This window comes from Chryseobacterium sp. A321, from assembly GCF_054489265.1.
Genome location: NZ_JBTMWZ010000001.1, coordinates 576715 through 634385 on the forward strand (window position 1 = coordinate 576715; position 57671 = coordinate 634385).

The 57671-nt window shown below is 39.8% G+C and carries 52 protein-coding genes (2 of these 52 only partly in view); 14 read left to right on the forward strand and 38 right to left on the reverse strand.

Translation table 11 applies throughout. The features are described 5' to 3' along the window. The 14 genes in view from ACX3PZ_RS02770 to mraZ are tightly spaced (at most 49 nt apart) and all read right to left on the reverse strand, a layout consistent with a single transcriptional unit that may run on beyond the window. Positions 1-381, reverse strand: partial view of a GatB/YqeY domain-containing protein gene (locus ACX3PZ_RS02770; RefSeq protein WP_459082894.1) — the 5' portion only. The gene continues 66 nt to the left of window position 1, outside the view; the window shows 381 of its 447 coding nt (coding positions 1-381); the start codon lies at positions 379-381; the stop codon falls past the left edge of the window. A gap of 49 nt (positions 382-430) precedes the next feature. Continuing rightward, entirely contained in the window at positions 431-2266 is a 1836-nt protein-coding gene (gene ftsZ, locus ACX3PZ_RS02775; RefSeq protein ID WP_459082896.1) for a cell division protein FtsZ, read from the reverse strand. A 14-nt stretch (positions 2267-2280) separates the two neighbouring features. Next, complete coding sequence (gene ftsA, locus ACX3PZ_RS02780) at positions 2281-3657, reverse strand: cell division protein FtsA (protein ID WP_459111948.1); 1377 nt, start codon at positions 3655-3657, stop codon at positions 2281-2283. Positions 3658-3687: 30 nt separating this feature from the next. After that, the gene (locus ACX3PZ_RS02785; protein WP_459082900.1) at positions 3688-4533 is read right to left on the reverse strand and encodes a cell division protein FtsQ/DivIB; all 846 of its coding nucleotides are present in this window, start codon (positions 4531-4533) and stop codon (positions 3688-3690) included. 18 nt (positions 4534-4551) lie between these two features. After that, positions 4552-5919, reverse strand: a complete 1368-nt coding sequence (gene murC, locus ACX3PZ_RS02790) for a UDP-N-acetylmuramate--L-alanine ligase (protein ID WP_459082902.1) — start codon at positions 5917-5919, stop codon at positions 4552-4554. 2 nt (positions 5920-5921) lie between these two features. Then, on the reverse strand, positions 5922-7016 hold the full coding sequence (murG, locus tag ACX3PZ_RS02795; protein ID WP_459082904.1) for an undecaprenyldiphospho-muramoylpentapeptide beta-N-acetylglucosaminyltransferase: 1095 nt from the start codon (positions 7014-7016) through the stop codon (positions 5922-5924). A gap of 13 nt (positions 7017-7029) precedes the next feature. Then, on the reverse strand, positions 7030-8265 hold the full coding sequence (locus ACX3PZ_RS02800; protein ID WP_459082906.1) for an FtsW/RodA/SpoVE family cell cycle protein: 1236 nt from the start codon (positions 8263-8265) through the stop codon (positions 7030-7032). Positions 8266-8268: 3 nt separating this feature from the next. Then, entirely contained in the window at positions 8269-9606 is a 1338-nt protein-coding gene (gene murD / locus ACX3PZ_RS02805; RefSeq protein ID WP_459082908.1) for a UDP-N-acetylmuramoyl-L-alanine--D-glutamate ligase, read from the reverse strand. A gap of 4 nt (positions 9607-9610) precedes the next feature. After that, positions 9611-10852: a phospho-N-acetylmuramoyl-pentapeptide-transferase gene (mraY, locus tag ACX3PZ_RS02810; protein WP_459082910.1), complete on the reverse strand. Its 1242-nt coding sequence runs from the start codon at positions 10850-10852 to the stop codon at positions 9611-9613. 9 nt (positions 10853-10861) lie between these two features. Beyond that, positions 10862-12322, reverse strand: coding sequence for a UDP-N-acetylmuramoyl-L-alanyl-D-glutamate--2,6-diaminopimelate ligase (locus tag ACX3PZ_RS02815; RefSeq protein ID WP_459112741.1), 1461 nt, complete (start codon positions 12320-12322; stop codon positions 10862-10864). 15 nt (positions 12323-12337) lie between these two features. Further along, on the reverse strand, positions 12338-14329 hold the full coding sequence (locus tag ACX3PZ_RS02820; RefSeq protein WP_459082912.1) for a penicillin-binding transpeptidase domain-containing protein: 1992 nt from the start codon (positions 14327-14329) through the stop codon (positions 12338-12340). Beyond that, on the reverse strand, positions 14316-14678 hold the full coding sequence (locus ACX3PZ_RS02825; RefSeq protein ID WP_459082914.1) for an FtsL-like putative cell division protein: 363 nt from the start codon (positions 14676-14678) through the stop codon (positions 14316-14318). Before ACX3PZ_RS02825 ends, ACX3PZ_RS02820 begins: the two co-directional genes overlap by 14 nt. A 37-nt stretch (positions 14679-14715) precedes the next feature. Next, positions 14716-15618, reverse strand: a complete 903-nt coding sequence (gene rsmH / locus ACX3PZ_RS02830; RefSeq protein WP_459082916.1) for a 16S rRNA (cytosine(1402)-N(4))-methyltransferase RsmH — start codon at positions 15616-15618, stop codon at positions 14716-14718. 22 nt (positions 15619-15640) lie between these two features. Beyond that, positions 15641-16114: a division/cell wall cluster transcriptional repressor MraZ gene (mraZ, locus tag ACX3PZ_RS02835; RefSeq protein WP_459082918.1), complete on the reverse strand. Its 474-nt coding sequence runs from the start codon at positions 16112-16114 to the stop codon at positions 15641-15643. A gap of 250 nt (positions 16115-16364) precedes the next feature. On the opposite strand from mraZ, the gene ACX3PZ_RS02840 reads away from it, so the two are divergent. The 3 genes from ACX3PZ_RS02840 (at position 16365) to ACX3PZ_RS02850 (ending at position 18275) form a co-directional block, all read left to right on the forward strand. Further along, on the forward strand, positions 16365-17123 hold the full coding sequence (locus tag ACX3PZ_RS02840; RefSeq protein WP_459082920.1) for an alpha/beta fold hydrolase: 759 nt from the start codon (positions 16365-16367) through the stop codon (positions 17121-17123). 80 nt (positions 17124-17203) lie between these two features. Further along, positions 17204-17827, forward strand: a complete 624-nt coding sequence (gene yihA, locus ACX3PZ_RS02845) for a ribosome biogenesis GTP-binding protein YihA/YsxC (protein WP_459082922.1) — start codon at positions 17204-17206, stop codon at positions 17825-17827. After that, positions 17820-18275, forward strand: a complete 456-nt coding sequence (locus tag ACX3PZ_RS02850; RefSeq protein ID WP_459082924.1) for a GNAT family N-acetyltransferase — start codon at positions 17820-17822, stop codon at positions 18273-18275. Before yihA ends, ACX3PZ_RS02850 begins: the two co-directional genes overlap by 8 nt. Positions 18276-18303: 28 nt before the next feature. Here ACX3PZ_RS02850 and msrA read toward each other — a convergent pair whose 3' ends face one another. From msrA to ACX3PZ_RS02875, 5 genes are all read right to left on the reverse strand, one after another. Continuing rightward, a complete protein-coding gene (msrA, locus tag ACX3PZ_RS02855) occupies positions 18304-18861 on the reverse strand; it encodes a peptide-methionine (S)-S-oxide reductase MsrA (protein WP_459082926.1) in 558 nt (185 codons plus the stop codon). A 107-nt stretch (positions 18862-18968) separates the two neighbouring features. Continuing rightward, complete coding sequence (locus ACX3PZ_RS02860; protein ID WP_459082928.1) at positions 18969-19946, reverse strand: ROK family protein; 978 nt, start codon at positions 19944-19946, stop codon at positions 18969-18971. Between the two features lie 182 nt (positions 19947-20128). Beyond that, on the reverse strand, positions 20129-23200 hold the full coding sequence (secA, locus tag ACX3PZ_RS02865) for a preprotein translocase subunit SecA (protein WP_459111949.1): 3072 nt from the start codon (positions 23198-23200) through the stop codon (positions 20129-20131). A gap of 115 nt (positions 23201-23315) precedes the next feature. Further along, positions 23316-23537 (reverse strand): DUF2795 domain-containing protein, encoded by a 222-nt coding sequence (locus ACX3PZ_RS02870; RefSeq protein WP_002662059.1) that lies wholly within the window; start codon positions 23535-23537, stop codon positions 23316-23318. Positions 23538-23686: 149 nt separating this feature from the next. Beyond that, positions 23687-24718: a GDP-mannose 4,6-dehydratase gene (locus ACX3PZ_RS02875; protein WP_459082932.1), complete on the reverse strand. Its 1032-nt coding sequence runs from the start codon at positions 24716-24718 to the stop codon at positions 23687-23689. A gap of 77 nt (positions 24719-24795) precedes the next feature. On the opposite strand from ACX3PZ_RS02875, the gene ACX3PZ_RS02880 reads away from it, so the two are divergent. Beyond that, a complete protein-coding gene (locus ACX3PZ_RS02880) occupies positions 24796-25596 on the forward strand; it encodes a DUF2797 domain-containing protein (RefSeq protein WP_459082934.1) in 801 nt (266 codons plus the stop codon). Between the two features lie 85 nt (positions 25597-25681). Continuing rightward, positions 25682-28333, forward strand: a complete 2652-nt coding sequence (locus ACX3PZ_RS02885) for an AsmA family protein (protein ID WP_459111950.1) — start codon at positions 25682-25684, stop codon at positions 28331-28333. Positions 28334-28379: 46 nt separating this feature from the next. Here the strand turns inward: ACX3PZ_RS02885 and ACX3PZ_RS02890 are convergent, their stop codons facing one another. Together ACX3PZ_RS02890 and ACX3PZ_RS02895 are read right to left on the reverse strand one after the other, a co-directional pair. Next, on the reverse strand, positions 28380-28730 hold the full coding sequence (locus ACX3PZ_RS02890; RefSeq protein WP_459082938.1) for a hypothetical protein: 351 nt from the start codon (positions 28728-28730) through the stop codon (positions 28380-28382). 178 nt (positions 28731-28908) lie between these two features. Beyond that, positions 28909-31029, reverse strand: coding sequence for a prolyl oligopeptidase family serine peptidase (locus tag ACX3PZ_RS02895; RefSeq protein WP_459111951.1), 2121 nt, complete (start codon positions 31027-31029; stop codon positions 28909-28911). Between the two features lie 107 nt (positions 31030-31136). On the opposite strand from ACX3PZ_RS02895, the gene ACX3PZ_RS02900 reads away from it, so the two are divergent. Next, a complete protein-coding gene (locus ACX3PZ_RS02900) occupies positions 31137-31331 on the forward strand; it encodes a hypothetical protein (protein ID WP_459082942.1) in 195 nt (64 codons plus the stop codon). 37 nt (positions 31332-31368) lie between these two features. Here ACX3PZ_RS02900 and ACX3PZ_RS02905 read toward each other — a convergent pair whose 3' ends face one another. Continuing rightward, positions 31369-31917, reverse strand: a complete 549-nt coding sequence (locus ACX3PZ_RS02905; protein ID WP_459111952.1) for a hypothetical protein — start codon at positions 31915-31917, stop codon at positions 31369-31371. Between the two features lie 108 nt (positions 31918-32025). Between ACX3PZ_RS02905 and mnmA the strand changes: the two genes are divergently transcribed. Further along, positions 32026-33213, forward strand: coding sequence for a tRNA 2-thiouridine(34) synthase MnmA (gene mnmA / locus ACX3PZ_RS02910; RefSeq protein ID WP_459111953.1), 1188 nt, complete (start codon positions 32026-32028; stop codon positions 33211-33213). Between the two features lie 5 nt (positions 33214-33218). Here mnmA and ACX3PZ_RS02915 read toward each other — a convergent pair whose 3' ends face one another. The 5 genes from ACX3PZ_RS02915 to ACX3PZ_RS02935 form a co-directional block, all read right to left on the reverse strand. Further along, complete coding sequence (locus ACX3PZ_RS02915) at positions 33219-33971, reverse strand: LytR/AlgR family response regulator transcription factor (RefSeq protein WP_459082948.1); 753 nt, start codon at positions 33969-33971, stop codon at positions 33219-33221. Continuing rightward, entirely contained in the window at positions 33961-34257 is a 297-nt protein-coding gene (locus tag ACX3PZ_RS02920; RefSeq protein WP_459082950.1) for a 2TM domain-containing protein, read from the reverse strand. Before ACX3PZ_RS02920 ends, ACX3PZ_RS02915 begins: the two co-directional genes overlap by 11 nt. Further along, a complete protein-coding gene (locus ACX3PZ_RS02925; RefSeq protein ID WP_459082952.1) occupies positions 34254-34577 on the reverse strand; it encodes a 2TM domain-containing protein in 324 nt (107 codons plus the stop codon). Before ACX3PZ_RS02925 ends, ACX3PZ_RS02920 begins: the two co-directional genes overlap by 4 nt. Then, on the reverse strand, positions 34568-35893 hold the full coding sequence (locus ACX3PZ_RS02930; protein ID WP_459111954.1) for a 2TM domain-containing protein: 1326 nt from the start codon (positions 35891-35893) through the stop codon (positions 34568-34570). Before ACX3PZ_RS02930 ends, ACX3PZ_RS02925 begins: the two co-directional genes overlap by 10 nt. Before the next feature lie 316 nt (positions 35894-36209). After that, positions 36210-36854, reverse strand: coding sequence for a tetratricopeptide repeat protein (locus ACX3PZ_RS02935; protein WP_459082956.1), 645 nt, complete (start codon positions 36852-36854; stop codon positions 36210-36212). Between the two features lie 354 nt (positions 36855-37208). On the opposite strand from ACX3PZ_RS02935, the gene ACX3PZ_RS02940 reads away from it, so the two are divergent. After that, positions 37209-37715 carry a superoxide dismutase family protein gene (locus ACX3PZ_RS02940; protein ID WP_459082958.1) on the forward strand — a complete coding sequence of 169 codons (507 nt, stop codon included), beginning with the start codon at positions 37209-37211 and terminating at the stop codon, positions 37713-37715. Between the two features lie 49 nt (positions 37716-37764). On the opposite strand, the gene ACX3PZ_RS02945 is transcribed toward ACX3PZ_RS02940, so the two are convergent. Genes ACX3PZ_RS02945 through rpiB form a run of 4 tightly spaced genes read right to left on the reverse strand, consistent with a single transcriptional unit; the run spans position 37765 to position 42072 of the window. After that, on the reverse strand, positions 37765-38697 hold the full coding sequence (locus tag ACX3PZ_RS02945; protein WP_459111955.1) for a S66 peptidase family protein: 933 nt from the start codon (positions 38695-38697) through the stop codon (positions 37765-37767). A gap of 47 nt (positions 38698-38744) precedes the next feature. Further along, the gene (locus ACX3PZ_RS02950; RefSeq protein WP_459082962.1) at positions 38745-39434 is read right to left on the reverse strand and encodes a LysE family translocator; all 690 of its coding nucleotides are present in this window, start codon (positions 39432-39434) and stop codon (positions 38745-38747) included. Positions 39435-39469: 35 nt separating this feature from the next. Continuing rightward, positions 39470-41623 carry a ribonuclease R gene (gene rnr / locus ACX3PZ_RS02955; protein ID WP_459082964.1) on the reverse strand — a complete coding sequence of 718 codons (2154 nt, stop codon included), beginning with the start codon at positions 41621-41623 and terminating at the stop codon, positions 39470-39472. A 20-nt stretch (positions 41624-41643) separates the two neighbouring features. Continuing rightward, positions 41644-42072 carry a ribose 5-phosphate isomerase B gene (rpiB, locus tag ACX3PZ_RS02960; protein ID WP_459082966.1) on the reverse strand — a complete coding sequence of 143 codons (429 nt, stop codon included), beginning with the start codon at positions 42070-42072 and terminating at the stop codon, positions 41644-41646. A 654-nt stretch (positions 42073-42726) separates the two neighbouring features. Here rpiB and ACX3PZ_RS02965 point away from each other — a divergent pair. Continuing rightward, a complete protein-coding gene (locus ACX3PZ_RS02965; protein ID WP_459082968.1) occupies positions 42727-43917 on the forward strand; it encodes a phosphoglycerate kinase in 1191 nt (396 codons plus the stop codon). 113 nt (positions 43918-44030) lie between these two features. Here ACX3PZ_RS02965 and ACX3PZ_RS02970 read toward each other — a convergent pair whose 3' ends face one another. The 6 genes from ACX3PZ_RS02970 to ACX3PZ_RS02995 form a co-directional block, all read right to left on the reverse strand. Further along, positions 44031-44858: a class I SAM-dependent methyltransferase gene (locus ACX3PZ_RS02970; RefSeq protein ID WP_459082970.1), complete on the reverse strand. Its 828-nt coding sequence runs from the start codon at positions 44856-44858 to the stop codon at positions 44031-44033. A 50-nt stretch (positions 44859-44908) separates the two neighbouring features. After that, the gene (mnmG, locus tag ACX3PZ_RS02975) at positions 44909-46771 is read right to left on the reverse strand and encodes a tRNA uridine-5-carboxymethylaminomethyl(34) synthesis enzyme MnmG (RefSeq protein ID WP_459082972.1); all 1863 of its coding nucleotides are present in this window, start codon (positions 46769-46771) and stop codon (positions 44909-44911) included. A 126-nt stretch (positions 46772-46897) separates the two neighbouring features. Next, positions 46898-47305, reverse strand: a complete 408-nt coding sequence (gene ybeY, locus ACX3PZ_RS02980) for an rRNA maturation RNase YbeY (RefSeq protein ID WP_459082974.1) — start codon at positions 47303-47305, stop codon at positions 46898-46900. A 1-nt stretch (position 47306) separates the two neighbouring features. Continuing rightward, on the reverse strand, positions 47307-49472 hold the full coding sequence (locus ACX3PZ_RS02985; RefSeq protein ID WP_459082976.1) for a patatin-like phospholipase family protein: 2166 nt from the start codon (positions 49470-49472) through the stop codon (positions 47307-47309). Next, on the reverse strand, positions 49472-51919 hold the full coding sequence (locus ACX3PZ_RS02990) for a bifunctional UDP-N-acetylmuramoyl-tripeptide:D-alanyl-D-alanine ligase/alanine racemase (RefSeq protein WP_459082978.1): 2448 nt from the start codon (positions 51917-51919) through the stop codon (positions 49472-49474). The genes ACX3PZ_RS02985 and ACX3PZ_RS02990 overlap by 1 nt, the downstream gene beginning before the upstream one ends. Positions 51920-51937: 18 nt before the next feature. Beyond that, complete coding sequence (locus ACX3PZ_RS02995) at positions 51938-52525, reverse strand: thymidine kinase (protein WP_459082980.1); 588 nt, start codon at positions 52523-52525, stop codon at positions 51938-51940. 60 nt (positions 52526-52585) lie between these two features. Here ACX3PZ_RS02995 and ACX3PZ_RS03000 point away from each other — a divergent pair, with 60 nt between their 5' ends. Genes ACX3PZ_RS03000 through ACX3PZ_RS03020 form a run of 5 tightly spaced genes read left to right on the forward strand, consistent with a single transcriptional unit; the run spans position 52586 to position 57095 of the window. Then, on the forward strand, positions 52586-53626 hold the full coding sequence (locus tag ACX3PZ_RS03000; RefSeq protein WP_459082982.1) for a hypothetical protein: 1041 nt from the start codon (positions 52586-52588) through the stop codon (positions 53624-53626). Between the two features lie 41 nt (positions 53627-53667). Next, positions 53668-55044, forward strand: a complete 1377-nt coding sequence (locus ACX3PZ_RS03005; protein WP_459082984.1) for a UDP-N-acetylmuramate--L-alanine ligase — start codon at positions 53668-53670, stop codon at positions 55042-55044. Then, complete coding sequence (gene rsmI, locus ACX3PZ_RS03010; protein ID WP_459111956.1) at positions 55041-55718, forward strand: 16S rRNA (cytidine(1402)-2'-O)-methyltransferase; 678 nt, start codon at positions 55041-55043, stop codon at positions 55716-55718. The genes ACX3PZ_RS03005 and rsmI overlap by 4 nt, the downstream gene beginning before the upstream one ends. A gap of 42 nt (positions 55719-55760) precedes the next feature. After that, on the forward strand, positions 55761-56504 hold the full coding sequence (fabG, locus tag ACX3PZ_RS03015; RefSeq protein ID WP_459082988.1) for a 3-oxoacyl-[acyl-carrier-protein] reductase: 744 nt from the start codon (positions 55761-55763) through the stop codon (positions 56502-56504). 3 nt (positions 56505-56507) lie between these two features. Beyond that, on the forward strand, positions 56508-57095 hold the full coding sequence (locus ACX3PZ_RS03020) for a phosphorylase family protein (protein WP_459082990.1): 588 nt from the start codon (positions 56508-56510) through the stop codon (positions 57093-57095). A gap of 127 nt (positions 57096-57222) precedes the next feature. Here the strand turns inward: ACX3PZ_RS03020 and surE are convergent, their stop codons facing one another. Beyond that, on the reverse strand, positions 57223-57671 hold the 3' portion of the coding sequence (gene surE, locus ACX3PZ_RS03025; RefSeq protein WP_459111957.1) for a 5'/3'-nucleotidase SurE. 331 nt of this gene lie beyond the right edge of the window; 449 of the gene's 780 nt are visible here — the last part of the coding sequence; its start codon lies off the right edge, out of view — the gene reads right to left on this strand; its stop codon occupies positions 57223-57225.

Sequence of the window (57671 nt, forward strand, 5' to 3'; positions counted from 1 at the left end):
AGAGGCTTTGCCCATTACTTTCCCTAGATCTTTTATAGATTCTGCCCCAACTTCCACAATAATAGCGCGGATGGCAACTTCTAAATCTGCTTCAGAAAGTTGCTCTGGTAAAAAGGCTTCGATCACTTTCATCTGTGCTTCTTCTACTTCAGCCAAATCCTTGCGGTTTTGTGCTGTAAATTGCTCAAACGAATCTTTACGTTGCTTAATCATTCGCTGAAGAATTGCAATTTCCTGCTCACTACTCACCTCTGCTCCTTTTGCTTCGGTTTTCAAAAGCATGATTTGTGCTTTCACTGCGCGTAAAGAATCGAGTGCAACTTTATCTTTATCTTTCATTGCGGCTTTAATCGCCTCATTAATGACAAGTTCTAAACTCATTGTTTTTGTTTTTGGTTAAAATTTATAGAAGGTAAAAACAACCTGCCTTTTAATCCACGTCTTTATTTAAAAAACGGTTTTCTTTTAGCTGAGTCCTTCCTTCGTTTTCGGAGAGAAACGTACTGATCGTTTGATCCGAAGCATTCTGCTCACCAATGGAGATGTTTTTTCTTCTAAAGGCTGGGATCGTTTCAAAATCATCGTTCTCCGTAATGTTTTGGTAACGAGAATTGAATTCTTTAAGTTTATTTCTTCTTTCGTTCACCTTTTCCATATTGGTTGGCTTCGCAATAAAAGTAAACTCTTCGCTTGAACTCGTTTCTACTTTTTTCTCCTCTAGCTCTTTCGCAGGCTGTGTTTGCTTTTGCTCAGGTTCGACTTCTCGTTTTTCTTCAGGCTGTACTTTGGATTCGACTTGAAAAGCAATCTCTTCTTTTTCCTCTATTTCAGGCTCAAATTCGAAGGATTTCTTTTCCGCTTGAACAGGCGCTTTCTTTTCAATCGGTTCTTCAACCTCAAAGCTGAAAGATTCCGGTTCAAGATCATTCTCCATTCCACTATAACTAAAAAGATCTAATTCTCTTTGCTCTGATTCTTCTGACTCATCCCCAAATTGAAATCCTTCGGATTCGTAAGGGTTTTCTGAAAAGGTGTCAATCTGAACCTCTGTTTCCATTTTAGGAATAGGGGCAGCACTTTGAGGTCTGTTGCCTGGAGTTACTGCACGAAACTGAATGCCAGGATCCTCCTCATCGTCTAATCGAAAAAGATTTTTTTTCGTAGGCTCAGGAGCTGAGTCTCTTTCTGCCTTCGTTTTAAACGGAGATTCCTTGGAAATCATTTCTCTTCGAGGATCATCCAAAGCAATTTTAATGGTTTCTGTTGGTCCATCGTACTTTCTATTGTCCTTCGCAAATCCCGTCGCGATGACAAGAACACTGACAGAATCACCTAATTCTTCATCCGTTCCGACTCCAAAGATAATATCGGCTGTATGGCCTGCTTCTTTTTGAATGTGATCCATAATTACTCCGATTTCATCCATGGTAACTTCTTGCGCTCCACTTCGAATCAGTAGCAATACATTTTTCGCTCCTGTGATTTTATTGTCATTAAGCAAAGGTGAGTCGAGGGCGATCTTCACTGCTTCTTCTGCCTTGTTGTCCCCTTGAGCTCTACCCGTTGACATTAAGGCTGTACCTGAATTTTGAAGGACTGATTTCGCATCTCTAAAGTCAATGTTTACATCAAAGTACCCCGTGATAACTTCCGCCATTCCTTTTGCAGCGTTAGTCAAGACCTCATCGGCCTTCGCGAAACCTTGCTTGAAGCCTAAATCTCCAAATTGCTGTCTTAATTTATCGTTGTTGATCACAATAAGTGAATCCACATTATTTCTCAATTTGTCTAGTCCGATTTCCGCTTGTTCTAAACGACGCTTTCCTTCAAAACTAAACGGTACGGTCACGATTCCGATGGTCAAAATGCCCATCTCTTTTGCTACTTTTGCAATTACAGGCGCGGCACCCGTCCCGGTTCCACCTCCCATTCCAGCGGTAATAAATACCATTTTGGTATTTTGACCTAAAGAAGCTTTAATTTCGTCTATACTCTCAATGGCAGATTTTTCTCCGACTTCTGGATCTGCACCTGCCCCAAGTCCTTCTGTTGTTGAAATTCCTAATTGTACTTTGTTCGCAACAGGGTTGTTGTCTAAAGTTTGAGAATCTGTGTTGCAAATTACAAAGTCGACCCCATGAATTCCTGTTTCATACATGTGCTTTAAGGCATTGTTTCCGCCCCCTCCGACACCAATTACTTTTATGATAGAAGAATTTCCTTTCGGTAAATCAAATGAAAATCCTTGTGTGCTTAAATTTTCCATATCTGTTGTTTTTGTTATTCTACTTCTTCAAAAAATTTCTTTACGCTTTCCATGATCTTTTGCCCTAGCGTAAGTCCTCGGCGCTTACTTTGCACCGACTCATTTGATTGCTCTAATTCGATTGCATCTAAAGATTCTTCTCCTTCAAGTGATTGACTGTCTGGATGCATTTCGTTTGTATCCATCTCCTGATCAGAGTCTAAATCCTTTCCTGTAAAATTCTTTTTGTCTCTAATTTTCAAACTCTCCATAAGGAGTCCAATGGCCGTCGCATATTCCGGACCTTTCAAAAATTGATTCTTATCGTTTGATACGTATTCGTTTGCGCACCCCAGACGAGAATCAAACCCTGTCGTGTAATTGGTAAGCTGTCGAATGTGCTTTAGGTTGGATCCGCCACCTGTAAGAACAATTCCTGCAATCAGTTTTTTCTTCTGTTCAAACGCTCCGTAGGCCTTTAGTTCCGTATTCACCATTTCTAGAATTTCCTCTACCCGAGCATTAATCACTTGCGCGAGTGTCTTTAAAGAAATTTCTTTGTCCGCTCTACCGTGCAATCCAGGAATTGTGACGAAGGTGGTATCCTTCTCCATTTCTGGAACGGCAGAACCAAACTTCACTTTCAGCTGCTCTGCATGCTTTTCAATAATTGAGCATCCTTCTTTAATATCGTCTGTAATGATTCCACCTCCGTAAGGAATTACGCAGGTATGACGAATAATGTTGTCTTTGAAAATAGCAATGTCCGTGGTACCCCCTCCTATATCGACAATAGCCACACCGGCTTCTTTTTCTTCTTTGGTCAGCACCGCTTCCGACGAAGCAAGTGGCTCGAGCGTTAAGGCTTCCATTTCAAGGCCCGCCTCTCGTACGCATCGGGCGATATTGCGAATACTTCCCATTTGTCCTACGACCACATGGAAATTAGCTTCTAGTCGTTTCCCGTGCATTCCAATCGGCTCTTGAATTTCACCCTCAGAATCCACTTTATATTCTTGGGGTAAAACATGGATAATTTCTTCACCCGGAAGCATCACGAGCTTTTTCACTTGCTCTTTAAGAACCTCGATATCTTCCTCCGTGATGTATTGGTCGGGATGTTCTCGCATGATATAGTCCGAGTGTTGCAAAGAGCGAATGTGTTTGCCTGCAATGCCCACTGTGACTTTAGAGATGGCCACACCTGAACTTTTTTGCGCTTCTTCAATCGCTGTTTTAATTGAACTAATCGTTTGAGAAATGTTGTTCACAATTCCCTTATGCACTCCAAGACTTTTGGCCTTGCCTACCCCTAGTACCTCAATTTTCCCATGGGTATTTCGACGACCGACAATGGCCACAATTTTGGTGGTCCCAATGTCTAATCCTACTGAATACTCTTGATTTTCCATTTGTATGCTGATTTGATTTTGTTTCTTATTTTAATTCTTCCTTTGTGTACTACGTAATGCTGCTTCGGCTAAAGCCTTCTTTCGCGCAATCTCTGGCGCTTTCTCAAACTCTTTCATCCTTGCTCTTAGAATGCTGTCGTTAGGCTTATAATGCGGGTTTAAACTGGTGACGATCTGATTGTCGTACCGAACCGAAATCTTATTGTATTTCTCTTGGTTCTGGTACACTAAAAATTTTTCTACGAAAGACTTGAAGCCCTTTAGTTTGAGTTCCAAATTATCCAAATCTCCTATTTCTACTTTGAAGTTGCCTTCACTAGTCAGAAGAAAATAGCTGTCTTTTTGCTTTTGAATACCAATGAAGTAATTCTTTGCAAAGGAATCTTGCTTTACTAGCTCAATCAGTTTAGCAATTTCTTTATACTCACTGCGTTTTATATCCCCTGAAACCAAAAGAACAGGGTGTGAATAAACCTTTGAAATTGGAAACTCCTCCCCTTTTGTGTCCACATAAAAATCTTGTCCCTGTCTTTGCATTCGAAATGCAGGTACTCGTTGCAGAATGTCTATATTAAGGTTCCCATTTAAGTTCAAATACACATTGGCGCTATCCACGGACGGAAAAAAATTAACCTGCTTCTCCAGTTGAGGAATGTCAATTTCACCGACCACTCCTTTTGGATTTGCCGCCTTAATGAAGTCCTTTACATTCTTCTCATCTATAAAGTAAACTTTTGCAGTTCCTGGCGTTTCAATCAGATTCACAGATACCTTTTTCATGGGAGCTTCTCCAAATCGTTTCAAAGAAAAACTAAGCAGAAATCCAAAAAGGACGACTGTACAAAATATCTTTAAAATTCTCCACTTGTTCTTCATAACCGCTTCTCTATTCCTTTATGCTTTTGCCTGACTCTTTTCCATCCACTTGGTGATGGGATCAAACAAGCGATCAATGTTTCCAGCCCCTACAGTGACTAGAATATCAAATTCTTTTGTTTTTATTATTTCTAATGCTTCTTCTAATGAACATTGCTGTTTATCCAAATGCTGAATCTTTTCGAGTAAAGCCTTTGAGCTAACCCCCGGAAAATCTTCCGCTCTTTCTCTTGCCGGATAAATATCCAGTAGAAGTAAAGAATCACTATTCTCTAAGCTCTTTGCAAATTCCGATTCAAAATCTCGGGTTCTGCTATATAAATGGGGCTGAAACACCACAAGTACTTTTTTATCAGGATAAAAAGTTCGAATCGAACTAAGCACTGCATTGAGTTCCGTCGGGTGATGCGCATAATCGTCTATATAATGCTTTCCAGAGGCAAAATGAGTTAATGTATAGCGTCTTTTAATTCCTTTGAAGCTTTGAAGTCCCTTATTCAAAACCTCAATATCCACTCCCATCTTAAACAAAAGAGCGATCGCGGCCGTTGCATTTTCTACATTATGCGTTCCCGGGATGCTCCAAGAGAATTCCCAAGTTTGTTCCTTGTGATGAAAATCAAAATGCATTAGACCCTCCTTGATTCTCAAATTATCTGAGTAAAAATCTGCCTCTTCGTTGACAGCATAGCGTAGGCAGCTACGATCTACCTCTACTCCTTTTCTTACAAACAACTGCTGATCGTTTGGAAGCAAGTTTGCAAATTCACAAAATCCTTGTTCCATAGCTTTGCGGTCTCCATAGATATCCAAATGATCGGCATCATTTGATGTGATGATAGCCCAGTCCGGGGAGAGACTTAGAAAACTACGGTCAAATTCGTCAGCCTCAACCACGCTAATTTGATCCCCATTATAATAAAAATTAGACTTAAAGTTTTCTGAGATTCCCCCAAGGAAACAAGAAAATGGCAAATTTGCCTCTTTGCATAAATGAGCCACTAGAGTGGAAGTTGTCGTTTTTCCGTGGGTTCCTGCAATCGCTAACGACTCAGTAGCCTTTGTAATTAAACCAAGTGCTTTCGCACGCTTGATGACCTCAAACCCACTTTTTTCAAAATAGTCTAAGATTTGTAAAGACTTAATTGCTGGGGTATAAATAACAAGGGTTGATTCCTTTTCTAGTGCACGAATCGCAGGGGAAATTTCATCCTCGAATGAGATTTCCATTCCCTCTTCTGTTAGTTTCTCAGTGAGCCCTGTTGAGGTTTTGTCATAGCCTAATACCCGAATATTTGAAGCCTGGAAATAGCGAGCCAAGGCACTCATTCCGATGCCTCCAATGCCTACAAAATAGACGACGTTATATTTCTCAGTTAATTTCATTTCTATGCTCTATTTACTTTAGTCAAAATTGTATCTACAATATCTTTTGCGGCCGTTCTCTTTGCGAAAAACTCCAAATTCTTACTCATTTCTTCTCTTACCTGCTCCTTTTCACAGAGATCTAGCAAGGTGGGCCAAAACTCTTCTTTCATCTCACTGTCTTTTACCATGAGAGCTGCATTCTTCTCTACCAGTCGTCGTGCATTTGCAGTTTGATGGTCTTCCGCGGCAAAAGGGAAGGGAATCAAAATCATCGGTTTCCCAACCACTGCAAGTTCAGAAATGGCAATGGCTCCTGCTCTAGAGACGATTACATCCGCTGCGGAGTAGGCTAGTTCCATGCCTTTTATAAACTCGACCACTTGCAAGTTTCGACTTGTGAAGTGACGAGTTTGCTTCTCAATGGTTTGAAATTCCGCTTTACCCGTTTGCCAAATCAATTGATAATCCTTTTCTAGAAGCAAAGGCAGGTGTTCAAGCCATGCTTGGTTAATCGCATGAGAACCAAGGGAACCTCCCACAGATAAAAGGGTAAGCTTGCTTGGGTCAAGCCCAAGCTTCTGTTTGGCTAAGCTACTTTCTTCGAGTCCATTTAAAATATTTTCTCGAATCGGGTTGCCTAAAAATCGAGTTTTCTCTTCGGGAAAGCCCTTCACATTTGGATAGGCAGTAAAAATAAGAGAAGCACTTTTGCTAAGGATCTTATTGGTTACTCCTGCATGCGCATTTTGCTCCTGAATAAAAGTGGGTACCCCGAGTCTTGTCGCGGCATAGAGCGCAGGTCCACTTGCAAACCCTCCCGTTCCCACAGCAAAATCAGGATTGAACTTTCTTACAATTGATTTTGCTTTTTCAATACTAGAATAGAGTTGGAATGGAAGTTTAAAATTGGAGAGTAAATTTCCCCGATTAAAGCCAACAATATCAAGCCCTTCAATGCGATACCCAAGCTGTGGCACCTTTTCCATCTCCATTTTTCCATTGGCGCCAAGAAATAAAAATTCAGCCTGAGGAAAGCGTTTTTTGATTTCCTCAGCAATTGCGATCGCAGGAAAGATATGCCCTCCTGTTCCACCACCGCTTAATATGACTTTCATTTTCTTTTCCATTCTATGCAATGTCATTGATTTCTTCAACACTTTGTTTCTTTCCAATGCCTTCTTCATCATAAACCTGAATTCGGGCACTTACATTTAAGACCAGTCCTAATTGCAAATAGGTCACTAACATGGAGGTTCCTCCATAACTTATCAAAGGCAAGGGCTGCCCTGTCACGGGTATTAAATTAATAGCCACGGCTATATTAACACTCAATTGCACAAAGATCATCAGCCCTACCGCCAGCACTAATAAAGAACCAAAAAAAGCAGGCATCTTACTGGCAATCATCACAATCCGGATGATCATAATGAGGTAGAGGACAATGAGTGCGGTGGCTCCTATAAACCCATATTCTTCAACAATAATGGCGAATATAAAGTCCGAGGCGCTTTGAGGAAGCATTTGCTTGAGTGCACTTTTACCCGGACCCATACCCGTCAGACCGCCATGAACTATGGCCGCTTTGGCTTGCATGACTTGGTAATTCTTGGTTTTCATCTCTTCGGTGTCCATATCGACATCCGTTTTTGAGGAGGTAAATGTTTCAATTCTACTCATCCAAGTGTGGACCCTATTCCCACCCATTAAATTGGTGTTCAAGGCCACCATAATAAAAAGCATTCCCAGAACTACAGACGAGGATATAAAGCCTGCAATGTATTTCCAATGCAATTGCCCAATCACAAGTACCCCAATGGACACCATTAAGATCATTAAGGCCGTCGACCCATTGTCTCTTGCTACAAGTAGAAAGACAAGTAGAATAGGGCCAAAAATATAGAGAACGTTCTCGTACCAACGACGGTCCCTATGAATCTTCTTGGTCAAATAACGACACAAATAAATGATTAGCATTAAGTAGGCGATTGACGAGGGTTGAAACGAAAGTGAGGTTCCTGGGATCTTTAGCCACCGTGCTGCACTGGCTCCGTCAATGGTATTACCGCTTAAAATTGTAAAGACCAAAAGTATAACCATAATGCCTAGTAAAAAGGCACTTAATTTCCCTATATGCTCGTATTTGAAAAGTCCTATGGCTCTCATGAGCACAAGTCCACCCACCACAAAGAGTACATGACGGGTCAAATGACTCGTCGTCGTCCCTGAGTTCACAATGTATTCCAAGTTTGAACTTGCAGAATACACGGGGAAAATCGAAAAGGCTGAAATCAAAATTATCACAATCCAAAGAACTTTATCGCCCTTTAGATATTCAAATTTGTTTTCGGTTTCTGGCTCGTGCATTTCTTACTTGTTATTTGTTTTCAACGCTTCTTCTTTAAATTGATTGCCCCGATCTTGATAATTATCAAACAAATCGTAGCTCGCACAACAAGGCGAAAGCAAAACGGTATCTCCAGGTTCTGCAAGCGATTTGCAAATGGCCATCGCTTGTTTCATACTAGAGGTATCGTAAATGAACTCCATTTTATCTTTGAAAAAGTCAATGATCTTTTGGTTGTCTAATCCCATGCAGACCACCGCCTTTACTTTCTGCTTTACGAGATTCTCAATCTCTGTATAGTCGTTCCCTTTGTCTGTACCGCCTACAATCCAGATCGTGGGATTCTTCATGCTTTCTAAAGCATAATAGGTAGCATTCACATTGGTAGCTTTGGAGTCGTTGATATAGCGCACTCCTTTTTGAACGGTGACCTCCTCAAGTCTATGTTCTACGGCTTGAAAGCTCATTAGGGAATTGCGGATACTTTCATTGCTTATATTAAGTACTTTCCCCGCAAGGGACGCGGCAAGGCTATTGGCTACATTGTGATTCCCCATAAGGGATAAATCCTCAATCTTAATCGAAAATTCGTCTTGGAATTTCACAACCATCTTGTCCCCTTGCGTATAGGCACCCTCGGAAAGAACTTCCTTCATGGAGAAAGGAAGCATTCTGGCTTTCACTGACAGTTTCTCAAGTAAGTTAAGACTCATTTCATCGTCTCTATTGTAGATGAAAAAGTTGTCGTTCTGTTGGTTCTCTGCAATTCTAAATTTGGCTAGTGCATACTCTTCGTAATTGTAGTTGTACTGATCCAAATGGTCTTTAGAGAGATTCAAAAGCAGAGATATAAAGGGTCTAAAGTTCTGTATATCATCCAACTGAAACGAACTCACTTCCAGAACATAGTAGTCGTAATTTTGTTCAGCGACTTGACGCGCAAAACTACTTCCTATATTGCCTCCAAGGCCTACATTGAAACCATCATTTTTAAGTAGATGGTAAACTAGCGAGGTCGTGGTCGTCTTGCCGTTGCTCCCCGTGATCGCAATGATTTTAGCCTTTGTATACTCGGAAGCAAATTCGATTTCTGAAGACAGCCGAATTCCCTTCTGATTGATTTTGAAAACAATCTCTGCCTTTTTGGGGATACCTGGACTTTTCACAATCCAATCCGCATTTAAAATCTTTTCTTCCGTATGCTGTCCTTCCTCAAAATCGATCTGATTTTCAATTAAAAGTTTCTTATAGTTTTCACGTATTTCACCCTGGTCTGAAAGAAATACTTCCAGGCCCTTCTTCTTGGCTAAGTACGCAGCTCCAAAACCGCTTTCTCCTCCTCCTAAAACTACAACTCTCATCTCGTTATCTTATTTTTAGTGTGATTAAACAAACGACGGCGAGAATCACTCCAATGATTATCATTCGATTCACAATTTTACTTTCATGGTATCCACTTTTCTGATAGTGGTGGTGCAAAGGACTCATTTTAAAGAATCGATTGTTTTGTGCATATTCTAACCCATACTTTCTTTTTCGGTATTTAAAGACCGAAACCTGCAAGACGACTGATAGGTTTTCAAGGACGAAAATCCCACACAATACGGGAATTAATAATTCCTTTCTTAAGATCACGGCAAGCACAGCAATCACTCCCCCAATCATCAAACTTCCTGTGTCTCCCATAAATACCTGCGCTGGATAGGTGTTGTACCAGAAAAATCCGATCACCGCTCCGACCATGGCAATGGCAAAAATCGTGGTTTCCCCCATATTGGGTAAGAACATGATATTCAAATAGTCCGCAAAAATGATATTCCCCGACAAATACGCTAAGAATGCTAAAGTTAATAAGATGACCGCACTGGTGCCGGCCGCGAGGCCGTCAATTCCATCGGTTATATTGGCGCCATTCGATACTGCTGTGACAATAAAAATCACAATGGGAATAAAGACAAGCCATGCCCATTTTTGAGCATCTGCTTCGTCCATCCAAAAAAGCATCCCAGTGTAATCAAACTCATTGTTTTTCACAAAAGGAACTGTGGATACGGTTGATTTTTCTGTGGGCATAAAGTTTTGCTCCACATTGTTACGGTTTAAGATCTGCGCATCCGCATATTTACGTTTGACCGTCACATCCGGGTGAAAAAACATAGTTACCCCTACGATCAGTCCAAGTCCCACTTGTCCAATGACTTTGAACTTCCCACTTAGGCCGTCTTTGTTCTTTTTAATTTTCTTCAAATAATCATCTACAAAGCCAATTGCACCCATCCAAACCACTGAAATCAGAAGCAGAAGAATGTAGACATTAAAGACTTGTGTAAAAAGCAGAACAGGTATGACGGTAGCTACGATAATAATAAGTCCCCCCATCGTAGGAGTACCTTCCTTCTGTTTTTGCCCTTCTAGTCCAAGGTCTCTAACCAGCTCCCCCATCTGGCGACGGCGAAGGAAATTGATGATCTTCTTACCAAAAACCAAAGCAATAAATAGCGAAGTCAACACCGAAATCGAAGCCCGAAACGAGATGTATTTCAGTAGATTAAGTCCCGGAATATGAATTCCGTTAGCGGTAAGGTATTCGTACAAATAATATAACATACGCCTTATTTATTTATCCATAATTTTTATTAGCTCGGAAATCACTTCCTTGTCATCAAAATGATGCTTCACTCCAGAAACATCTTGATAGGTTTCATGTCCTTTGCCTGCCACCAGAACAATATCTCCTGGCTCGGCAAATTTTATAGCCATTTTTATAGCTTGTTTTCGGTCTTGAATGACCGTGTACTTACTGTAATTCTGCGGTTCAATTCCTGCTTCAATATCCTTTAGAATGAGTTCGGGATCCTCGGTTCGTGGATTGTCTGAGGTAAGAATGGCAAGAGTTGAATTTCGAGTGGCAATTTTTCCCATTTCAGGACGCTTGGTTTTGTCTCGATCGCCACCACACCCAAAGACGGTAATGAGTCTTTCGTTCTTGGTCCGAATTTCATTTATGCTCAAAAGAACATTTTCTAAAGCATCAGGTGTATGTGCGTAATCCACCACAAAATAAATCCCTTGGGGGGATCTTAACGTTTCAAAACGTCCATTTACCCTTTTAAGTGTAGAGATAGCCTGAAGAATTGCTTGCTTGTCTAAACCCAGTTCTGCTGCAATACTGTACACTAGTAAAAGGTTTGAAGCATTAAATTTTCCTGTGAGTGTCGTCCACACTTCCCTTCCCTCAAACGATAAAAGCATTCCATTAAAGTCCGCTTCTAAAATTTTAGCCTGGTAGTCTGCTATGTTTTTAAGCCCAAAAGAAACTCTTTTGGCTTTCGTATTTTGAACCATAATCGACCCGTTCTTATCATCTGCATTGAATAGGGCAATAGAATTCGAGCCGAGCGTATCAAAAAGTTTTTGCTTTGCTTTAATATAGTTTGCAAAGGTTTGGTGATAATCCAGATGGTCATGCGTAATGTTGGTAAAGGCTGCAATTTTGAAATTGAGCCCAAACGTTCTCTTTTGGTCGATCCCATGCGAACTGACTTCCATAAATGCAAACTCGCAACCTTCCTCCACAGCTTGCGATAAGAGTCGATTGACTGTTACCACATCCGGGGTTGTATGGGTTGCCTTTATCACCTTGTTACCAATTCTATTCTCTACTGTAGAAAGCAGAAGACAAGGATATAGCATTTGGGAAAAAACTTCGTGAAGCAAGGTTGCCACCGAGGTTTTTCCGTTGGTCCCTGTGACTCCTACAAGGGTTAACTTCGAGGAAGGATTCCCATAGAAGTTAGAGGCTAAAAGGGCTAGGGTTTCGGCGCTGTCTTTGACTAGTATGTAACAAACAGATTCTTCTACTTTCGCTGGAATCTCTTCACAAACCACCCCTTTTGCTCCTTCGTAAATTGCCTGATCAATGAAGGAATGACCGTCTACAGCCTGTCCTCTTAGCGCCACATAAACAGAGTTTGGACCTACGGTTCGGCTATCAAACCCAAGACTTTTCACCTCCAAGGACGTGGGTCCCTTTAGGTCTACAACGGAAATTCCATTTAATAAATTTTGTAAAGTCATGGTCATTCTAATACTCTAATTTTGAAGCGTCAAATAAATTCTTTGGTCTTTGTTTAGGGCTCTTCCTTCTAACGGGAACTGCTCTTTAATTCGACCTACCCCTTTATAATCCACTCGATACCCTTGGTTTTCCAACGCAGGGATCACATTTTTTCCAATTAATCCTACTACACTTGGCATCACGCCTCCACGAACGGCCACTTTGGGTTCGACACGTGTTAATTTGCTTAAGTCCACTTTCTTATCCACAAGAAGTTCCTTCTCAATGTTTTGCGGTGTTTTAAGAAAGGTTTTTCCCGCAATTTCTTTAAATACAGGAGCTGCTACAGTACTCCCGTAGTAACTTTTCGACTTGTCCGGTTGATTTACAACGACAAAGCAGGTGTACTTGGGATTGTCCGCCGGGTAAAACCCTCCAAAAGAGGCTTGGTATTTACTCGGTCCCGGTTTCCAATATTCAAACCTTGCCGTTCCTGTTTTTCCTGCCATACTTAGATTCGGTGTAAATATGCTTCGAGCGGTTCCCTTTTCGACGGCTTTCGTAAGTGCGGAAGTCATCATGTGAATGGCTTTCTGAGAGGCCATCTTATTTACCATGACCTCGGGCTGAGCCTCAAAGAAAACATGCCCATCTTTCATCACTTTATCAATAAACAAAGGTTTTACCATTTTGCCTCCGTTGGCAATTCCATTATAAAAGGTTGCAAGTTGCAATGTATTTAATCGAACTGCGTAGCCAAACGAAATAGAAGCCAATGCCCCTTTGCTCCAACGATCACTCTGAGGGGTTTGAATAAAAGGTTTGGTAATGCCTGGCAGTTCAATGTCCATTTTATCAAAGAGTTTCCAACGACGCAAATGGTCAAGGAATACTTCAGGATTGTCGCCATAAAACTTAGTGATGAGTTTTGCTGAACCTACGTTGCTAGATTTTGCAAGCACTTCGCTTATATCGTAAATGCCCCCACCATGATCGTCACTAACGGGCTGTCCTGCATACACCCAAGAGCCATTGCCCACGTCAACAGTTGTTTCTTCGTCTATAAATCCATCATCCATCGCCGCTAAAAGAGACACCGCTTTAAAGGTGGAACCTGGTTCAGTGGCATCTTTTAGTGCATAGTTATAAGCATCTACATAAACTCCGGGTTCTGTTCGTCGCAGATTTACCATTGCACGAACCTTCCCGGTTTTCACTTCCATGACAATCACACTTCCGTGATCCGCATCAAATTCAATTAGCTGCTTTTCCAGCGCTGAATTTGCAATGTCTTGGATTCTAAGATCCAATGTCGTGTACACGTCCTGTCCATCGACGGGCTCATGAACTTTCCAATAATCAATGGGTTTCCACTGTGACGAATTAATTCGTTGTTCTAAACGTTTACCGTCCTTTCCACTAAGGAACTTTGAAAATGCTCCCTCTAGCCCAGACTGATACTTTCCATTGTCCATTCCAATGGTTCCTGCTCCAATTTCTGATGTGGCAAGTTCACGACGGTAATTTCGATCCACAATAAAACCGCCACGGTTCTTCCCTTTCTCAAAAAGAGGGAACTTGCGAATCCGATCGTACTCATCGAAATCGAGTCCTTTCACCAGACTGAAATATTGATTTTCTTTCTTACGCTGCGCATCAAACTTTTGACGAAAATAGGTTCTCGGCTTTCCAAACATGAGACTTAAAGAATCCGTTAAAGGACCAATATTATTACTGTAAGTCGTATCCCGGATCACTTTGAAATCAAGATAAATGTCGTATCGCATGACGGTGGTTGCCAGAATCGAGCCGTCCGCCGCATAGAGATTTCCACGAGCTGCTTTTAAGACGGCTTCCCGATAGTTCTTGCTAATATAATCCTCTTTAATCTCCTCCACATTGGTGTTTTGAAGAACAATGATCCGAAAGAGAAAGACGACAAAAGTAGCAATAGCAACGAGGGCGAAGAAATACCCCCACCGTAAGGTTCTTTTGCGTTTAATGTCGTACTCATTATTTCTCTGCATGGGTTGAGTCGAGTTTTATTAGTAATTTATGTGGGTGACTCTCTAGGGTCATTAAAGAGTCTGTTATCATTTCTTTTCCTAATTCTGATTCCATCTTCACTTTAATAAGTCTGCTCTGCGCATAGGCGTTTCGTGATTTGTATTCTTCACTAGCTTCCTTTAGCGCATTTACTTTCTCAATTTTCTGATTTACAAGATGGTTGCTATAAATCATACTGATCAAAAGAAAGAAGAGCAACAAAAAATACTTATAATGCGCTTTAATTTCATCCCTATTGAGAAAATTCCCCTTGACAATGTCTATGAAGGTTAGTTTTTTCTTGGACTGATAAACGCGCTTTTTGGCCATATTTTACTTAAATGTCAGTTGAAACTGTCCTTTTTGTTTATAATTTAATTCCTGTGCGCATCTTTGCGCTTCGTGCTCTCGAGTTGGATTCAATTTCTTCCTCAGAAGGCACAACCGCTTTATTTCTCAACAGCTCAAATACTTTATCGTAATTTCCATACACATCTCTCACAGGCTCTCCTTCAAATTTTCCATTCTTCAAAAATCGTTTTACTAACCGATCTTCAAGAGAATGGTAAGAAATTACAACAAGGCGACCTTGCGGCTTTAGCACGCGGTGCGCTTGAAGAAGCATCTCTTTTAAAGCGTCTAATTCTTGGTTCACTTCAATTCGAATCGCTTGAAATACTTGAGCGAAGAACTTATTCTGCTTAAACGCAGGAATGAAGGCAAATAGTGCCTTAAGGTCCTCAGTCGTTTCAATGGATTTCCCTTTTCTTTGGTTCACGATGACACGTGCTAACTTTCTTGCGTCTCTTAGTTCCCCGTAATTGTAGAAGAGATCCGCTAGAGCTTCCTCTTCGTATTCGTTGATTACTTTCTTCGCATCTAGACTCTGCATCACATTCATTCTCATGTCTAACGGAGCTTCGCTTCGAATCGAAAAACCGCGTTTTCCTTCATCAAATTGATGGGAGGAAACTCCTAAATCTGCTAGAACACCACTTACTTGTGAAACACCATACATTAGCATGGCGTTTTCAAGAAATCGAAAGTTTTGATTCACGAGGGTAAATCGATCGTCCGAAATTCGATTGGCAAGAGCATCCAAATCCTGATCAAAACTATAAAGTTTTCCTTTTGAAGAAAGGCGGGCCAAGATTTCACGCGAATGCCCCCCACCACCAAAAGTGCAGTCTATATAAACTCCATCAGGGTCAGTGACTAACTCATCGACACTTTGCTTTAAAAGCACTGGACTATGGTATTCGTTTTCCATCTTTTTCGTGGTTCTAAGCGCTTTATTCTAATTCAATATCTTCTATACCTTGATCTCCCATTACCTCTTGTGCAAGATTTGCGAAATCTTCTTGGGTAGTGGAAATCACCTCTTCATAGGCCTGCTTATCCCAAACCTCAAAAAGCTCACCCGCACTGGTTACAACCACTTCTTTTCGAAGTCCTGCAAATACAGTCAAGTCTTTTGATATTTGGATTCTTCCTGCACTATCCAACTGCACGGTTTTTACGCCAGCAGTAAACATTCGGATGAAATCTGCATTCTTTTTCACAAAACGATTCAGTTTATTAATTTTGCCCATCAACTTATCCCAGTAGGTTAAAGGGTAAACTTCCAGACAATTTTGAAACACAGAGCGTTTAATGACAAAGGTCTCTCCTTCAAATCCCTCCATCTGCTTTGCAAGCGATGAAGGCACTTTCAGACGACCTTTGTCATCAATTTTGCATTCGTATGTGCCAATAAAATTCTTCATTTGGGACAAATTTATATAATTATTTCCAAAAGCTCCCACTTTTTCCCACTTTTTGACTTAATGTTTATAACTTTTAACTCAAGAACTAAGCCTTTGATTTAAAAGACCTTATACCAAAAGTGGAAATTGGAGAAATATTATTAAAAAAGGGTAATTTACTTTAGAGCTTTTTTCTTATTTTTAATCGGTATGATTTTATCGTCATATGTTTTCTTAAATTTGTACTTTTGCTTTAGCTATCAAGCGTTATATGTTATTTAAAACCAAAAAAGAAAAAAAATTCTCCTATATTATGGAAGGCGAGGGTCATCCTATCGTCCTGTTGCAGGGTCTGATGGGTGGACTGAGTAATTTCACAAGTCTCATATCTTACTTTTCTTCAAGAGGATTTAAAGTTTACTTTCCCGAACTACCCATTTACGATCTGCCCGTACTTAACACCAATTTGACAAGTATCGCGAAATACGTTGCGAAATTTATTGAAGAACAAGTAGGGGAACCTGCCACCGTAGTGGGAAACTCCATGGGAGGACATGTGGGTTTAATACTCACACTCTCTAGACCCGATCTTGTAAAGCATCTTGTTCTTACGGGAAGTTCCGGGCTCTACGAAAGATCCTTTGGCGATAGCTTTCCTCGAAAAAGCGACCGAGACTACATGAAGGCAAAAGCGCAAGAAGTGTTTTATGACCCAGAGGTGGCCACGGACGAACTTGTGGACGAAGTCTTCTCTATCGTAAACGACCGAGGCAAGGGGATTAAAACCGTGATGCTGGCACGCAGCGCAATTAAACACAACATGGAGACCGAACTTCATAAAATTAAAGCACCTACCTGTATCATTTGGGGGAAGCAGGATTCCGTGACACCACCCGAAGTGGCTGTCGAAATGGATCGATTAATACCGAATTCGGATTTATTTTGGATTGACAAGTGTGGCCATGCGGCCATGATGGAAAAACCAGACGAATTCAATTCCCTCTTATACGAATGGCTGAAAAATAAATAATTAGAAAAGGAAGTTTTTGCTTCCTTTTTTAATAGAACCTCACCAGGTTCTGAATACAAACCTTTGAACACAGACTTAACATGATAATCAAATCCGCCGAGTTTTTAAAAAGTTCTTCCAAATGGCAGGAATGTCCAGAACCCAATCGTGCAGAATATGCCTTTATTGGTCGATCCAACGTAGGGAAGTCTTCGCTTATTAATGCGATGATGAACCACAAGGATCTTGCGAAAACCTCGCAAACCCCTGGAAAAACTCAGTTAATCAATCACTTCCTGATTAATGAACAGTGGTATCTAACCGACTTACCCGGCTATGGATATGCAAAAGTCTCGAAAGTGAAAAGAAAAGACTTTGAAAAACTGATTACCAACTATGTACTGAACCGAGTGAATTTGGTTAACCTATTCGTCCTTGTCGATGTACGGCACACACCCCAAAAAATAGACTTGGAATTCATGCAATGGTTGGGAGAGAGTCAAATCCCTTTTTCCGTCGTGTTTACCAAAGCTGATAAACTATCAGCAGGCAATGTGAACAAAAATGTAGAAGCCTACAGAGCGAGTATGCTTGAACTATGGGAAGACCTTCCTCACATGTTCATTACCTCTGCGGAAAAAAAAGTAGGAGGAGACGAGGTTCTCTCATATATCGAGCAAACCAATCAAATGCTCGTGAAAAACAAAGTTCGATTTGATGACTAATTTCACTTGGCACTGCAAATCGTTTGAGGAGTTGCAGACATCAGAACTTTACAAAATCTTGGCCGCTAGAGCAGAGGTTTTCGTTATTGAACAACAATGTCTCTACCAAGATATGGACTTTGATGATCAAATTGCACTGCATTTATGGGGGGAATCTAAAAATGAAATTGCAGCGTATTGTCGAGTGTTTGCCCCCGGCCTAAAATATCCTGAAGCCTCAATAGGCCGCGTATTAACAGGGAAGAATTTTCGACGAATCGGACTTGGAAAACAGTTGATAACTAGGAGCATAGAGGTTATTTCCACAAACTTTAAAACGGACAATGTCTGTATTTCTGCGCAGGACTATCTCCTACAATTTTATGCGGATTTTGGATTTGAACCCACGGGTAAATCCTATCTAGAAGATGGAATACCGCATAGTGAAATGAAAAAAGGGAAAGCTTAACACTTTCCCTGTAATTCCTTGTATTTGTTTACACTTCCTCCCTTAGCATTCCCTTCTGCCCAAAATAGGCATTGAATTTTGCAATTTTCGGTCCTACAACCGCGCTGCAATAGGGCGTACTTGGGTTTTCCCAGTAATAGCCTTGATGGTAAGTCTCTGCAGGGTAAAACTCCGCAAGTGGTTCTACTTTTGTGACGTAGTCTCCTTCCCATTTCCCTTCGGCCTTAGATCGCTCTATCGATTTTTCAATGCTGTCTTTTTGCTCAGGTGAATCATAAAATACGATCGATCTGTACTGGGTTCCTATGTCATTTCCCTGACGGTTAAGCTGCGTCGGATCGTGCAAAAAGAAAAACACTTCCATAAGTTGTTCAAAAGAAATAATGTTTGGATCGTATATTAGTTTTACGACCTCTGCATGCCCAGTCTCTCCCGTACAAACCGCTTCGTATGTAGGGTTTGGAACATGCCCTCCACTGTATCCGGAAATCGCTTTTTCGACTCCTTTCAACAGATTAAAACAGCTCTCCACACACCAAAAACATCCACCGCCAAATACGATTGTTTCAAAATTTTTAGATTCCATTGTTTCAAAAAAGTAATTGTTTGTCCTGTAAAGTGTCCTGAGTCCATCTCACCTCACTATTAGGACGTTTCAAATTGTAAAATCTTTTAGGGATTAAAAAGAAGGGATTACAAACTGTTTTCCCAAACCAGCGCACTAGCACCTAGAATGGCCGCGTCCGCTTCGTTCAATTCACTAAAGACCAGTCTGACTTTGCTTCTGAATATCGGAAGTAGATTCCTTTCCATATGGAGTTTTGTAGGTTTCAAAATGAAGTCACCTGCTTGAATCACGCCCCCGAAAAGCAGAATGGCTTGAGGAGAAGAAAACATGACAAAGTTTGCCAAGGATTCCCCTAATTTTTGTCCTGTATAACGGAAAACTTCAATAGCCGTTGGGTCCCCCTTCATGGCGCACTCATGTACAGTTTTTGAATTAATATCTTCTTCCGCATATTGATTCAGAAGAGATTCTGGAAATTCAGCTCGCATTTTCTTTGCGGTAATGGCGATGCCGGTTGCCGAAGCATAAGACTCTAATGAGCCTTCCGATCCTGTACTCCAGTGCTTTCTACCGTTGGGCTTCACAATCGTATGCCCAAGTTCACCGGCAAAACCGTCGTGTCCATAGACCAATCTTCCTCCACAGACAATCCCACTTCCTACTCCTGTACCAAGGGTAACCATAATGAAATCTTTCATTCCTCGCGCAGCGCCGTACAGCATTTCTCCTAAAGCGGCAGCATTTGCATCATTTGTCATTTTACACGGAACGCCAAATTTTTTGGTCATCATCTCAGCAAAAGGAATTACTCCTTTCCATTTCAAATTAGGAGCATGCTCGATGGTCCCATGATAATAATTTGCATTCGGAGCGCCTACACCGATTCCTTCAAACGATTTGTTATCAGAGCAATGCTCCTCAATTAGTGGCTTGATGGCTAGATAAAGTGCATCGACTAGTTCTTGCGGGGTTTTATAGTCCTCGGTCTTAACTCGGCCTTTGCCTAAAATTTCACCTCGGTGATTTACGAGTCCATATTTGGTATTGGTACCCCCGATATCAACGCCTAATGCGACTTGATTTGATAAGTTTATTAATGCCATTTTATTTTACAATTGAGACAATAAAATTACTAAAAAATAAAATCATATCCTTACAATCCGCTAGAAAAGTAAGGCAAACCCCGTGGAAACCAGAATTCCAGACCTTTGTATCCCACGGGATTAGGCTAAAAACAAAAAACCCAGGCATTTCAGCGCCTGGGTCTTTTGAATTCATTTGAAAATTAGCTTGGGATTTCTCCTTTGTATAAGAAGGAAATGGTTTCCATATTAATCTTCTCTACCATTTCACTGAAAAGGTGAAAAGATTCCTGTTTGTAAATTACAAGTGGATCCTTTTGTTCGTACACCGCACCTTGAGAAGATCTTCTAAGATCATCCATCTCGCGCAAATGCAATTTCCAGTTTTCGTCAATAATAGACAAGGTTATGTTTTTTTCAAAATCTTCAATGAGACTCTGGCATTTGGTTTCGTGCGCTTTTTCAAGATCGGTTACAATGGTAATCGATTTAAGTCCATCGCTAAACGGAACTTGAATCATTTTGAACATGCTACCTTGGTTTTTGTATACATTCTCAATGATTGGGAAAGTTTTCTCTTTCAATAGTTCCAATCTATTTTTATAGTCCTCTTCTGCTGCTGCAAAGACAATTTGAATTAACTGCGCATTGGTTTTGCTCTTGAAATCGCTTTCTGAAACCGGGGCTTCCATGGTGAAGCTTCGAATGATCTCATATTCGAATTCTTTGTAATCTCCTTGTAGTTTCGTTTTGTTTACTATCGTTTGAGAGACATCAAAAATCATGTTGGCAATATCAAACTTAAGGTGATCTCCAAAAAGAGCATTCTTTCTCTTTTTGTATATCACATCTCTTTGCTTGTTCATGACATCGTCATACTCCAGGAGTCTTTTACGTATACCAAAGTTATTCTCCTCCACTTTCTTCTGTGCTCTTTCGATGGACTTCGTAATCATCGAATGTTGAATCACTTCTCCTTCCTTATGACCCATACGGTCCATCATTTTCGCAATTCTTTCCGAACCAAATAGACGCATTAAATTGTCTTCAAGCGAAACATAGAACTGGGAACTACCTGGGTCTCCCTGACGTCCTGCACGACCTCTTAACTGTCTGTCTACACGTCTAGAATCGTGGCGTTCCGTACCGATAATCGCTAAACCTCCCGCTTCTTTCACGGCTTGGACTAGCTTAATGTCGGTTCCTCTACCCGCCATATTGGTTGCAATGGTAACTTGACCCGGACGCCCAGCTTCTGCCACGACTTCCGCTTCTTTTTTGTGAAGCTTTGCGTTCAGAACTTGGTGATTGATTTTTCTAAGTTGAAGAGCTCTTGAAAGAAGTTGTGAAATATCAATCGAGGTTGTACCCACTAGTATAGGTCGACCTTGAGCCGTTAATTTTTCAATCTCTTCAATAACTGCATTGTATTTTTCACGGTTCGTTTTGAAAACAAGATCCTGACGGTCGTCTCTTTGAATAGGACGGTTGGTTGGAATAACAACCACGTCTAATTTATAAATTTCCCAAAGCTCTCCTGCTTCCGTTTCGGCTGTACCTGTCATCCCCGCAAGTTTGTTGTACATACGGAAGAAGTTCTGCAAGGTCACGGTCGCAAAGGTTTGAGTCGCCGCTTCAATTTTTACATTTTCTTTCGCTTCGATCGCCTGGTGAAGTCCATCGGAATAGCGTCGCCCGTCCATTATACGTCCGGTTTGCTCATCCACGATTTTCACTTCTCCATCTATCACGACATACTCATCGTCCTTTTCAAAAAGCGTATACGCTTTCAAAAGCTGACTTAAGGTGTGTACACGCTCTGATTTTTCAGCAAATCTTCTAAATAGATCTTCCTTCGCTGCAAATTCAGCCTCTTTTTCTAAGTTTTTCGCTTCTAAATCTGCGATTTCAGTACCGATATCTTCTAAAACGAAGAAATCTTTGTCCTCAACACCTGTTGATAGATATTCAACTCCCTTATCGGTTAAATCAATCTGATTGTTCTTCTCATCAATTACGAAATAAAGATCTTGATCCACCTTTGGCATATCGCGGTTGTTATCCTGCATATACTGCGCTTCCGTTTTTTGAAGCAGCGCTTTGTTTCCTGTTTCGGATAAGAACTTAATTAAAGGTCTTGATTTTGGAAGTCCTCTATAGGCTTGAAGAAGTTTGAATCCTCCTTCTTTATTTTTCCCCGCGGCAATCAATTTCTTAGCCTCGTTAAAGACATGCGTAATGGTTTGTTTTTGTACAGATACGATGCGGTCTACGGCAGGTTTCAAAACATCAAATTCCTGACGATCTCCCTGAGGAACCGGACCGGATATAATTAAGGGCGTTCTTGCATCGTCTACTAAGACGGAATCCACCTCATCGACGATTGCAAAATTAAGTTCTCTTTGCACTAACTCTGTAGGAGAAGTGACCATGTTATCCCGGAGGTAGTCAAATCCAAACTCGTTATTGGTTCCGTAGGTAATATCTGAATTGTAAGCACTTCGTCTTCCGTCGGAATTCGGTTGATGGTTGTCAATACAGTCGATGGAAAGTCCGTGGAATTGATAGATAGGCCCCATCCATGCGGAGTCTCTTTTCGCTAAGTAATCGTTCACAGTTACAACGTGTACCCCTCTTCCTGAAAGAGCATTCAGGTAAATCGGTAAGGTACCCACTAAGGTTTTCCCTTCCCCAGTGGCCATCTCTGCAATTTTTCCACTGTGAAGAACGACCCCTCCAATAAACTGAACATCGTAATGGACCATGTCCCAAACGACAGGTGTACCGTGCGCGTTCCATTGGTTTTTCCAAACCGCTTCGTCTCCTTGTATCTCAACGAAATCTTTATTTTCCGCTAAGTTTTTGTCCCAATCGAGTGCAGCAACTCGAATCTCTCCATTTTCCGCCCAACGTCTTGCCGTTTCTTTCACGACTACAAACGCTTCTGGCAAAATGGATTCTAATATTTTTTCCTCTACCTGATAAGATTCTTTCTTAAGGGTTTCAATCTGAGTGAACATCCCTTCTTTCTCATCAATGTTTGTTGATGACTTAATTTGCTCTTCAAGTTTGTGTATTTCCTCTGTGATCGATTGAGTGCCTGACTTTAATAGCTCTTTGAATTCTTGCGTTTTCGCTCGTAATTCCTGATCGCTTAATTCCTTAATACTCGGTTCTGCAGCTTTAATTTTCGCTACTACTTTCTTTACTTCTTTAAGGTCTTTTGCGTTTTTATCTCCTAAAAACCCTTTAAGCACTTGGTCTAAAAAACTCATATTTTCAATATTTAACTGTGGACCCAGGGGTCACAAACTTTTTGAGCACTAGGTCGCTCTTTTGGTGATATAATTCTAAAAAAGCTTTAAGCATTATGCCTAAAGCCTTATTTCTTTAGTATTCGTCTTCGTTCCAAAGGAAATCCTCGTCGGTGGGATAGTCGCTCCACACCTCTTCGATGGATTCATAGATTTCCCCTTCGTCTTCGATAGCCTGAAGGTTTTCCACTACTTCCATCGGCGCTCCGGTACGGATCGCGTAGTCAATAAGTTCCGCTTTGGTCATTGGCCAAGGGGCATCACTTAAATAAGAAGCTAATTCTAATGTCCAATACATATTTTTAGTATTTATAAAATTTTTGCAAAAGTATAAAAATAGATGATGGTATTGTCTTTTTTATGACTGATTTTCAATCTTTTTACTATTTTATTTTCCATTTGGGAAAAGAGTAATTCGAAAAAGTACGATCACACCCTATTTACAGACTATTGAAGTGGTTTTCTCAAAAACCATTCCACAAATTTTTTTATGCCATTTTGGAAGTTTGTGCCCGGGGAATAGTCTATTAACGCCTTTGCTTTGTCAATATTGGCATGTGTTCTTTCCACATCGCCAGGCTGCATTGGCAATTGCTTTTTCTGTGCCTTTATCTCCAAGGTGGATTCTAGCGTCCCTACCATTTCATTTAGTGAAACGACTTGGTTCTCCCCTAAATTTACAATCTCATAGAGGGGGGAATGGGCTTCGAGATAACGTAGAGCCTTTATAATCCCGTCAATGATATCCTCTATATACGTGTAATCTCTCGAGGTCTCTCCCTCTCCAAAGAAAGGTATTTCCTCCTTATCTTGAATCAACTGAGCGAATTTATGAATCGCTAAATCAGGCCTTTGACGGGGCCCATAGACGGTAAAGAATCTCAAATGGATCATATCCATTCCGTACAAATGGTGGTATACATGGCCTAAAATTTCCGTGCTTCGTTTGCTAGCTGCATATGGGGAAATTGGCAAATCCACAGCATCCGTCTCCGTAAACGGTACTTTCTTGTTGTTTCCATAAACACTAGAGGAGGATGCGTTTAAAAATTTCTTAATTCCAAACTCCTTGCATAGTTCCCACAAATTAGTCGTACCAATAACGTTTACTTGCTGGTATTCAATCGGGTTTTCGATGCTGGGGCGAACGCCCGCGAGCGCAGCTAAATGAATAACGGCCTGAACAGGAACCTGACGAAATAGCTCTCGAAGAGATTCTAAATCTCTAATGTCCACTACCACTAAACGATATTTCTCAGATAGAACCTGAGTCTGCAGTATTTCTAAATCTGCTTCTTTCGAATCAAATGTAAATTCAGGGTCTCTACCAAGGGACAATAAAGTATTTTGAACTTTTATTCTATAGTCATAAAAATCGTCGAAATTGTCAACATTAATGACAGAATGTCCATTTTTGAGTAAAGTCTCGATAAGATGCGATCCAATGAATCCACTTCCACCGGTTACTAAATAAGTCATAGCGGGTATTTAGCTACAAATTTAAGAAATTTAGCATGGCAAATCTTTAATCCTTACTTTTACTTAAAATTTACGAAATGCACTTTGAAGGCCAACTAATAAAAATGATTACTCAAAACGCGAGTCCCATTCAATATTACCTCAACCTATCGCACGATCTTATTCATATGAATTCTTTGATTGGCAAAACTGTAGAAATATCGCACCTTGGTTATCAATGCGTAAACTGCCAGCGTGAGGAGAAAATTTTTAGAATGGGTTTCTGCAAAAAATGCTTCTTTGAGAGTCCTTACACTAGTGAGTCCATTATTCGTCCTGAACTATCCAAAGCCCATCTGGGGGAAGGAGAAAGAGACCTAGAAGTTGAAAAATCGATTCAACTCGTGCCTCACATCGTCTATTTAGCGTATACAGGTGAGGTCAAAGTGGGCGTAACAAGAGAGTCGCAGGTTCCCACTCGGTGGATTGACCAAGGAGCTACCTTTGCCCTTCCCATTGCAAGAACAGAAAATCGATACGAGGCCGGAATGATTGAGGTTGCGCTCAAGTCGAAATTGTCTGATAAAACCAATTACCGAAGAATGCTCAAAGACGAATACGAAGAGGATCTTGACCTTACCCAATTCAGAAGTGAAGTTCAAGATCTGTTCCCCGCTGAATATGCAAAATTCTTTAATTCAGAACAGGATCTCTGGAGACTAGATTATCCCTACGAGGCACCCGAAAAGGTAACCACTATCTCGCTCGAGAAAAAACCCTCCTTTACTTCGGTCTTGAAAGGAATAAAAGGCCAATACTTAGCCTTTGAAGGCGGCTCTGTTTTAAACGTGCGTGCACACGAAGGATTTGTCATTGCACTAGAAACGAAAAAAGAATAAGAATTATTTCAAAGAAATAGAAAAAGAATAGTGATTGTCTGGAGAAAAGCTATTATTTTTGTTATAAACACAAGTGCTATCACCCATGATGAACAAAAAAAGCGTCCGAAGAATTTTGCTCACGATAGGGCTACTTGCTCTTGCCGTCGTGCTAATAAATCTTGGATTCAACTTATTTTTAAAGTATAAGTTACCCTCTTATATCGAAAACAATTCTGACTACATTCTTTCCTATGAGTCCCTCAACGTAGAACTTGGGAATGGATCCGTTCACCTCGAAAATTTAGAAATCGCATCCAAAAACCCGGCGAACAAGGATGTAATTGGTTTAAACGGAAGTGTAAAATCGGTTTACGTTAGCCAGCTCGGAATTTGGAAGGCAATCACAGGCAAATCTATTCAGGCGTCCTCACTAGTATTAAATTCCCCTAACTTACAAGTCACCTTAGCGAAACCAAGAGATAGCAAAACTGGAAAAAAACGCAGTCCGATGCCGTTTCGAAATATTACCATTGATAACGGCAATATTAAAGTTACCAAACCGGCAGGGGAAAGATTTCTAGAGGTGGAAGATCTGAACTTGAAAGTCACAAATCTTCAACTTTCAGAAAAAGGAATTGAAAGCAAGCTTCCCGTTGTATTCGACAAGTACGACATTCAGGGAAATAAGTTTTATTTCCAACTCGAGGAGCTTTATGCAATTCAAGCAAACCATATCACGACGAAAAACGGGAAAATGAGCATTAAAGGCTTTGAAATCGTAACTTCCGTCAGCTATGAAAACTTCGTAAAATTGTATCCCAAAAAGCCAAATATGCTTTCTGTGAAGTCCAGAGAGCTAAACTTTACCGATTTAGCCCTAAAAAAAAACACGCTCTCTTTGTCTAGAGCCGAATTTATAGACCCTGTCATCACAATCAGATCCAATAGAACCGCCGTAAAGACTGAGAAAAAACCTTTCCAATTTATTCTCGACTTGCAAGATGTGGAACTAAAAAATGCCAAGGTAAATCTGTTAAAGCCAAACGGAGTAACCGCTTTCTCTGCCGGACAACTTGATTTGGAGATCCATAAACTACGAATGGACGAAAAATCAGCGCAAGGGAGAATTCCATTCACTTATGCTGACTTTTTGATTTCTGCCAAAGACCTTAGAGTTCAAAATGACCACCAAGACCTACACATTGCAAGTGCGAACATAGATCCGAAGAAATTAGATTTACAAAATTTACGATTTACGAAAGCCTCTACTAACCCAACGAAAGTACAGACCGAGGGCAAGTTAAACCGCGTAAGCCTTTCGCTTGATTCTTGGGAATTCATCAACCGTAAACTCGCCTTAAATGCAAATTCCCTTCTTGTGCAAGGAGCAGACGTTAAGGTTTATTTACCGGCTACGAAAAGCTCTAAAAATCCAACACCGATTACAGGATTAGATTTTCCCTTAACCATTAAGACAATCTCTCTTCAAGATGCCAATTTGAACCTCCTAAAACAGGGAAATTCTCAAATTATCAGAGGAATAGCCGTAAACCTTTCCGATTTTCAGATTACAAAGGAAAGTTCCAAAAAGAAAGTTCCTTTCGTAGTAGGCAACTACAAAATTTCCTTTGATCAGTACCATTCTAAGTTAAATAAGACCTACAGCTTGAAAACGGGACCACTTTCTTGGACGAATCAAGGGCTTCAAATCGAAAATCTCGAATACAAACCTTCGGTTTCCCAAGATCAGTTTATTTCTAGGATTCCGGTCGAAAAAGACCTGTACGACCTCCGCGCAAAAAAAATTCACTTTATAGGTCGACTAGAACTTCTTCAGGATAAAAAATTCGTTGAGGGAACTAGTTTGAAATTAAGTGGTGTGGACGCCTCGATTTTTCGAAGCAAAATCCCCCCGGATGACCTAACCATAAAACCAATGTATTCGGCTCTACTTCGAAAAATAAAGATCCCGATGCATATCCAAAACCTAGACATCGTGGACTCAAGATTGGTCTATGAAGAAGACACCAAAAAGAGTGACGGGCCAGGTAAATTGGTGTTTGGAAGTTTAAATCTGCATTTAGACAATCTTAATTCTGGACAGACGAAATCCACTCAAATCCCCATTACAATCCATACTCGATTTATGGACCTCTCTCCTATGGTAGTAAATTGGAAGCTGGATACAGGCTCTTCTAACGATCAATTTTCGATCCATGGAAACGTTTCAGAACTTCCCGCCTCAAGTATAAATAGTTTTGTAGAGCCCTATTTGAAAATACAAACCACAGGGTATATCAAAAAGCTCGATTTTGCTTTTACAGGCAATCGATCCACTTTGAACGGAAATGTACAGATGAAGCATCAGGACCTTAAAGTTTCCATCCTTAAGAGTACAGGAGAAAAGGATAAACTCTTATCCGCGGTTGCCAATCTCCTCGTTAAATCCAATTCTGGAGTCTATCCCGAAACGGTATCGGTTGATGATGTACAGCGCGACCAGACCAAATCTTTTTTCAATTTTTTCTGGCAAGGCATTCAAGAAGGACTTAAAAAGACTTTGATTGGAAACAATGTGGAAAAGCAAGAAGTCGTGGCAAAAAAAACAGTGGAAACCACCAAAAACACGGTGGAGGCTGTAAAATCAGACGTTCAAAACGTGAAGAAAGACTTGAACGAAAAAATCAATGTTAAGAAGGAGAAGCCAAAGAAAAAAGGACTATTCGAGGTTTTCAAGAAAAAAAAGAAGGAATAATGCGCAGCATTACTCCTTCCTAGCTCTTGTTTATGCAATCCTTGAATTATAGAGCTTCAAAATTCAAGGAATCATCTTCCTCCGTGCAAATCTCCCTAATAAAATTATCAAATTTTTCTCCTGGGTAATTGCTCTCTGCTCCGTAGGAATCTATCAATATTCCACGACGTCCACCCTTTTCTTGGGCTACATACAAAACGGCATTATCGTCAGGATTACTATCCCCTTCAAATCGGTAGGATCTAACAATAATAAGATCCGTGGGCTCAAACGTTTCGGATCCTTGGTCTAGCACCATTTCTCCTTTTTCATTCATTCTAAACTCCGAGTGGATCCCGCGTTCACGCAGTTTGTTCATGACTTCACTCAAGGTTTTCATTGGTTTAAATTCTGACATATTAAGTATTTTTGGTTTGTGATTACTGAGTATACATCAAATTTAGTGCAAAAAGGACCAATTCAGAGTAATAATTCCAATTATGAGCTTTTGGCACGTTCTGTCAAAGAGCTGTGCGTACAAAAAGCAGGTGCCCTAAAAGAACACCTGCTTAAAGGATCTTGCTCAAACAATCAAATTAGTGGTCAAGCGTTGTGATACCCATTTCACTTAACGTGAAACTTAATTTATCAGCATTTTCGTTAATCATTTGATCCGTCGATCTACCTGCCCCGTGTCCTCCATTGGTTTCAATACGAAGTAGAATGGGCTTGTCACAGCCTTGTTTGGCCTGAAGCTCAGCTCCAAACTTAAACGAATGCGCAGGCACAACGCGATCGTCATGATCACCCGTTGTAATCATAGTGGAAGGATAACATGCATTCTCAGCCACATTGTGTAGGGGGGAATACGATTTAAGGTATTCAAACATTTCTTTGCTGTCTTCGGCCGTGCCATAATCGTAAGCCCAACCCGCTCCTGCGGTAAACTTATTGTATCGTAGCATATCCAAAACTCCTACAGCAGGTAGTGCGACCTTTGCTAAATCAGGACGCATGGTCATGGTGGCACCCACTAGGAGTCCGCCATTAGAACCACCTGAAATGGCCATGTAGTCTTTTGAGGTGTATCCTTTGCTTTGCAAATACTCACCCGCGGCAATAAAATCATTAAACACATTCTTTTTCTGAAGTTTAGTTCCGGCATCATGCCATTTTTTCCCATATTCTCCACCACCGCGAATGTTAGGTACAGCATAAACGCCTCCATTATCCATCCAAACTGCATTAACAACGGAAAAACCTGGAGTTAAGCTGACGTTGAAACCTCCATATCCGTAAAGAATGGTTGGGTTTTTTCCGTCCATTTTAAGACCTTTCTTGTAGGAAATAATCATAGGTACTTTAGTGCCATCTTTGGAAGTATAGAAAACCTGTTCCGAAACATAATTGTCCGCATCGAATTTTACATTTGGCTTGTAATAAACCTCTGATTTTCCACTCGCAACATTAAATTTGTATGTGGTTCCCGGTGTGATATAGTTACTAAATGAATAGTATAGATCTTTGTCCTCTGCTTTCCCGTAAAAACCACCCGCGGATCCTTTTCCTGGAAGAGTGATCTCACGAATGAGCTTGCCTGTATAGTCGTACTGCTTAACGACAGAGACCGCATCCTTAATGTAGCTTGCAAAAAGATTTCCGCCTCCTGTGGAAATTCCAAGTACGTCCGAGGTTTCCTTAATTAGATCCGTCCATTTCGTGGGCGTATTTATATTCGCAGTGACCACACGTTGATTCGGCGCGCCTTTGTCGGTAAGCAAATAAAGGGTATCTCCTTTTGAATCAATGAAATTGGTATTGTAGTCATACCCTGTTTGAATCGGAGTAAAATCCGATTTCGAACCGATCTTTTTAATGTATAACTCATTGCCATTGGTGGCATTAGCGGCGGAAAGAATTAAATACTGTTGATCATCTGAGACCCCTACATTCATGTAGCGTCTTTTGAAATCCTCACCTCCAATAATCAGTTCGTCATTTTTTTGATCGGTTCCTAGTTTATGAAAGTAAACTTTGTGCGTATCGGTCTTCGCTGATAGTGCGCTTCCTTCAGGCTTATCATAGCTAGAGTAGAAAAATCCTTCTTCTCCAAGCCAAGAAGCTCCACTAAATTTCACATCTTGAATGGTTTGGTCGATCACCTGGTTTTTATCCACATCAAGAATAATGATTTTGTTCCAATCACTGCCCCCTTCAGAGATAGAATATGCGGCAAGTTTCCCGCTCTTATTGAACGATAGACCTGCAAGCGAAGTCGTTCCGTCTTTCGAAAAGGTATTAGGGTCTAGAAAGACCTCCGTCTTCCCATCCTTATCGGTACGATAAATCACGGACTGGGCTTGAAGTCCATCATTTTTTGAAAAGTAAGTATAATCACCCTCTTTATATGGAGCTCCTACCCTTTCATAGTTCCAAATTTCTTTTAATTGGTTTTTTATATCCTGGCGGAAAGGTATTTTCGATAAATAACGATCGGTGTACGCCGCTTGTGATTGCACCCAAGCTTGGGTGTCGGTCGCCATGTCATCTTCCAACCATCGGTAGGGATCGGCAACGTTTTGCCCAAAATAAACGTCTACCACATCGGTTTTCTTAGTTTCTGGATACATGGTCGTGTTTTCGCCTGATGAAGTTTGTGCTGTACAGGAAGTAAGGAAAGCAACTCCTGAAGTCATAACCAGTGATTTTAAATTCATTATTATACAATTTGACCAAAAATACATTTTTTTTAACAAATTTTATACGTTCCATGGGGTAGAAAGGAACATAATTTGCAAGTTACAGAGAGATAAATCTCACGAAAATGAAAATCGAAACAAAAGTATTACTTGCAAGCACACTAGGATTAGCCGCTGTATTCGGAATTACCTTCTTTAAAAAGTTATTTACAACGGAGATGGAATCGAATTGCTATTACGACGAATTTCATAAACAGTTTTCGAAAACAGAACCTAAAGAAGATCCTCAACACGGTGTGGAGTATCTCTCCTTGCTTTAATCCGAAGTGAAATTAGATAATTTCAATCTCTACCCTTTTAAAGTCCAATCATAACTCCGAGCGTGGGCGAAAATCCACTGGAAAACACAGAACTATTCTTTTTGTAAAGAACGTTATACATTCCTCCGATTTGAAGGTAGGAACCTCTTGCTATGGGCTGAGCGTACCCTAATCCAAACCAAAGGGAGGGCTCAGAGTCCGATATCTTTTGAGAGGTCGCTTTGTCCTTCTGACCCACAAAATAATGTTCATACTTGGAGGAAAGATAAAAATTAGGAAGCACAAAATAATTTAAAAAGGGTCCCACGCCCGCAATCGAGGTTGAGAAATACTTTGAGTTTTGCCACATAAAATTTGTACTTAATCCACCCTGCAATGCAGGCGTTAGCCAATACCCAACTTTGGGGGAAAGGGATAAAGCCGTGCTTGAGCTTCCGCTTCCAAAGGACCCTCCTAGACCCACAGATCCTCCGAGTGTCCATCGGGAAGGAGCTGGATCCTCCTCTTGGGAGTAGGACTCTTGGGCGAAGCTGAAGGCAAAGAGATGCACCAAAACCAAAAGTGATATTTTCTGTAAATTTTTCATTTGTTGTTTTTTAAATTGTCTATTTCTGTCTTTCGTTCCATGAATCACAGAACCGACTTTTTGAATAATTAAGTCGTAAATTTGCAAAAATATTTTTTAAGTATTCACATGAAAATAGTAGTTGGACTTTCTGGAGGTGTAGACTCATCCGTTGCCGCTTACCTGCTTCAGCAGCAAGGGCACGACGTGGTGGGGTTATTCATGCGCAATTGGAACGATGCTTCCGTTACCTTAGAGGATGAATGTCCTTGGATTGAGGACAGCAATGACGCTCTGCTAGTAGCACAAAAACTAGGAATCCCATTCCAAGTGATTGACATGAGTGACTTGTATAAAGAGCGTATCGTGGACTACATGTTTGAAGAATACCAAAAAGGTCGTACTCCCAACCCAGATATTTTGTGCAACCGTGAAGTAAAATTCGATGTCTTTCTAGATACCGCCTTGTCTCTCGGTGCAGACAAAGTTGCAACGGGCCATTATGCACGTTTAGACTCCACAAAGAATTCGGAAGGAAAAGAAATCTACAGACTTTTAGAAGGAATAGACTCCAACAAAGACCAAAGCTATTTCTTATGTCAACTTAACCAACAACAACTCTCTAAAGCTGTTTTCCCCATTGGAGAACTGACCAAACCTCAAGTGCGAGAAATTGCTAAAAAACTAGATTTGGTCACTGCAGAAAAAAAGGATTCTCAAGGGTTATGTTTCATTGGCAAAGTGAGCTTACCTGAATTTTTAAAGCAACAGCTAGAGCCAAAAGAAGGTGAGATTGTGGAGATTTTCAAAGACCATCCTATTTTTCAGAAAGAACTTCCAACGTTTGAAACAAAAACTCAGGAGCTCGAATATTTATCCTCAAAAATCACCTACCAGAAACCGGAAGGAAAAGTCATTGGAAAACACCAAGGAGCGCAGTACTACACGATTGGACAAAGCAAAGGTTTAGGGATTGGTGGACACAAAGAAAGTTGCTTTATCCTCTCTCGCGATATGGAAAATAACATTCTCTATGTGGGAGAAGGAAAAGACTTCCCTGGCCTATTTCAAAAAGTGATTAAAGTGACTCCTGAAGAAATACACTGGATTCGTCCGGACTTAAGTTTAAATGTAGGAGAATCTATGGAGGTAATGGCTAGAATTCGATACCGTCAACCCTTAAGCAAAGCCACACTTTACCAAGAGGAATCAGGACTGTATGTTGAATTTGAAACCCCTCAATCTGCCGTAGCGGAAGGACAATTTGTGGCATGGTATCAAGGAGATGAGCTTATTGGAAGTGGTGTTATCAATTAAAAAGATTAGGCTTCTAGCCAAGCTTTAAAATCCTTCACCCGTTCCCTACTCACAATGATTTCTTCATGCGATTGACCCGCCATTTCTACTTTGAATTGAGGCGAAGTATGAATATTTCGAATCTCTTCCAATCGAATGATCGTTTGTCTATTGATTCGGAAAAACGCGGCGGGATCTAAATTCTCTTGCAGTTCCTCAAGTGTAAAATCAGTAGGATAAGTCCTCTCTAACGTTTGGGCATAGACCGTCTTATTTTCGCTAAAAAAATAACTTATATCTTCCACCGGGATGACCTTTAAATTGTAACCTATTTTTACTAAAATTCTGGAGAGTGAGGCTCTTGGAGTACTAATTAATTCTCGGAAATTTAAATCCGCATAATGCTGCTCTTGGGGTGCAAATTTTCGATACTTTTCAATAGCACATTCTAATTCTGGCTTTCCAATGGGTTTAAGTAAATAATCAATTGAATTGAGCTTAAATGCTCGTAACGTATAATTATCAAAGGCGGTCGTATAAATAATAAAACTCTGGGTGGGTATTTGATCAAAGATGTCAAACGAGACACCATCTCCAAGGACAATATCTGAAAATATGAGGTCGGGATGTGGGCTATTTTTAAAATAATCCACTCCCTCCTCCACCGAATGCAGCACTGCAACTAGCTCCAACTCAGGAAACAAGCTAATAAGCCTTTCTAGCTTTCGTGCGGCTGGTTTTTCGTCTTCAATAATGAGCGTTTTGGTCTTACGTTGCATTTTTCTTAGCTTTTTCCTTCCTTATCAATTCTTCAATTTTTCTCTCCTCCCATTTCCTTCCTAGGATAAATTTAGGAATAAATACGGAACAGCCATGGGCAAGCAGACCAATTCCCCAAAATCCTAGTCCCCAAATGGCACTGAAATCTTCCTCACCCTCATGAACCAGATAAGGAAGAAGGGTCAAAAACACCAAAACAGTTAAATAGACCTGCAAATGAATGTAAAAGCCTTTTATTTTCCGTACTTGCCTTTTCGCGGTTTGGTAGGTTTGATCTGAACTCATAATCCCTGATTGTTTTTGGTAGCATACTTCTCGATTCGTTTCAGTTCCTTCTCTAACTGCCTATCTTCCCAATGACGAAAAAAAGGTATGTAAAGAAATAGTCCAAACAAAATCAAAAATACACCCCAGAGAGTAAGAAGCCAACCGTTCAAAAAAGGTCCAAGACTAAAGAAGGGTTCGCCGCTTTTATTTAGAAAATATATCAGTACAATAATTACATATCCAAAAAGCATGAAATAGTAGGTTTTGAGATTTTTTACTCTCGCCTTCGCTTTGCGGTATTCAAGAGACTTCTGCGTTTGTGTATTTGTTACTTCCATTGGTTGGTATTTGCATTTTCTTTTTTCATATACTTTTTAATCTGTCGCTCTTCCCAATCGCGTCCGATGCCAAAAATGTGGACTGCATGGGATACCACTCCGATTCCCCACCCTAGCATGGGCCAAAATGCCCACCAGTAGTTAGGCGAGGTTTTCCAATTGATAAAAAACAAAAAAGGAATGAAAATGCAGTAGGATATTAAATTTCCATAGAACCCTTTGAGTTCTTCCACTCGTTTTTTAGCTTGTTTGTAGGAAGTATCTTCCGTATATTCATAGGTTTGCATTGCTGTGATTTTTTTAGTTAATAAGGGTATTTTTACTTTAAACTTTTCTTCCGATTTTTCAATGTATACATTGCGTGAGGTTAATAGTGCGTAGCGCTGCACAATATTGCTCAGCCCGATTCCATGGCGCTCTTTGGATTGTTCTCTAGGTTGATAATTATTCTCGACGCATAAGAAACCCTCCTCAGAATAGATTCGTATACGTAGCGGCCTACTTTCAGTGGCAAAATTGTGCTTGATGCTATTCTCCAACAAAAGTTGCAAAGAAAGTGGGACTACGAACGCTTCTAAGGTTTTTTCGTTCACATCAAATTCAAATTGCACACTTTCTTCAAAACGCGTTTTAAGAAGCTCACAATAGGTTTTTGCAAATTCAATTTCCTCCTGTGTGCTTACTAATTCTTTGTCCTTTTGTTCCAAAACATACCGGTATACTTTTGACATCGAATCGGTGAATTTTTGCGCTGCTTCAGAATTTTCCTCAATTAGGGCACTCAACACATTTAGAGAATTGAATAGAAAATGAGGGTCTAATTGGTTTTTCAAACTCTCAAATTGTGCATTGGCCGCTGAAGCAATGATTTTTTGCTCCACGACCTCACTCCGAGTATTTCTCTTTAGGGCCTTAACAAATCCATTAATATGCATTACTGCGGTAACTAATAGAGCAATATTTAATATAAACCAGTGTCTAAAATTCATATCCCCGTTGAAAAAATGGGAAGGATCCTCCCCTTGAATCACGATAAAATTCAGGTAATTGCAAAGTAGAACAAGGACTGCATTGACCACTAGAGTCAAAAGAATACCAAGGGCTACTCGCTTCCCCGTATTTTTTGCCCATGAAAACTTCTGATTCAAAAACGTATTTAATGCAGTGTTACTTACGCCAAGTATTACGGTATACATTAAACATACGCCAAGGGTAAGACCAAGATTCGCAACGGTCCTGTCAGGGGTAAGAAAACCAAACAAGAGGCTCGAGAGTATCAGAGTAATTAGCAGTATGTTACGAAGGTTTTTAGACATTTTTAATAGCGTTTAAGTAAAGATACATTTTAATTAGATTTGGTTATTGTGGAATCATTAGATTTTAACCAGGGTTTTACACTTGCATGATAGAACAAATGAAAAATCACAAATTGTCCGTATACGGTTAGAAGATATACCGAGATGAGAAATTTTTCTTGTGAGGACTCATGCATTCTGCAGAGCAGTATCAGAAGCATAAGTACGATACTGTGAATCCAAATCCATCGCGAGAATCTCCCAGTCCATGGATTTGCTTTCCTATTAATGAAATGTTCTAGCATACAATATTGGTTTTGGTCCGTACTTCGCGACTTTAAGGTTTCGACTTTAAGAAATACTCAGCCTCAGACTTACCCCAATTTGGAGCATTTTTTCCTTTTACTTGATAGGAATCAAACTGTTCGATCGACTTTGCAAAGAGCTCAAGTCCTTTTGATTTACTACCCCCATACTCTTCTGGAGTATAATACAAATCTTCTGCACGCAAGAGTGTAATCCTAGGATTGGTCGGATCGATTTTTTCCGCTTTTTCTAAAGACTGGGCACCAAGCATACTTTCACTTGCATATCTCTCCATGGGATTAACCATTAACCTAAGTCCATGAATCATCTTTTTCAAAATATAGAGTTCTGCGTTTTCAGGTTGTAAGGCCATTGCTTTCGCTACATAACTCTCTGCTTTATCTGCATAGGGATCTAATTCTCCAATTTTACCCTCCATCATAAGGCTTCTTCCCATCCGTATTTGTGCCAAGGCAGCAAAATAGTTGGGAAGCCAATTCGATGGGTCTTGGCTAGCCAGAGTAGCAAACTCATTTGATAACTTTTTTAAATGCTCAAAGGAAGGACGCTGCTCTAATTGTTCGATTTTCTCGTGCATATTGATTTGTTCTCCTTGTTGAGCAGAAACAAAATTTAGAGAAAATAGAATTCCGGTAATAAGTAGTACATTTTTCATATTCTTTATATTTATAGAACAAAGGTATTCGCTCGAAGCTTTTTTTCAAAAGCGAACCGACCGAACCGTATATTTTGTATCCTGAACCGTAAAGATTCGTACCGGTTTTGGAAAAAGAACGTAAAGGATGGTGATTTTACGGGTAAATCCGCACATTTAACTCCTTAACGTTCCGTGAGAACCTGCTTCAAAATGAATTTAAAAAGTCTTTGAAATGACAAAACCATCTATTCCGGTAATCACCCTACTTACATTTATTCAAAAAAGCTTTCTAAAATATCGACATCTTACTATTCTTTCGCTTAATAATCAGTAAATTTAGGCTCGAGTTAATCTAATTTTAAATTTTATTTTATGAAAAATTCTTCATTCCTCTTAATCGGTGCTGTGCTTGCCACTGCTGTTTCTTGCGGGACGACAAAGACCTACGCCATTCAGTCTAAAAGCGATACGAATACTCAAGGTACGGTAAGCTTTACACAAAAGGCTGGCGAAGTAGAACTAGACATGAATGTCTACAATTTAAATCCGAACAGTACGCATGCAGCTCATATTCACGAAACAGGTGATTGTTCTGCAGCGGACGGAAGCTCTGCAGGTGGACACTGGAATCCCCTTGCTAAGGACCATGGAAAATGGGGCGATTCTGATCATCATGCAGGCGATATAGGAAATTTAAAAACCAATCAGGACGGAACAGCCCGTTTGGTCATGAAAACCGACAAATGGTGTGTGGGATGTGACGATCCAAATAAAAATGTAATTGGAAAAGCCATCATTATTCATGCAAAAGCGGATGACTTCAAAACTCAACCGACTGGAAATGCAGGAGGTAGAGTTGGATGTGTCGAAATTAAATAAGGCAAAGCACTTAAGGGGAACATTAGACCTATTCTGTGTTCCTCTTATTTTACAAAAACTCAATGCTACATTTGGAATCTACCTTGAGTTTCACTTCCGACCCAATAATTAACGGTCTGTTATCGAAAATATGTCCGTTTGGAAATCCAAATAGCATAGGAATTTCATAGGATTCTAATCTACTAGCAATGAGCTCGTAGGAATACGGATCATAGAAAGATTCGTAATTCTTGTTCTTATCTTTCTTCCCCATGCTAGTCATCCCTCCTACAATCAGTCCTTTAATTTGACTGAATACACCCGCAAGTTCTAAGCTCGTAATCATACGATCTAAAGCATAGTACTCCTCTCCTATTTCTTCTATAAAAAGGATCTTATCTTGAAAATCAAAACTATAAGGGCTTCCGAGCAAAGCATAGACTAAGGCTAAATTACCTCCAACGATTACACCTTCAACCTCCCCTCTTTTATTATGTTCATGCACTTCAACTAAATAATTAGGTTTAATGCCTTTGAAAACATCAAATATGAGCTGGTAGGACTTAGGATCTACTTGGAAACTCGAGGTTTTAATCGTTTGACCGTTAATGGAATTCCATCCCTTCTTTAGCAAATAGCTATGGATTACGGTATTGTCGGAATACCCAACATACCATTTTGGTGTTTTGTGTAATGGGTCCAGCTGAATGCCTTTGAGTAAATGCTGACAACCGTATCCTCCTCGGGTAGCCCACACCGCATCAATCGACTCCTCGTTTAACGCCCAATTCAGGTCTTCTAATCGGTTTTTAATGCTTCCCGAGTACATGTAGCCTTCCTCATGCTCACCGAGTGCATATCGACCCAGAACAGGCTCAAATCCTTCTTTTTTAAGTAGATCTAACGTACCTTCTAAATCCGAGGCCTTAACAGCGCCAGCAGGAGAGATAATTGCAATTCGACTATTTTTCCCAAGCGGCTTCTGAGCTAATTTTGTCTTCATAATTTTCATTTGATTCCTCCTCCTTTCTTTCCATTCCCTTGTCTAATTTAGGGCTCCTGTTTTTGTAACTTAATTTCTTTTTTTTGTGCTTCTTCGATCTGCGTATCTAAACGATTAAATTTCTTGAAACTTTGGAGAAACACAACAAGACTAAAAAGTAATAATATGAATCCTACTACACGTCGTATCGTATTTGCAATGTTTTGATTTAGTTTATAGTGAAATTGCTTTGCAAGGAATATTTTCACCATATCCACACACAAATAGGTTATAATGACCAGTGAAAGATAGAGTATAAAATTATTTTGCTGCGGATACTGATTGCGTACAGAGACCACAGTCACTAACCAAAAAAGGATGACTCCGATATTTAGGAGATTAAAAATAAACCCATTAACAAAGGTTTTAAAATAATTTTGAGAAATTAGATTTCCCTCTCCTTTGATGTGCATCTTTGTTTTGGTCAGAATCATGAAAAGACCATAGATGAATAAAAGCAGTGCCGTTATTCGATAAAAACTAGGGTGTTTATCAATAAGATGGACTATGTCTGAACTGGCGAAATAGGCTGCGATAATACAAAGTATATCTGCGGCAATCACGCCCAAATCCAATGCTAATGCATGCCTTGGTCCTCGTAAAAAACTAGTTTCAATTAATAGAAAGAAAATAGGTCCTATGAAAACTAAACTTAGCATTAAACCAAGTCCAACCGCTGATAGTATGAGTTCTATCATGAAGTAAGTCTTATATTATCAAATGATTCTGGAGGTTAATCTACAATTTTAAAATCAAGTTGTTTTCGAACCAAATTGGCTTTCATTACTTTGATTTTCACTTTATCTCCCAATTGAAATTGACGTCCATGCCTAGACCCATGAACGGAATGCGTTTTCGCATCGTATTGGTAGCTATCGTCTGTCAAATCTCTAAGTTTAATAAGTCCTTCCGCACCATTTTCTGGTATTTGAACCCAAAATCCGAAGTCTGCTACTCCAGAGATAACACCTTCGAACACCTGCCCGACATGTTTATCCATGAATTTCACTTGCATATATTTAATGCTGTCACGCTCCGCATCAGCTGCTAATCGCTCTCGTGCAGAACAGTGTTTCGCTTTTTCCTCAATCTCTTCGCTATTCACCGATTTCCCGCCATCTAAATAATGTTGCAATAATCGATGGGCAATTAAATCGGGGTAACGTCGTATTGGAGAAGTAAAATGTGAATAATAAGAAAAACCTAACCCATAATGCCCAATGGGATCGGTTGAATAAACTGCCTTGCTCATCGAGCGCATGGCCAAGGTTTCGATCATATTTTCTTCTGGTTTCCCCTTTACATCTTGCAAAAGAGAATTCATACTTTCCGTGGTTTGCTTCGAATTCGAAATGTTCATTTTGTAGCCAAAAGTAGAAACAAAATCTCGTAAGGCTTCCAGTTTAGTAGGATCAGGATCGTCATGAATCCTGTAAATAAAGGTCTTATTCGATATTTCTCCTTTGGAATTGAGCGAAATAAATTCCGATACTTTGCGATTGGCAAGTAGCATGAATTCTTCAATTAAATGGTTGCTATCCTTGCTTACCTTAAAATAAACCCCAATCGGTTCATTATCTTCATCTAAATTAAATCGCACTTCGCTTCGATCAAAAGTAATTGCACCGTTTTTAATACGCGCATCCCTTAAAATTTTAGCAAGCCTATTTAAGGTGTTGATTTCTTCATGTAAGTCACCCTCTCCACTTTCAATTCGTTCTTGAGCTTCTTCGTAGGAGAATCTACGGTCTGAATGGGTTACCGTTCTACCAAACCATTGGTTTTGTATGTTCGATTGATCGTCTAACTCGAAAACAGCCGAAAAGGTATATTTGTCTTCATTAGGACGAAGGGAGCAAACATCGTTGCTGAGCACCTCGGGTAACATGGGAACGACTCGGTCAACTAAGTAGACTGAAGTGGCACGTTCATAAGCTTCCTGGTCAATTATACCCTCGGGTTGTACATAATGGGATACATCTGCAATATGCACGCCTATTTCCCAATTTCCATTTTCTAATTTTTGAATCGAAAGCGCATCGTCAAAATCCTTTGCATCCTTCGGGTCAATGGTAAAGGTTAGAACAGAGCGCATATCTCTACGCTTTGCAACTTCTTCTTTTCGAATTTCTCGATCTATATGATCCGCTGCGTTTTGGACTTCTGCAGGGAACTCATAAGGGAGTCCATATTCTGCTAAAATGGAATGAATTTCGGTCTCGTGTTCCCCAGGCGCACCTAGTATCTGAATTACTTCTCCTTGAGGGTTTTTATCCCCTTTGTTCCAACCTAGCATTCGAACCACAACCTTATCTCCGGATGTCGCACCGCCAAAGTGTTCTTTTTTAATAAATATATCGGTATTAATCACCTTTCTATCGGCGACCACAAAAGCAAAATCCTTAAGTGTGATATGTTCGAAGGTTCCAACAAACTCTGTTTTGTTCCTTTCAAGTACTTCCAGAACAGAGCCCTCAAGCTTTTTGCCTTTGTAATTGTAGGTGACAATCATTACTTTATCTCCTTGAAAAGCATCTTTTACATTCTTGGAATGAATGAATATATCATCCTCAAACCCCTCTACTTTCACAAATGCATTTCCGGCTTGATTGAAATCAATGATTCCTGTCAGCGTTCCTTGGATCTTTAGATTTACGATGTATTTCCCCTTTTCAACCTCTTTGATTCTATCTTGCGATAGAAGTTGATGCAGAGCTTGTATTACCAGTTCTCTCTGTCTAGGGTTTTTATAGTCAATACCATCAGAAATCTGTTTGTAATTGTAGATTTTCGAGGTTTCCTTATTCATGAACTCGAGAACTTTTTTACCAATATCTCGTAATTTCTGATTGTTCTTTTGACTAATGTATTTTGATTTTTTTGCCATTGACACGGTGGGTTATATACTTAACAAGAAATTTTATTGACGCGGGTTTGGTGTCTTCCGCCTTCAAATTCTGTTGTTAAAAAAGTTTCTACAATTTCTAGAGCAAGCTCTTTTGCAATAAAACGAGCTGGAATAGCAACCATATTGCAATTATTATGCTGCTTTGCTAAACTCCCTAAAGCAGGCATCCAACAAAGTGCACATCTCACCCCTTTATGTTTGTTTGCAGTAAGTTGAACACCTTGTCCACTTCCACAGATTAAAATACCCATTTCATTGATGCCTTCTTCTACAGAATTGGCCGCGGGATGTACAAAGTCAGGATAGTCTACACTCTCCAAACCGTCCGTACCATAATCTGTAATCTGGTAACGATCTTTAAGCATCGTTTTTAAATATTCTTTATATTCAAAACCGGCATGGTCACAAGCAATGGCAATTTTCTTCATTTTTTTCATTTTTAATCTTCCAAATTTACAATTTTAAATTCAGTCCGATATTTATCCCCACTCTAAAATCAAGCTCAATACTTTCACTATATTATAACTATTTGAATAACTATAAGTTATAAACTAATGGTCGTTTATAAAGCGTTGATAGAAACCATTTTAACATTTTATTAGGAACTATGTTAATAAATCATAAGAAACGTGTGAATAACTATCCAAAACTTGCTCTTGTTTTATTAACCTAAATTGTCTAAGACAGAATACTAAAAGAGAAAAGCTAAATACTTTTCCAAAATTTGGCCGCAGTTATACCGAGTTTGTCCATATAGATTTTATCCATAAATCAAACTAAAAAAAAATTGCAGTTAATTGTGAATAACCTCGCATTTATCTAATTATCAAATATATGAAATGTGAATTACTTGCGGATTAATTCCCTATTGTACGAGGTAAACTTTTTTAAAAAAACTTATCCCCACAACTAACAAGACATAACAACATACAACACTTTTCTTTTTATATATAAAAAAAAATAGTGAAATACTGTTAGGTAATGTGAAGAAGGGTTTGTGATTAATTTTAGTGAGTTTGATTTTTTTTAAGGCGGTGAATTGATTAGATTTGTTTTCCATTAAGCAATGAATAAAAAGCAATATGAAAACAATTAAAGATTTTGATTTTAATAATAAAAGAGCTCTAGTCCGAGTGGATTTCAATGTTCCACAGAGTGCGGATTTAAAAGTAACTGATTTAAGCCGAATTGAGGCTGCAAAACCTACGATTGATAAAATACTTAGCGATGGGGGTTCGGTTGTGCTTATGACTCATTTGGGGCGACCTAAAGGAAAGGTGAGTGAAGAGTTTTCGCTTAAAAATATTGTGAAAGATATTGAAGGAGTTTTAGGACATAAAGTAGAATTTTGTTCTGATTGTCTTGGGGATGAGGCTGTAAAAAAGACCTCGGAAATAAAGACGGGCGAGATTCTCTTACTTGAAAATTTAAGATTCTATACAGAAGAAGAAGATGGAGATGAAAATTTTGCTGAAAAGCTTTCTAAGTATGGAGATGCCTATGTTAATGATGCCTTTGGTACGGCTCATCGTAACCATGCATCTACGGCAGTAATTGCTAAATTTTTTCCTAAAACTAAATTTTTCGGTTTGTTAATGGCTAAAGAGTTAGAAGCTATTGAACAAGTACTCGGAAAAGGAGAAAGACCGGTGACAGCAGTTATTGGAGGATCTAAAGTTTCTTCTAAAATAACCATTATTGAAAATATGCTTGGCGCGATAGACAATCTCATTATTGGAGGAGGAATGGCGTTCACCTTTATTAAGGCTTTGGGTGGCAATATTGGAAATTCCTTAGTGGAAGTGGATAAGATGGATTTAGCTTTAGATATTTTGAAAAAGGCTAGGGCTAATAACGTGGAGGTTTGTCTTCCTATGGATGTAGTGATTGCGGATGAATTCAATAACGATGCGAATACGAAAGTGGTAGATATTTATGATATTCCAGAAGGTTGGATGGGACTTGATTCTGGTCCTCGATCTCGAGTATTAGTTCATGATACGATTGTGAATTCTAGAACCATCCTTTGGAACGGTCCACTGGGTGTTTTTGAAATGCCTTCTTTTGCGGAAGGAACGATTGCACTAGGGGATAGTATTGCCGAAGCAACAAAGCTTGGTGCTTTTTCTCTTGTTGGAGGAGGGGATAGTGTAGCGTTTGTTAAGCAGAATAACTACGAGAATAAAGTTTCTTATGTTTCTACTGGAGGTGGAGCAATGTTAGAAAGTTTGGAAGGTTTGGAATTGCCTGGAGTTGCTGCGATCATGCATTAATGATTTTTTGATAAAAAAAGAAGGGCCGGAGATTACTTAATTATCTCCGGCCTTTCTTTTTTTCTTTTTTAGTAAATTTTTCCGAAAAAATAGCTTTCAGAAATAGGTCAAATTTAAACGTTCTCTTTTTTTTCGATAATATATATCAGACTAGAATAATCGTTTGTTTTTAATGCTTTAAAATTAGAAATTACTCCAATGAGACCTCCCGAAAGGATTGCAAATGGGTTTTTTTTGTATTTTTCACTCAGAATTGAAATATAAATGGAATCGAGTAGGAGAGGTTTGATTTGTTTCAGTTTCCAAGAGTTTGAATCAAATTTAGATTCTATCCCTATTTTTGAAAAATGGTAAAGGTGTCTTGGTACGTCGTAAGCAGCCCAATAGGATTTGTAATGCTGAGCATCAAACGATTTATAATTGGGAAGCGCTAAGATTAGTATACCGCTTGTTTTCAGTTTGTTATATAATTTATTTAATGTATCTTCTTGATTTTCAATATGTTCCAATACATGCCATAAGGTAATTACATCCAAAGAAGAATCCGGTAGATCTTCGAGGTCTGTAACGAGATGGGTTTTCTTAAGTTTATTTTTCGCTGCTTCACTTGCTACTTTTGAGGGTTCATAGCCATAGGTTATAAAATCCTCCTCAATGGTTTTTAAAAACTCACCGGCGCCACATCCATAGTCGAGTACACTTGCATTTTTAAAACTATGCGAAGCAACTATATTTCGCTTGTAATTGAGATTAAAAGATTGTACAAATTTGTAGATTCTTTCTTTTAAACTTCCGTTATCTTGGTGATGGGAAATGTATTTTGGACTTTGGTAATATCTATTTAATTGAGAGGGGATGGGCCATGTCTTTTTAATACCTTCGGTATCCGTATCTTTTATTTCAAATTCCTCTTGAGTAAGAAAATGATCTTTAACCTGCATTTGTTTTGTTTTTCAATTTCAAATGAATTGTTTCACGTGAAACAATATATTTATCTTCCTATATAAATAAGTAGTACATTAATATCGGCAGGGGAGACTCCGCTGATTCTAGAAGCTTGGGCAATGGTACGTGGTTGTACAGCTTGTAGCTTAATTTTTGCTTCTGCTGAGAGAGAGGCTATCTTAGTATAGTCGAAGTCTTCATGAATTTTGATGTTTTCCATTCGTGAAAGTTTTGATACATTTTCACGTTCCTTGTCTATATAGCCTTTGTATTTTATGTTTATTTCTGCTTGTTCACGAACTTCTTGTTGAAAATTTCTTGAGAACTCTTTAATGAAATCGATTTCATCAAGTTTTTCTAAACTCATATTGGGTCTAGTAAGGATCTGTGCAGCTTTATAGGCTTGATCCACAGGAGAAGATTCGATAGATTCTAAAATAGGATTAATTATACCAGGTTTAAGGGATGTTTCCCTTAAAAAGGCTTCCAGTTCTTGGGATTTTACTATTTTTTCTTGAACTCTTTCGAGACGTTCCTGTGATGCTAATCCAAATTCATATGATTTTTGTGTTAGTCTAATGTCTGCGTTGTCCTGACGAAGCAGTAGTCTGTATTCTGCTCTCGACGTAAACATTCTATAGGGTTCTTCTGTTCCTTTTGTGATTAAATCGTCAATAAGAACACCTATATAGGCCTCGTTTCTGTTGAGAATAACTTCCGGTTTACCGTGGACCTTATTGTGCGCATTGATCCCTGCCATTAGGCCTTGGCCCGCTGCTTCTTCGTATCCTGTTGTTCCATTGATTTGACCTGCGAAATAAAGGTTTTCTATTAATTTGGTTTCTAAGGTATGCTGGAGTTGAGTAGGAGGGAAGTAGTCGTATTCAATGGCATACCCAGGACGGAAAACTTTTACGTTTTCAAAACCTGGAATTTGCTTCATCGCTTTCACTTGAATGTCTTCTGGGAGTGAGGAACTGAATCCATTTACATAAACTTCAACCGTTTTCCAGCCTTCAGGTTCTACGAACAATTGATGTCTCGTACGTTCGGCAAATCTGTTGATTTTATCTTCAATACTAGGGCAGTATCTTGGGCCAATGCTTTGGATGGTTCCATTAAACATAGGACTTCTGTCAAACCCTTCACGAAGAATTTCATGTACTTTTTCGTTGGTATACGTAATGTGGCAGCTTCTTTGGGCTGTCAATGGATCACTAGGCAAGTAGGAAAATTTCTTTGGATTTGGATCTCCCGGCTGTTCTTCCATTTTGCTATAGTCTAGACTTCTTCCGTCTACTCGGGGAGGTGTTCCGGTTTTCATTCGACCACTAGTAAAACCTAAGGATACCAGCTGTTCAGTAATACCAAACGCTTTGGGTTCTCCCATACGTCCACCTCCAAGCTGTTTATCACCTACGTGGATAAGCCCGTTTAGGAAGGTCCCGTTTGTAAGTACAACGGATTTTGATTTGATGTGAATACCGAGAGATGTTATGACTCCAGATACTTTGTTATTTTCAATCAAAAGGCTTTTCACCATGTCTTGAAAGAAATCTAAGTTCGGAGTATTTTCCAAAGCCAGTCTCCATTCCTGGGCAAAGAGCATGCGGTCATTCTGCGTTCTAGGAGACCACATAGCGGGTCCCTTAGATAAGTTTAGCATCTTGAATTGGATGGCAGACTTATCCGCTATAATACCTGAGTAACCACCCATGGCATCGATTTCACGTACGATTTGTCCTTTTGCAATACCTCCCATTGCTGGATTGCAGCTCATTTGACCTATCGTTTGCATATTCATCGTAACTAGTAGAGTTTTGGATCCCATGTTCGCTGCTGCGGCTGCTGCTTCGCAACCAGCATGACCTCCGCCCACTACTATTACATCGTATATTTCACTAATCATAATTTCCAATCTATTGGATTAAATTTCTAATGTTTCACGTGAAACATTAGATTCTTAAATCTGAGAAGTGTAGGTATAAATGCAGAGATTTAGGAGAATAAAATTTCCTAAAAGTAAATACAATCCTTATCGCTTCTCAAGATAGAAGTTTTCTTTTGCGCGCATTTGAGCTTCCTGCTCTTCGGTTTTGTCCTTATATCCACAAAGATGGAGTAGGCCGTGAGCAAGCACTCTATGCAATTCTTGGTCGTAAGTTGTTGATAATGACTTTGAATTTTCTAAAACGCGGGGCAAAGATACGAAAATATCTGCGTTTATAAGGCTACCCTTTACATAGTCAAAAGTGATTATATCTGTGTAATAATCGTGTTGTAAATAGGTTTTGTTAATAGAGAGTAGGTATTCATCGTCACAGAATATGTACGATATTTCGCCAACCTTTTTGCCTTCCCGCTCAACTAATGACGTTAACCACTCAGTCGTGGAGGTCGCGATATCCATAGAAGGGATCTGTTCAAAAAAATAGTTTATCATATTAAAACCAGTGTCCTAGGATTACGGTAAATAACCCTTCATTATTAATTGTAAGTGATTTGCTGTAATTTAGTTTTATCTGTCCAAAGGGAGATCTATAGCCTGCGGTTAGCCCTACAGAGGAGTGCATGATATCAAATAATTGAATATCTTCCAAAGAATTAAATGCAGTCGCAATGGATACATTAGGGGTTAGAAATAGATTTTTATTTATCTTGAATTGAAAATCATTGGAAACCACGAATATATTGTTTCCAGTTTCCTGTCCCAGCTCGTATCCATTAAAAGGTATCAAATTACCCATGTTTTGTCCAAAAATCCCACCGAGCTTATATTCATAGAAAGGATTAAGCTGTTCTCCAACTGAAAGTCCCACCATGGTTTGGAGTCGATTGGTGTAGTAGGAGGTTATAGGGATATTGATTTTAACATTTGCCTTTGCTTGGAAGATAGAATTATCCGTCTCTTTATCAAGGACGTCTATTAATTTTCCTTCGACGTATAAATAGATGCCTCGTGTTGCAAAATCTCGATCGTCTTGGGTATCGCTTTTAATAAAAGCGTAAGGGTTGAGAAATTGGTCTTTCGTCGAAACTGTGGAACTTGGGATTTTGGATTCAAAATGATCATGACTAAGTCCGCCACCAATTGCGTAACGGTCTTGCCAAACCGACTGTATGAATATATCATTTCGGTACCAGGTCTGTTTCTGATAAGTAATTGAATTTTTATCTTTTAAATCGTAAGACATGCGGGAAGCATAGAGTCCAAATCCTGGGATATAGCCATTGTCTATAAAATAATTGAAGTAATATCGTGGTGCATCACCTATAATGACGTCCGCCGAAATGGTCGAGTTCCGAAATAGCAATCGTTTTGCTGTAATGTTAACCAATAGACCTGTTTTAAAGATCTCGTCATAATGGAGCCCGAATTTTAAGAAAAAGCGAGTTTCGTCTTCGTTTACAGTTAGTTTCAAATAGGTTTTGTCTTCTTCTTGAACAAGATCGTAATTGATTAATTTGTAGTGGTTTGTAGCGTACAGTTTATCAATCATCTTGTTTATGGATGTGTAGCTCTGAAGAGAGGGTAGAGACAAATTCATTTTTCCCTGAACGTAATCACTGCTAAAGATTTTGTTATTCTCCAGTTTAATGCCTTCAATTTTGTAAAGGTTGTTAAATACGGGGTTGGTTGGGGCCCGTAATAGATTTTCGGTTGATTTTGGAAGCGAATCCAATACGGAACTATACTTTAGCGCTTCTTGATAGCCCTTCGATAGGATGTTTTGTTTATCTCCGTAACTCGTAGCACTAAGCCCCTCTAGATTGGGATGGATATTGATATCTGTATAATTGTATTGATTTTTCGTCTCTTTTTGAATCGAGTAGTCCGTTACTTGGTTAAGGATGGCTATTAAGCTATTTAATTGCTCTCTAGTGGCCAGACCCTGACTTAAATCTACTCCAATCACAATGTCAATTCCTTTGTCTTTCAAAGGTTTTGAAGGATAGTTCACCGTCATCGCTCCGTCAATGTAAAGAGAATCTCCTATCTGTACAGGGTCCATAAGGGATGGGAACGCGGAACTTGCCATAATTGCATTCACGAGATCACCTTTTTCGAAGAGTTCCATTTTACCGGTCTCTAAATTAGTGGCCACACACATAAAGGGGATCGGAAGCTTAGAAAAATCATTTACATTAGAAACGTTTTTAAATAATTCTTTTAACATGTAGATGTTCTTCTGACCTGAAGAAATTGCAGTAGGCAGTATATTAACTTTTCCATCTTTAATGGGAATATTGAGCAAGTATTTATCTACTGATTTGTTGAAGAATGAAGTTTCTTGCCGCGTCTTTTCATTCGCGATAAGAGTATAGAAATCCGTTTTTAAGACGATTTGCTCAATGTCCTTCGCGCGATAGCCTGAGGCGTAAAGCCCTCCTACAATGGCACCCATACTAGTCCCGGAAATATAATCGATTTTAACTCCTAGAGAGTCTATTACTTTAAGTACTCCAATGTGGGCAAACCCTTTGGCTCCTCCTCCTGATAGAGAGAGCCCAACTTTTGCATTTTTAGGGATGACAAGGTCTTTTTTTACCTGGGCTTGAATGCTTAGGCAAAGAGAGAAGGCGAGTAGGAGACTTAGTAACTTCTTCATTAGGTTTTAATATAAATTCGTTTAACACGACGAGAAATGGAAGTGAGAACCTCATAAGGAATCGTTTCGCAATACACGGCAAACTCTTCAAGTGAAGGACTACCGTTAAAAATAGTGACGGAATCTCCTTCCTGCACATTTAAATTTCCAATATCAAGCATAAGCATATCCATGCATATATTCCCAACAATAGGCACTAAAGTCCCTTTTACGCTTACAAATGCTTTCTTATTACCAATGCGTCGAGGAATACCATCTGCATATCCCACAGGTATGGTTGCGATACGAGTGTCATGTGAGGCAATATAGCGCCGGCTATACCCAACAGAATCACCTTCTTTAATCTCGGAGATTTGAGAAATGACGGTTTTGAAACGGACGGCGTTTTGTAGAGAATCTTTTATGGGCTGGGAAGAACTGACGCCCACCATTCCAATTCCGATGCGCACCATGTCAAATTGAAATTCGGGATAATTTGCAATTCCTGACGAGTTTAAGATGTGACGTAGGGGCGAGTACCCAAGTAGACTTATAAGCGAAGTCGTAATCCGCTCAAAGGTTTCTACTTGGCTTATTACGTAGGATTTTTCTTCTGGTATATCTGAGGTAGATAAGTGAGAGAAAATGGATTTTACATGCACATTGAGCTGCTTAATTTTTAGCGTAAGGGCTTGCATCTCCGATTCTTTAAATCCAAGTCTATGCATGCCTGTTTCCACTTTAATGTGAATGGGATAAGATCCCAAATACCCTTTTTGCTCTAGTTGCTCGCAAAAAAGCGAGAGAACTCGAAAGCTATAGATTTCAGGCTCCAGATTGTAGTCAATGATCGTGGCATAACTATGCTGCTCGGGATTCATGACCATAATGGGAGTAGTAATTCCATTCTTTCGAAGTTCCACCCCTTCGTCCGCATAAGCAACCCCCAAGTAATCAATATGGTGGTGCTGTAGAAATTCGGCAATTTCGTACCCTCCTAAGCCATAGGCGTATGCCTTTACCATGGCCATCATTTTCGTTTGAGGCTTGACTAGAGATTTATGTACGTTAATATTATGAAGAATGGAATTGAGGTCTATCTCTAATACAGTGTCGTGCTTTTGCAGCTCTAGTTGGTTTTTTAAACGCTCGATTTCAAATCGACGAGCTCCTTTCAACAAGATTAAAGAATCTTCTATTCGTTGAAGAACAGGACTGGACATAAGTTGTTGCGTATGCTCAAAAGTGTAAGTTTTCGAATCAAAAAGCGAGGCATGTTGAGATATTTCTTCCCCGACTAGAAAAACAGTATCGAATTCTTGTTCATTGGTTAGCTTTGCCACTCGCTCATAGAGGCCTTTCGAGTTTTGTCCTTCGAAAAAATCGGTCAGAACTAAGTTCTTTTCTTGTTTTTGGTATTCTTTTATAAATTGGAAGGCCGTAATTAAAGAATCGAGATCTAAATTGAAAGAATCATTGATAATTAGGTTTCCTTTTTGACCGTTTACACTCTCGAGCCGCATTTCGACCCCTTTTAGCGCATTGATTTTTGCGATGGCTTGCGAAGAGGAATATCCTAAATAGGTAAGAGTCGTTAAAATACAGAGTGCATTATTTAATGTAGCGTGATCCCGTTGTTGGACCGGAAGCTGTATTTGCTCTCCCTTAAGTTGAATTAGAACGTCTTTTTGAACGTTTTGCCAATCTCCTATAATGTGTACATCATTATGCGATTTAAAACCAAAACTGAGTAGTTCACGGTCTGCATACTCAGAATTTATCTTTCTGTAAACGTCTAGATTGTCTCCAGAAAAAATAACAGTATGAGAATGCTTGAAGAGTTTAAGCTTTTCGTCGATTAATTGACTTTCTTCCTTAAAATGATATAAATGTGCAGATCCAATATGGGTCAAGATGCCTATTTCTGGTGAAAGAATAGCTTCCAGCTTCTCCATTTCGCCAGGTTTTGAAATACCCACTTCAAAAAGACCTAAACGATCCTCGGGTTCAAGTTGTAGGATGGATAGAGGTAAACCAATTTGAGAATTAAAGCTCTTTGGGCTTTTTACGGTCTTTTGACGATCCCAAAGGCTTTGGTATAGCCATTCTTTAACGACCGTTTTTCCATTACTTCCAGTGATTCCAATGGTTTTTAAGTTCTCGATCTGTCGCAAATGATAAGAAGCAAGTTGTTGTAAAAAAACTTGCGCATCCCTTACAATTATCCAGGTAAGATCCTCATAATTGGGTAAATATTGCTCTGCGATAATCACATCAATACCTTTATCCTTCGCTTCGCTAATGTATTTAATCCCACTACTTTTGGGCGTGGATATCGCTATAAAAGCTGTGTCTTCTGTGGAATAGATGATTCGGCTGTCGAATGCTATTTTTTGTACACGACGATTTTTGTCACCAATCAGCTCAGAGTTGGTAATATCTGCAATCTGTTGAGCAGTGTAATTCATTGCTTTTTAATTATGAAACTATCGTTTACGATTGGCGAGCTCTTCCACAAATACGTTGCGGCTAACCGCCTCGTAGCTCTGGGTTTCTCCGAGCTCAACCAAATCTTTACTTTCGGTAATCCGTAGGGAGTAATTGGCTAAATTCCCTGTTCTTTTGCAAATCGCATGTACTTTGGTCACGTATTCTGCGGTAGCCATCAAATCGGGCATCGGACCAAAAGGACGTCCCAAGAAGTCCATATCAAGACCTGCAATTACCACTCGAACTCCGTTGTTGGCCAGTGTATTGGCAACTTCTACGATCCCGTGGTCAAAAAACTGAGCCTCGTCAATTCCCACTACCGCGCAATTAGAACCCAGCAGTAAAATTTCACTTGAACTCTCCACGGGTGTACTACGGATCTTATTGTCGTTATGTGAGACGACTTGCGTTTCGTCATAACGTACGTCTAATTTTGGTTTGAAGATTTCTACGGCCTGCCCTGCCATTTCTGCACGTCGAAGCCTACGAATTAATTCCTCTGTTTTCCCTGAAAACATAGATCCGCAAATGACTTCCATCCATCCACTTTGCTTAGCGTGATTTATTGTATTTTCTAAAAACATTTGTTAAATTAGCCGTAGTTTTGAAGCATCAAAAATAACGAAAATTTAATAAGGTTAGCTATGACTACGATCGAAGATTTAAGATTACAGTATTTTGAGGATTGCAAGGAGATTATCGCAGATTTACAAGAGATTGATAGCGAAATGGAATTGATCGATCAGAAAGCGAATCTTGATATATTGGTAGAAAAAATAGCTTTCTTAAAACATTGTGAGGAAAATTTGCTTTATTTTTCCGAACCAGAACCTATTTTGGAGGAGGTGATGAAGGAAAGTGAGCAAGAACTAGAAGAGGAGATCGTAGAGGAAAGTCCAGCCTTCAATTTTGAAATCGCAGGACCGAGTATAGAACAGGAATCAGAGATTTCAAATTTAGAGACTGAGTCCAATCCAGAATCCGAAGTAGGGAAAGGAGTTGAGGCCGAACTCGCGGAAGAAACTACTGAGAATGCGATGGAAAGTGAAAGTTTACAAACAGATTTTGAATTTGCAGAGGATTTGGATGCCTCTACATCTTGGGAAGAATCGCAGGAAACAATTGAAGAAAGTCTGCCCGTAAAAGCAGAACACGAAGAAGAGGAAGAAAATGAAACCCTTGAGCTTATGGAGTCCAGTACGGAGGTAATTGAGCAGGAAGAATCGGTGGAAGATCAAGAGGTAGATGAACTAGAAGTTTTAAACTCAACACAAGTCCAGCAGAAAGCACAAGCGCATAGAATCGAGAAAAAGATTAAACTTGCGCATATCAAAGGACTAACAGGATCCGTTCGGTCACTATTTGACGACGATGCCCTCGACACAACGCCTACTTCACTTCAAAGTCACGTGGCAAGCAAGGATTTTTCAGATATAGAGACCCAAAACAAGTCCAAGGAACGAACTCATTTTAAATTGGATTTGAACGATCGAATTGCATTCTCCAAAATCTTATTTGACGGAAGTCAATCTGATTTAAACCACACCGTCAATGAGCTTAATGAGTTTCGCAATTTAGCCGAGGCAAAAGACTATTTAAGTCAGGTATACCACAAAAGAGATTGGAAAAAAGTGGATGAGTATGCCCAGAGGCTATGGATGCTTGTAGAGAATAAATTTCAATAGAAGAACCCATTTCCAAAACAAGATATAGAATTTAAGAGCGTATGATTAAAGATATTTCCCAGTTCAATACTGTTTTTTTTATCGGAGTTGCTGGAGTGGGCATGAGTGCTATCGCTCAGTATCTTAGCGGAGTAGGGAAACAGGTTGCAGGTAGCGATCGGTTTTTTAATTCCCTAGAGTACAATCGGACCAAAGAACAACTTGAAGAGGAAGGTATTCAATGTTTTGCGCAGGACGGATCTGGAATTTCGGCTGCAACCGAGTTAATTGTAGTTTCAAGTGCCATTGAAGACACAGTTGCAGAAGTAAAAAAGGCAAAAGAATTAGGAATTCCTATTATCAAAAGAAGTGAACTTTTAGCCCTAATCGCTAAAAGCAAGCGAACAGTGGCCGTTGCGGGCACTTCTGGCAAAAGTACCACTGCTGCCATGCTTTTTCAAATCCTAAAGGATGGGAACATGGATCCAAGCATAATTACAGGTGCCGGCTTAACCAGTATAATTAAAAAAGGTAAGCTCGGGAATGCGTACGTCGGAAAAGGCGAATGGCTCATTATTGAAGCAGATGAAAGTGATGGGTCTGTGATACAATACACTCCCGAAATTGGGCTACTATTGAATATTGACAAAGACCATCAAGAAATTGAGGAATTGATTTCTCTTTTTCAACAATTTAAATCCAATACAACGGGTAGCTTCGTGGTGAACCTAGGCCATGAGCTCACACAGAAGCTTTCTGACAATAGAAATGAGGATTTTGGATTCGAAACTCCTGAAGCTCATTACAATGTGACGAATTATGTTCAGAATGAATTTGAGATTCGTTTCGAGCTTCTTGCTCAAGGATTTGAAATGAATGCCTTAGGGCAACATAGTGCAGAGAATGCAGCGGCGGCCGTAGCCGTAGCCCATAAAATTGGAGTCGATTTAAAAACCTGTGCAGAGAGCTTAAAAACTTACGAAGGAATTTTTCGACGCCACCAAATAGTAGGAGAGAAAAACGGAATTTGGGTAATTGATGACTATGCTCATAACCCTGCAAAGTGTGCAGCGTCTATCCGCGCAGTTCAGGCCGTAAGACCCAAGGTGATTGCCTGGTTTCAGCCCCATGGATTTGGTCCTACACGCTTTTTAAAAGACGATTTCATTCAAGAAATTTCATCAGCACTACGTGAGAAGGATGAGATATGGATGAGCGAGATTTACTACGCTGGCGGAAGCGCCACAAAGGATATTTCTGCAAACGATTTAGTAAAAGGAATTCAGAATGCAGGCAAGCAGGCTTTTTTTGTAGAGGATAGAAAAGATCTTTTGAAATCCATGCGTTCTCATTTAGATTCTCAAAGCGTGCTATTGTTAATGGGTGCACGAGATCCAAGTCTAGAATCCTTTGCCAATGAATTTTTTGAAGAGTTATGAGTGGAATCTTGTATTTTGTACCCACACCCATCGGGAACCTTGAAGACATGAGTTTTCGAGCGGTTCGTATTTTAAAAGAAGTCGATTATATCTTGTGCGAAGACACTCGGACTTCAGGTATCTTACTCAAACATTATGAGATAAGTAAACCTACACGGTCCTATCATCTTCATAACGAGCATCATGCGACGGACAAAATCGTGGAAGACCTGCAAAACGGTTCGAACATCGCAATTATCACCGACGCAGGAACTCCTGGGATCTCAGATCCTGGATATTTACTTGCACGCGCCTGTAGTGATGCAAATATAGAAATGATCTGTTTGCCCGGTGCCACCGCTTTTGTACCGGCATTAGTAGTGTCGGGGATTCCTAACAATGAGTTTTTCTTCGCAGGCTTTCTTCCTGCCAAAAAAGGGAGACAAACGAAATTAAAGGAACTTGCTGCCTTAGGAAAAACAATAATATTGTACGAGAGTCCGCACAAAATCAATACAGCACTTGAACAGGTTTTAGAATTTTTCGGTCCGGAAACTCGCGTGAGTTTAAGTCGTGAAATATCAAAAAAATTCGAAGAAACAAAGCGCGGAAGCATTCTAGAATTGATTGCGTTTTCAAAAAGCAAAACCTTGAAAGGAGAAATCGTTCTCATTATTAACAATACGAAGAATTAACCAACGAAAAAGGAGAACGTCCTTTTTTACTTATTTGAATATATGAAATTACTAGAAGGAAAAGTGGCCCTTGTTACGGGCGGTACAAGAGGAATTGGAAAAGGAATTGTAGAAGGGTTTGTCGCACAAGGTGCACAAGTTGCTTTTACCTACGCAGGATCTGTGGAGAAGGCTAAAGAACTTGAAACTACACTAGGTTCCGATACAAAAGTAAAAGCGTATCAATCGGATGCTTCTGATTTTGATGCTGCTCAGCAACTCATCGACGAAGTAATGGCAGAGTTTGGAAAAATTGACATTCTAGTCAATAACGCTGGGATTACAAAAGACAACCTAATGCTTCGTATGTCAAAGGAGGATTGGGATACGATTATTCGTGTGAATTTAGACTCCGTCTTTAATCTTACCAAGGCGGTCATTAAACCGATGATGAAAGCAAAGTCTGGATCTATCATCAATATGACTTCTGTTGTCGGGGTTAAGGGAAATGCAGGACAAGCAAATTATGCCGCTTCGAAGGCCGGTGTGATTGGCTTTACAAAATCCATTGCACTTGAGCTAGGTTCCCGTAATATCCGTTGCAATGCAATTGCGCCAGGATTTATCGAAACGGAAATGACCGGAGCATTGGATGAAAAGACAGTTCAAGGGTGGAGAGAAGCCATTCCTTTGAAGCGAGGAGGACAACCTAAAGACGTAGCAAATGCCTGTGTATTTTTAGGAAGTGAATTATCGGGGTACGTTACAGGACAAGTTCTTAATGTGGACGGTGGAATGCTAACGTAGGTCATGGCAATTTGTATTGACGGTACTACGTATCATCGACCGCTTCTCGTTTTTGCGATGGAAGCAGAAGCAGGACAGGAATTCAAAGAATTTGAGACTCTTTTCACGGGTGTTGGTAAAGTGAATGCGGCGTACCATTTGACAAAACGGTTAATGAGTGGGCCCAAGCCGGATCTCGTATTGAATCTAGGAACGGCAGGAAGTAGCTTTTTTAACCGGGGTGAAATTGTGGTCAGTGAAGCTTTTGTTCAAAGAGATATGGATGTGAGTGGACTAGGTCTTCCCAAGTACAAAACGCCCTTTATCGAAGAGCCAGAAGTTTTAGGTTATGGTCTGGTTCCTAAGGAGTTTGAGAAGGGAATATGCGGTTCAGGTGACAATTTTGAAACCACGATGAAGAAAGATATTTTTAACTTAATCGATATGGAGGCTTATGCGTTTGCCTTTCTATGCAAACGCGAAGATTTACCCTTCCTTTGCCTAAAGTATGTCTCAGACGGTGCCGATGAGTCCGCGGCACAAGACTGGAGCTCACAATTAAAAGTAGCTGCAAATGCTCTTAGGGAAGCAGTGAAAAAATTGGAGGTATAGTCGATTAAGAATTCGTTCGACAAAAATCCTTCAGGGAATATTTGACTACTATAAAAAACGGGAGGCTAATTAAAGGGCATCCCGTTTTGGTTATTAGTTGTGATAGATTCTATCGTTGATTTTTAAATTAGGTGTTTAGCACCTTTCCGAGATCCCTAATGTACTCGTGAGCCGTTAGGTCGAATTTTACCGGAACCACAGAGATATATCCTTCAGAAAGAGCTACTTCATCTGCATCTTTCCCTTCGTCCATGTTGTTGAAATATCCGGTTAACCAATAGTATTTTTTGCCGTGTGGGCTTACTCTTTCGTCAAAACTTTCTTCCCATTTTGCATCTGCTTGTCGACAGACACGAATTCCTTTAAGCTCCTCTTTTTCTAACTTAGGTATGTTTACATTTAAGACAATCCCTTTTGGAAGAGGGCTGGCTAACGTTTTTCTTACGATTTGTTGAATGTACTCCTTTGCTTGTTTGAAATCAGCCTCCCAGCTGAAATCAAGAAGTGAAAATCCAATTGCTTGTAGGCCTTCAACTCCTGCTTCCACTGCAGCGGACATGGTACCTGAATAAATGA

Bases quoted from the DNA above. Each gene is read 5' to 3' on its own strand.
- ftsZ (WP_459082896.1), bottom strand. From the start codon at position 2,266: ATGGAAAATTTAAGCACACAAGGATTTTCATTTGATTTACCGAAAGGA.
- ftsA (WP_459111948.1), bottom strand. From the start codon at position 3,657: ATGGAAAATCAAGAGTATTCAGTAGGATTAGACATTGGGACCACCAAA.
- ACX3PZ_RS02785 (WP_459082900.1), bottom strand. From the start codon at position 4,533: ATGAAGAACAAGTGGAGAATTTTAAAGATATTTTGTACAGTCGTCCTT.
- murC (WP_459082902.1), bottom strand. From the start codon at position 5,919: ATGAAATTAACTGAGAAATATAACGTCGTCTATTTTGTAGGCATTGGA.
- murG (WP_459082904.1), bottom strand. From the start codon at position 7,016: ATGAAAGTCATATTAAGCGGTGGTGGAACAGGAGGGCATATCTTTCCT.
- ACX3PZ_RS02800 (WP_459082906.1), bottom strand. From the start codon at position 8,265: ATGCACGAGCCAGAAACCGAAAACAAATTTGAATATCTAAAGGGCGAT.
- murD (WP_459082908.1), bottom strand. From the start codon at position 9,606: ATGAGAGTTGTAGTTTTAGGAGGAGGAGAAAGCGGTTTTGGAGCTGCG.
- mraY (WP_459082910.1), bottom strand. From the start codon at position 10,852: ATGTTATATTATTTGTACGAATACCTTACCGCTAACGGAATTCATATT.
- ACX3PZ_RS02815 (WP_459112741.1), bottom strand. From the start codon at position 12,322: ATGACTTTACAAAATTTATTAAATGGAATTTCCGTTGTAGACCTAAAG.
- ACX3PZ_RS02820 (WP_459082912.1), bottom strand. From the start codon at position 14,329: ATGCAGAGAAATAATGAGTACGACATTAAACGCAAAAGAACCTTACGG.
- ACX3PZ_RS02825 (WP_459082914.1), bottom strand. From the start codon at position 14,678: ATGGCCAAAAAGCGCGTTTATCAGTCCAAGAAAAAACTAACCTTCATA.
- rsmH (WP_459082916.1), bottom strand. From the start codon at position 15,618: ATGGAAAACGAATACCATAGTCCAGTGCTTTTAAAGCAAAGTGTCGAT.
- mraZ (WP_459082918.1), bottom strand. From the start codon at position 16,114: ATGAAGAATTTTATTGGCACATACGAATGCAAAATTGATGACAAAGGT.
- ACX3PZ_RS02840 (WP_459082920.1), top strand. From the start codon at position 16,365: ATGTTATTTAAAACCAAAAAAGAAAAAAAATTCTCCTATATTATGGAA.
- yihA (WP_459082922.1), top strand. From the start codon at position 17,204: ATGATAATCAAATCCGCCGAGTTTTTAAAAAGTTCTTCCAAATGGCAG.
- ACX3PZ_RS02850 (WP_459082924.1), top strand. From the start codon at position 17,820: ATGACTAATTTCACTTGGCACTGCAAATCGTTTGAGGAGTTGCAGACA.
- msrA (WP_459082926.1), bottom strand. From the start codon at position 18,861: ATGGAATCTAAAAATTTTGAAACAATCGTATTTGGCGGTGGATGTTTT.
- ACX3PZ_RS02860 (WP_459082928.1), bottom strand. From the start codon at position 19,946: ATGGCATTAATAAACTTATCAAATCAAGTCGCATTAGGCGTTGATATC.
- secA (WP_459111949.1), bottom strand. From the start codon at position 23,200: ATGAGTTTTTTAGACCAAGTGCTTAAAGGGTTTTTAGGAGATAAAAAC.
- ACX3PZ_RS02870 (WP_002662059.1), bottom strand. From the start codon at position 23,537: ATGTATTGGACATTAGAATTAGCTTCTTATTTAAGTGATGCCCCTTGG.
- ACX3PZ_RS02875 (WP_459082932.1), bottom strand. From the start codon at position 24,718: ATGACTTATTTAGTAACCGGTGGAAGTGGATTCATTGGATCGCATCTT.
- ACX3PZ_RS02880 (WP_459082934.1), top strand. From the start codon at position 24,796: ATGCACTTTGAAGGCCAACTAATAAAAATGATTACTCAAAACGCGAGT.
- ACX3PZ_RS02885 (WP_459111950.1), top strand. From the start codon at position 25,682: ATGATGAACAAAAAAAGCGTCCGAAGAATTTTGCTCACGATAGGGCTA.
- ACX3PZ_RS02890 (WP_459082938.1), bottom strand. From the start codon at position 28,730: ATGTCAGAATTTAAACCAATGAAAACCTTGAGTGAAGTCATGAACAAA.
- ACX3PZ_RS02895 (WP_459111951.1), bottom strand. From the start codon at position 31,029: ATGAATTTAAAATCACTGGTTATGACTTCAGGAGTTGCTTTCCTTACT.
- ACX3PZ_RS02900 (WP_459082942.1), top strand. From the start codon at position 31,137: ATGAAAATCGAAACAAAAGTATTACTTGCAAGCACACTAGGATTAGCC.
- ACX3PZ_RS02905 (WP_459111952.1), bottom strand. From the start codon at position 31,917: ATGAAAAATTTACAGAAAATATCACTTTTGGTTTTGGTGCATCTCTTT.
- mnmA (WP_459111953.1), top strand. From the start codon at position 32,026: ATGAAAATAGTAGTTGGACTTTCTGGAGGTGTAGACTCATCCGTTGCC.
- ACX3PZ_RS02915 (WP_459082948.1), bottom strand. From the start codon at position 33,971: ATGCAACGTAAGACCAAAACGCTCATTATTGAAGACGAAAAACCAGCC.
- ACX3PZ_RS02920 (WP_459082950.1), bottom strand. From the start codon at position 34,257: ATGAGTTCAGATCAAACCTACCAAACCGCGAAAAGGCAAGTACGGAAA.
- ACX3PZ_RS02925 (WP_459082952.1), bottom strand. From the start codon at position 34,577: ATGGAAGTAACAAATACACAAACGCAGAAGTCTCTTGAATACCGCAAA.
- ACX3PZ_RS02930 (WP_459111954.1), bottom strand. From the start codon at position 35,893: ATGTCTAAAAACCTTCGTAACATACTGCTAATTACTCTGATACTCTCG.
- ACX3PZ_RS02935 (WP_459082956.1), bottom strand. From the start codon at position 36,854: ATGAAAAATGTACTACTTATTACCGGAATTCTATTTTCTCTAAATTTT.
- ACX3PZ_RS02940 (WP_459082958.1), top strand. From the start codon at position 37,209: ATGAAAAATTCTTCATTCCTCTTAATCGGTGCTGTGCTTGCCACTGCT.
- ACX3PZ_RS02945 (WP_459111955.1), bottom strand. From the start codon at position 38,697: ATGAAGACAAAATTAGCTCAGAAGCCGCTTGGGAAAAATAGTCGAATT.
- ACX3PZ_RS02950 (WP_459082962.1), bottom strand. From the start codon at position 39,434: ATGATAGAACTCATACTATCAGCGGTTGGACTTGGTTTAATGCTAAGT.
- rnr (WP_459082964.1), bottom strand. From the start codon at position 41,623: ATGGCAAAAAAATCAAAATACATTAGTCAAAAGAACAATCAGAAATTA.
- rpiB (WP_459082966.1), bottom strand. From the start codon at position 42,072: ATGAAGAAAATTGCCATTGCTTGTGACCATGCCGGTTTTGAATATAAA.
- ACX3PZ_RS02965 (WP_459082968.1), top strand. From the start codon at position 42,727: ATGAAAACAATTAAAGATTTTGATTTTAATAATAAAAGAGCTCTAGTC.
- ACX3PZ_RS02970 (WP_459082970.1), bottom strand. From the start codon at position 44,858: ATGCAGGTTAAAGATCATTTTCTTACTCAAGAGGAATTTGAAATAAAA.
- mnmG (WP_459082972.1), bottom strand. From the start codon at position 46,771: ATGATTAGTGAAATATACGATGTAATAGTAGTGGGCGGAGGTCATGCT.
- ybeY (WP_459082974.1), bottom strand. From the start codon at position 47,305: ATGATAAACTATTTTTTTGAACAGATCCCTTCTATGGATATCGCGACC.
- ACX3PZ_RS02985 (WP_459082976.1), bottom strand. From the start codon at position 49,472: ATGAAGAAGTTACTAAGTCTCCTACTCGCCTTCTCTCTTTGCCTAAGC.
- ACX3PZ_RS02990 (WP_459082978.1), bottom strand. From the start codon at position 51,919: ATGAATTACACTGCTCAACAGATTGCAGATATTACCAACTCTGAGCTG.
- ACX3PZ_RS02995 (WP_459082980.1), bottom strand. From the start codon at position 52,525: ATGTTTTTAGAAAATACAATAAATCACGCTAAGCAAAGTGGATGGATG.
- ACX3PZ_RS03000 (WP_459082982.1), top strand. From the start codon at position 52,586: ATGACTACGATCGAAGATTTAAGATTACAGTATTTTGAGGATTGCAAG.
- ACX3PZ_RS03005 (WP_459082984.1), top strand. From the start codon at position 53,668: ATGATTAAAGATATTTCCCAGTTCAATACTGTTTTTTTTATCGGAGTT.
- rsmI (WP_459111956.1), top strand. From the start codon at position 55,041: ATGAGTGGAATCTTGTATTTTGTACCCACACCCATCGGGAACCTTGAA.
- fabG (WP_459082988.1), top strand. From the start codon at position 55,761: ATGAAATTACTAGAAGGAAAAGTGGCCCTTGTTACGGGCGGTACAAGA.
- ACX3PZ_RS03020 (WP_459082990.1), top strand. From the start codon at position 56,508: ATGGCAATTTGTATTGACGGTACTACGTATCATCGACCGCTTCTCGTT.